At 33.3% G+C, this 57,671-nt stretch carries 58 protein-coding genes (2 of these 58 running past the window's edge); 36 read left to right on the top strand and 22 right to left on the bottom strand.

What is annotated here, in order from left to right:
• From H600_RS0112555 to H600_RS0112495, 11 genes are all read right to left on the bottom strand, one after another.
• On the bottom strand, positions 1-280 hold the start of the coding sequence (locus H600_RS0112555) for a GH92 family glycosyl hydrolase (RefSeq protein ID WP_026729106.1). The gene continues 2,048 nt to the left of window position 1, outside the view; only the first 280 of its 2,328 coding nucleotides appear in the window; it begins with the start codon at positions 278-280; the stop codon falls past the left edge of the window.
• A gap of 227 nt (positions 281-507) precedes the next feature.
• Positions 508-1,116 (bottom strand): GNAT family N-acetyltransferase, encoded by a 609-nt coding sequence (locus tag H600_RS0112550; RefSeq protein WP_026729105.1) that lies wholly within the window; start codon positions 1,114-1,116, stop codon positions 508-510.
• Positions 1,117-1,353: 237 nt separating this feature from the next.
• Positions 1,354-1,710, bottom strand: a complete 357-nt coding sequence (locus H600_RS0112545) for a hypothetical protein (RefSeq protein ID WP_026729104.1) — start codon at positions 1,708-1,710, stop codon at positions 1,354-1,356.
• A 95-nt stretch (positions 1,711-1,805) separates the two neighbouring features.
• On the bottom strand, positions 1,806-2,984 hold the full coding sequence (locus H600_RS0112540) for an AIR synthase related protein (protein ID WP_026729103.1): 1,179 nt from the start codon (positions 2,982-2,984) through the stop codon (positions 1,806-1,808).
• A gap of 190 nt (positions 2,985-3,174) precedes the next feature.
• On the bottom strand, positions 3,175-4,653 hold the full coding sequence (locus tag H600_RS0112535; protein ID WP_026729102.1) for a carboxypeptidase-like regulatory domain-containing protein: 1,479 nt from the start codon (positions 4,651-4,653) through the stop codon (positions 3,175-3,177).
• Positions 4,654-4,729: 76 nt separating this feature from the next.
• Positions 4,730-6,106 carry a CsgG/HfaB family protein gene (locus H600_RS0112530; protein WP_035108628.1) on the bottom strand — a complete coding sequence of 459 codons (1,377 nt, stop codon included), beginning with the start codon at positions 6,104-6,106 and terminating at the stop codon, positions 4,730-4,732.
• 57 nt (positions 6,107-6,163) lie between these two features.
• Entirely contained in the window at positions 6,164-6,631 is a 468-nt protein-coding gene (locus tag H600_RS0112525) for a curli assembly protein CsgF (RefSeq protein ID WP_026729100.1), read from the bottom strand.
• A 68-nt stretch (positions 6,632-6,699) separates the two neighbouring features.
• Positions 6,700-7,437 (bottom strand): CsgE family curli-type amyloid fiber assembly protein, encoded by a 738-nt coding sequence (locus tag H600_RS22905; protein WP_157509919.1) that lies wholly within the window; start codon positions 7,435-7,437, stop codon positions 6,700-6,702.
• A 4-nt stretch (positions 7,438-7,441) separates the two neighbouring features.
• Positions 7,442-7,930 carry a hypothetical protein gene (locus H600_RS0112510; RefSeq protein WP_026729099.1) on the bottom strand — a complete coding sequence of 163 codons (489 nt, stop codon included), beginning with the start codon at positions 7,928-7,930 and terminating at the stop codon, positions 7,442-7,444.
• A gap of 65 nt (positions 7,931-7,995) precedes the next feature.
• Positions 7,996-8,619: a hypothetical protein gene (locus H600_RS0112505; protein WP_026729098.1), complete on the bottom strand. Its 624-nt coding sequence runs from the start codon at positions 8,617-8,619 to the stop codon at positions 7,996-7,998.
• 392 nt (positions 8,620-9,011) lie between these two features.
• A complete protein-coding gene (locus H600_RS0112495; RefSeq protein ID WP_026729096.1) occupies positions 9,012-11,201 on the bottom strand; it encodes a glutamine synthetase III family protein in 2,190 nt (729 codons plus the stop codon).
• A gap of 427 nt (positions 11,202-11,628) precedes the next feature.
• Between H600_RS0112495 and H600_RS0112490 the strand changes: the two genes are divergently transcribed.
• The gene (locus H600_RS0112490) at positions 11,629-12,645 is read left to right on the top strand and encodes a glutamine synthetase beta-grasp domain-containing protein (RefSeq protein WP_026729095.1); all 1,017 of its coding nucleotides are present in this window, start codon (positions 11,629-11,631) and stop codon (positions 12,643-12,645) included.
• A 297-nt stretch (positions 12,646-12,942) separates the two neighbouring features.
• A complete protein-coding gene (locus H600_RS0112485) occupies positions 12,943-13,917 on the top strand; it encodes a TerC family protein (RefSeq protein WP_026729094.1) in 975 nt (324 codons plus the stop codon).
• A 71-nt stretch (positions 13,918-13,988) separates the two neighbouring features.
• Here H600_RS0112485 and H600_RS0112480 read toward each other — a convergent pair whose 3' ends face one another.
• The 3 genes from H600_RS0112480 to H600_RS0112465 all read right to left on the bottom strand — a co-directional run bounded on the left by H600_RS0112480 (position 13,989) and on the right by H600_RS0112465 (position 16,540).
• Positions 13,989-14,516, bottom strand: a complete 528-nt coding sequence (locus H600_RS0112480; protein WP_035108626.1) for a hypothetical protein — start codon at positions 14,514-14,516, stop codon at positions 13,989-13,991.
• An 86-nt stretch (positions 14,517-14,602) separates the two neighbouring features.
• A complete protein-coding gene (locus H600_RS0112470; RefSeq protein ID WP_026729092.1) occupies positions 14,603-15,472 on the bottom strand; it encodes an alpha/beta hydrolase in 870 nt (289 codons plus the stop codon).
• Positions 15,473-15,667: 195 nt separating this feature from the next.
• Positions 15,668-16,540 (bottom strand): AraC family transcriptional regulator, encoded by an 873-nt coding sequence (locus H600_RS0112465; RefSeq protein ID WP_026729091.1) that lies wholly within the window; start codon positions 16,538-16,540, stop codon positions 15,668-15,670.
• 451 nt (positions 16,541-16,991) lie between these two features.
• On the opposite strand from H600_RS0112465, the gene H600_RS0112460 reads away from it, so the two are divergent.
• The 4 genes from H600_RS0112460 (at position 16,992) to H600_RS0112445 (ending at position 19,802) form a co-directional block, all read left to right on the top strand.
• Entirely contained in the window at positions 16,992-17,393 is a 402-nt protein-coding gene (locus tag H600_RS0112460; protein ID WP_026729090.1) for a T9SS type A sorting domain-containing protein, read from the top strand.
• 492 nt (positions 17,394-17,885) lie between these two features.
• On the top strand, positions 17,886-18,287 hold the full coding sequence (locus H600_RS0112455; protein ID WP_026729089.1) for a DUF3244 domain-containing protein: 402 nt from the start codon (positions 17,886-17,888) through the stop codon (positions 18,285-18,287).
• Between the two features lie 352 nt (positions 18,288-18,639).
• Positions 18,640-19,044 carry a T9SS type A sorting domain-containing protein gene (locus H600_RS0112450; protein ID WP_026729088.1) on the top strand — a complete coding sequence of 135 codons (405 nt, stop codon included), beginning with the start codon at positions 18,640-18,642 and terminating at the stop codon, positions 19,042-19,044.
• Between the two features lie 371 nt (positions 19,045-19,415).
• Positions 19,416-19,802: a hypothetical protein gene (locus H600_RS0112445; RefSeq protein WP_026729087.1), complete on the top strand. Its 387-nt coding sequence runs from the start codon at positions 19,416-19,418 to the stop codon at positions 19,800-19,802.
• A gap of 57 nt (positions 19,803-19,859) precedes the next feature.
• Here H600_RS0112445 and H600_RS22545 read toward each other — a convergent pair whose 3' ends face one another.
• Positions 19,860-20,327, bottom strand: coding sequence for a type ISP restriction/modification enzyme C-terminal domain-containing protein (locus H600_RS22545; protein WP_051234421.1), 468 nt, complete (start codon positions 20,325-20,327; stop codon positions 19,860-19,862).
• Positions 20,328-20,602: 275 nt separating this feature from the next.
• Between H600_RS22545 and H600_RS0112430 the strand changes: the two genes are divergently transcribed.
• On the top strand, positions 20,603-20,989 hold the full coding sequence (locus tag H600_RS0112430; protein ID WP_026729086.1) for a tetratricopeptide repeat protein: 387 nt from the start codon (positions 20,603-20,605) through the stop codon (positions 20,987-20,989).
• 380 nt (positions 20,990-21,369) lie between these two features.
• On the opposite strand, the gene H600_RS0112425 is transcribed toward H600_RS0112430, so the two are convergent.
• Positions 21,370-24,810 (bottom strand): methylmalonyl-CoA mutase family protein, encoded by a 3,441-nt coding sequence (locus H600_RS0112425; protein ID WP_026729085.1) that lies wholly within the window; start codon positions 24,808-24,810, stop codon positions 21,370-21,372.
• A gap of 297 nt (positions 24,811-25,107) precedes the next feature.
• On the opposite strand from H600_RS0112425, the gene H600_RS0112420 reads away from it, so the two are divergent.
• From H600_RS0112420 to purU, 7 genes are all read left to right on the top strand, one after another.
• Entirely contained in the window at positions 25,108-26,667 is a 1,560-nt protein-coding gene (locus tag H600_RS0112420; protein ID WP_026729084.1) for a L,D-transpeptidase family protein, read from the top strand.
• 175 nt (positions 26,668-26,842) lie between these two features.
• On the top strand, positions 26,843-27,184 hold the full coding sequence (locus H600_RS0112415) for a hypothetical protein (protein WP_051234448.1): 342 nt from the start codon (positions 26,843-26,845) through the stop codon (positions 27,182-27,184).
• Between the two features lie 236 nt (positions 27,185-27,420).
• Positions 27,421-28,290: a hypothetical protein gene (locus H600_RS0112410; RefSeq protein ID WP_026729082.1), complete on the top strand. Its 870-nt coding sequence runs from the start codon at positions 27,421-27,423 to the stop codon at positions 28,288-28,290.
• A 146-nt stretch (positions 28,291-28,436) separates the two neighbouring features.
• Positions 28,437-28,856, top strand: coding sequence for a cytochrome c oxidase assembly factor Coa1 family protein (locus H600_RS0112405; protein ID WP_026729081.1), 420 nt, complete (start codon positions 28,437-28,439; stop codon positions 28,854-28,856).
• A gap of 3 nt (positions 28,857-28,859) precedes the next feature.
• Entirely contained in the window at positions 28,860-29,297 is a 438-nt protein-coding gene (locus H600_RS0112400; RefSeq protein WP_026729080.1) for a hypothetical protein, read from the top strand.
• A 148-nt stretch (positions 29,298-29,445) separates the two neighbouring features.
• Positions 29,446-30,162, top strand: coding sequence for a DUF4197 domain-containing protein (locus H600_RS0112395; protein ID WP_026729079.1), 717 nt, complete (start codon positions 29,446-29,448; stop codon positions 30,160-30,162).
• 109 nt (positions 30,163-30,271) lie between these two features.
• Positions 30,272-31,126, top strand: coding sequence for a formyltetrahydrofolate deformylase (gene purU / locus H600_RS0112390; RefSeq protein ID WP_026729078.1), 855 nt, complete (start codon positions 30,272-30,274; stop codon positions 31,124-31,126).
• Between the two features lie 310 nt (positions 31,127-31,436).
• Here purU and katG read toward each other — a convergent pair whose 3' ends face one another.
• The 3 genes from katG to pyrF all read right to left on the bottom strand — a co-directional run bounded on the left by katG (position 31,437) and on the right by pyrF (position 36,228).
• Positions 31,437-33,644: a catalase/peroxidase HPI gene (gene katG, locus H600_RS0112385; RefSeq protein ID WP_026729077.1), complete on the bottom strand. Its 2,208-nt coding sequence runs from the start codon at positions 33,642-33,644 to the stop codon at positions 31,437-31,439.
• An 895-nt stretch (positions 33,645-34,539) separates the two neighbouring features.
• Positions 34,540-35,340: an ABC transporter substrate-binding protein gene (locus H600_RS0112375; protein WP_026729076.1), complete on the bottom strand. Its 801-nt coding sequence runs from the start codon at positions 35,338-35,340 to the stop codon at positions 34,540-34,542.
• 69 nt (positions 35,341-35,409) lie between these two features.
• Positions 35,410-36,228 (bottom strand): orotidine-5'-phosphate decarboxylase, encoded by an 819-nt coding sequence (gene pyrF, locus H600_RS0112370; protein ID WP_026729075.1) that lies wholly within the window; start codon positions 36,226-36,228, stop codon positions 35,410-35,412.
• 250 nt (positions 36,229-36,478) lie between these two features.
• Between pyrF and H600_RS0112365 the strand changes: the two genes are divergently transcribed.
• From H600_RS0112365 to H600_RS0112320, 11 genes are all read left to right on the top strand, one after another.
• Entirely contained in the window at positions 36,479-36,949 is a 471-nt protein-coding gene (locus H600_RS0112365; RefSeq protein ID WP_026729074.1) for a Dps family protein, read from the top strand.
• A gap of 108 nt (positions 36,950-37,057) precedes the next feature.
• On the top strand, positions 37,058-37,243 hold the full coding sequence (locus H600_RS0112360) for a CsbD family protein (protein ID WP_026729073.1): 186 nt from the start codon (positions 37,058-37,060) through the stop codon (positions 37,241-37,243).
• Between the two features lie 162 nt (positions 37,244-37,405).
• Entirely contained in the window at positions 37,406-37,957 is a 552-nt protein-coding gene (locus H600_RS0112355; RefSeq protein WP_026729072.1) for a helix-turn-helix domain-containing protein, read from the top strand.
• Positions 37,958-37,978: 21 nt separating this feature from the next.
• On the top strand, positions 37,979-38,428 hold the full coding sequence (locus H600_RS0112350) for a response regulator (protein WP_026729071.1): 450 nt from the start codon (positions 37,979-37,981) through the stop codon (positions 38,426-38,428).
• A gap of 15 nt (positions 38,429-38,443) precedes the next feature.
• Positions 38,444-40,228, top strand: a complete 1,785-nt coding sequence (locus tag H600_RS0112345) for a sensor histidine kinase (RefSeq protein ID WP_026729070.1) — start codon at positions 38,444-38,446, stop codon at positions 40,226-40,228.
• A gap of 253 nt (positions 40,229-40,481) precedes the next feature.
• Positions 40,482-41,012 (top strand): DUF4142 domain-containing protein, encoded by a 531-nt coding sequence (locus H600_RS0112340; protein WP_245176561.1) that lies wholly within the window; start codon positions 40,482-40,484, stop codon positions 41,010-41,012.
• A gap of 36 nt (positions 41,013-41,048) precedes the next feature.
• Positions 41,049-41,693 carry a porin family protein gene (locus tag H600_RS0112335; RefSeq protein WP_026729068.1) on the top strand — a complete coding sequence of 215 codons (645 nt, stop codon included), beginning with the start codon at positions 41,049-41,051 and terminating at the stop codon, positions 41,691-41,693.
• 37 nt (positions 41,694-41,730) lie between these two features.
• Positions 41,731-41,883: a lmo0937 family membrane protein gene (locus tag H600_RS22900; RefSeq protein ID WP_109192514.1), complete on the top strand. Its 153-nt coding sequence runs from the start codon at positions 41,731-41,733 to the stop codon at positions 41,881-41,883.
• A gap of 47 nt (positions 41,884-41,930) precedes the next feature.
• The gene (locus tag H600_RS0112330) at positions 41,931-42,215 is read left to right on the top strand and encodes a YtxH domain-containing protein (RefSeq protein WP_026729067.1); all 285 of its coding nucleotides are present in this window, start codon (positions 41,931-41,933) and stop codon (positions 42,213-42,215) included.
• Between the two features lie 38 nt (positions 42,216-42,253).
• The gene (locus H600_RS0112325; RefSeq protein ID WP_026729066.1) at positions 42,254-42,613 is read left to right on the top strand and encodes a hypothetical protein; all 360 of its coding nucleotides are present in this window, start codon (positions 42,254-42,256) and stop codon (positions 42,611-42,613) included.
• Positions 42,614-42,645: 32 nt separating this feature from the next.
• Positions 42,646-43,023: a hypothetical protein gene (locus tag H600_RS0112320; protein WP_026729065.1), complete on the top strand. Its 378-nt coding sequence runs from the start codon at positions 42,646-42,648 to the stop codon at positions 43,021-43,023.
• A gap of 412 nt (positions 43,024-43,435) precedes the next feature.
• Here the strand turns inward: H600_RS0112320 and H600_RS0112315 are convergent, their stop codons facing one another.
• Positions 43,436-44,767 (bottom strand): DUF5723 family protein, encoded by a 1,332-nt coding sequence (locus H600_RS0112315; RefSeq protein WP_026729064.1) that lies wholly within the window; start codon positions 44,765-44,767, stop codon positions 43,436-43,438.
• Between the two features lie 645 nt (positions 44,768-45,412).
• Positions 45,413-46,489: a peptide chain release factor 1 gene (gene prfA / locus H600_RS0112310; protein WP_026729063.1), complete on the bottom strand. Its 1,077-nt coding sequence runs from the start codon at positions 46,487-46,489 to the stop codon at positions 45,413-45,415.
• A 284-nt stretch (positions 46,490-46,773) separates the two neighbouring features.
• Here prfA and H600_RS0112305 point away from each other — a divergent pair, with 284 nt between their 5' ends.
• The 10 genes from H600_RS0112305 to H600_RS0112255 all read left to right on the top strand — a co-directional run bounded on the left by H600_RS0112305 (position 46,774) and on the right by H600_RS0112255 (position 55,560).
• Positions 46,774-47,373: a hypothetical protein gene (locus H600_RS0112305; protein WP_157509918.1), complete on the top strand. Its 600-nt coding sequence runs from the start codon at positions 46,774-46,776 to the stop codon at positions 47,371-47,373.
• A 199-nt stretch (positions 47,374-47,572) separates the two neighbouring features.
• Positions 47,573-48,637, top strand: coding sequence for a restriction endonuclease (locus H600_RS0112300; protein ID WP_026729061.1), 1,065 nt, complete (start codon positions 47,573-47,575; stop codon positions 48,635-48,637).
• A gap of 540 nt (positions 48,638-49,177) precedes the next feature.
• Positions 49,178-49,864, top strand: a complete 687-nt coding sequence (locus tag H600_RS22050; protein ID WP_051234420.1) for a hypothetical protein — start codon at positions 49,178-49,180, stop codon at positions 49,862-49,864.
• A 469-nt stretch (positions 49,865-50,333) separates the two neighbouring features.
• Complete coding sequence (locus tag H600_RS22895; protein WP_157509917.1) at positions 50,334-50,486, top strand: hypothetical protein; 153 nt, start codon at positions 50,334-50,336, stop codon at positions 50,484-50,486.
• A 154-nt stretch (positions 50,487-50,640) separates the two neighbouring features.
• On the top strand, positions 50,641-51,135 hold the full coding sequence (locus H600_RS0112280; protein WP_026729060.1) for an SRPBCC family protein: 495 nt from the start codon (positions 50,641-50,643) through the stop codon (positions 51,133-51,135).
• Between the two features lie 5 nt (positions 51,136-51,140).
• On the top strand, positions 51,141-51,614 hold the full coding sequence (locus tag H600_RS0112275; RefSeq protein WP_026729059.1) for a hypothetical protein: 474 nt from the start codon (positions 51,141-51,143) through the stop codon (positions 51,612-51,614).
• A gap of 148 nt (positions 51,615-51,762) precedes the next feature.
• Positions 51,763-54,072 carry a type IA DNA topoisomerase gene (locus tag H600_RS0112270; RefSeq protein WP_026729058.1) on the top strand — a complete coding sequence of 770 codons (2,310 nt, stop codon included), beginning with the start codon at positions 51,763-51,765 and terminating at the stop codon, positions 54,070-54,072.
• A 310-nt stretch (positions 54,073-54,382) separates the two neighbouring features.
• On the top strand, positions 54,383-54,859 hold the full coding sequence (locus tag H600_RS0112265) for a DUF6265 family protein (protein WP_026729057.1): 477 nt from the start codon (positions 54,383-54,385) through the stop codon (positions 54,857-54,859).
• A gap of 58 nt (positions 54,860-54,917) precedes the next feature.
• Positions 54,918-55,226 carry a DUF3592 domain-containing protein gene (locus H600_RS0112260; RefSeq protein ID WP_157509916.1) on the top strand — a complete coding sequence of 103 codons (309 nt, stop codon included), beginning with the start codon at positions 54,918-54,920 and terminating at the stop codon, positions 55,224-55,226.
• Positions 55,192-55,560, top strand: coding sequence for a hypothetical protein (locus H600_RS0112255; RefSeq protein WP_026729055.1), 369 nt, complete (start codon positions 55,192-55,194; stop codon positions 55,558-55,560). Before H600_RS0112260 ends, H600_RS0112255 begins: the two co-directional genes overlap by 35 nt.
• A gap of 202 nt (positions 55,561-55,762) precedes the next feature.
• On the opposite strand, the gene H600_RS0112250 is transcribed toward H600_RS0112255, so the two are convergent.
• Positions 55,763-56,923 carry an MFS transporter gene (locus H600_RS0112250; RefSeq protein ID WP_026729054.1) on the bottom strand — a complete coding sequence of 387 codons (1,161 nt, stop codon included), beginning with the start codon at positions 56,921-56,923 and terminating at the stop codon, positions 55,763-55,765.
• A 215-nt stretch (positions 56,924-57,138) separates the two neighbouring features.
• Between H600_RS0112250 and H600_RS0112245 the strand changes: the two genes are divergently transcribed.
• Positions 57,139-57,671 carry the 5' portion of a TonB-dependent receptor gene (locus H600_RS0112245; RefSeq protein ID WP_026729053.1) on the top strand. Its footprint extends 1,792 nt past the window's final position, so only the first 533 of its 2,325 coding nucleotides appear in the window; its start codon is at positions 57,139-57,141; its stop codon lies beyond the right edge, outside the window.

The raw sequence follows: 57,671 nt of genomic DNA, 5'->3' as shown, positions 1-57,671 counted from the left end.
TGTCTTCATATTGATAGCCTGCACAATATTTATACACTTCGCCATTATATTTTCCGTTTAAGCTATAAGCAATTGTATCAGTTTCAGGACTCAACTGAACACTTCCAAAAGGTACTGTTGCGCCGGGATACGTATGTCCCATTTTGGCAGTGCCAATCATTGGATCAACATATTGAATTAGGTTTCGTTTTTCAGTGGTCTTTTTTTGTGCAATTGCATTGAACGCAAACATCAAAAATGAAAATCCGAAAAGAAGGCTTTTGCAGTTTATTCTATTCATTGGGTATTTTTTTTAATCATTATATTTTTTCACACAAAACCAGCAATCATCTAAAACGATTTACCTAATTTTTGGTTCAGAAAAATACAACAAAAAATAATAAATTCCATAGGAATGATTTATATTGTCGTAAAGAATTTTGAAGCCTAAAAAGACTTTCTAAAACTGGCTGATAGACTCTTTTTAACTAAATAAAGTTCAATCTTTTATATATGAAACTTATTTAGCTAAAGTTTATTCTTTAGATTCTCTTTCACCTCAGCAAACCATTCGTTTTTAAGAATGCTTAATATGATAGAGTCACGGCGCATATCACTGTCACGAGTTGGCATATTACTTCTTAAAATGCCTTCAACTTTACAGCCAATGCTTTTCATTGCTGCAATACTGCGCTCATTGTTATTATCAGCACGAAGCTCGACACGTTCCATACCTAAAGTTTCGAAGGCAAATTGGAACAAAAGAAATTTACAATGTTTGTTTAGTCCGGTGCCTCTAAAAGCAGAGCCGTACCAAGTGTAACCTAATTGCAGTGTTTGAAATTCAAGATTGATGTCATAAAAACGTGTAGAACCTGCGTATTTTTGAGATTTTTTATCGAAAACAATAAAGGGAAATTCTTTTTTTGATTCTCTTGCTTTGATTGCCAATTGAATGTAGTTGATCAAATTTTCTTTTCCTTCAGCACCAACTAGGGAATATTTCCATGTTTCTGGTTCGTTGATTGAAATTTCCAACAGATTTTCAACATCTGATTCTTGAAGCGGACGCAATAAAACGAAATCATCTTCTAAAATAATAGTATTTGTGAAATTGAAATTTGATGTTTTATCCATAATTCGTTTTGGTTATTAAATGATTTTTCGCATATAAAGTCCCTACGGGACATATAATAAACTGTCAATGTTTTTTATCTACCAACATATAATCTCTACGAGATATTTATTCTTATCTGTATACTCCGATAGGAATAAAATACTGGCAACTAAAAAATTGTCTTAATAAAAAAAGTCCCATTAGGGACTTTACTTTTCTGCTATTATTTTCTAAAGTCTATAATTCTTTTCAAAAAATTACTCACTCATTTCATCGTAACGCTCTGGAACTTGAGGATCATAAAGCGGGCATTTGAACTCTTCCATAACTTCAACCAATTTATTCATGGTTTTTCCTTCGGTACCATAACAGTCGATTTTTATACTTTGAGGAGTTGCAATTACTTGAAAAGCACCTCTGCCTTTTGGATTTTTCCAACTGTTTTCATCCACTCTCTCCCATTCAGAAAAAACCGAATTTATTCTATTTACGATTACATCTATTTGAAGAACAGCCAGACCTTCTACTTCTTCTTTTTCAACAAGAGCTTCATAAACTTCTTGATTGTTAAGATAAATTTCGTCTAAATATTTCCAAAAAAGTAATTCGTACATAATGAAGTATTTTTTTTACCCTATAAGTAATATAAGTTCAATTTAGTTTTTTATTAAATGACCTTATATTACCCATAGGGTTGATTTTTTTTTTTTTAATATTCGAATGTTCCGTATTCACTTGTAATAGTAAGTTTTTTAGAATCTGAAGCTTCTACTCTACCTACGATTTGTGCATCGACATTAAATGATTTTGAGATTTCAATAATATCTTGTGCGATATTTTCTGGAACATAAAGCTCCATTCTGTGCCCACAATTGAAAACTTGATACATTTCTTTCCAGTCTGTTTTTGATTGCTCTTGAATTAATTTGAACAATGGCGGAACTGGAAATAAATTATCTTTTATAATATGTAAATCTTTTACAAAATGCAAAATTTTAGTTTGTGCACCACCGCTACAGTGTACCATTCCGTGAATATCTTCTGGAGTGTATTTATCTAAAATTTTCTTGATGATTGGTGCGTAAGTTCTTGTTGGCGAAAGCACTAATTGACCCGCGTTGATTGGACTGTTCTCTACTTCATCAGTTAAATTAACTTGTCCGGAGTAAATTAATTCGTCTGGAACTGCTGCGTCGTAGCTTTCTGGGTATTTTTTAGCCAAATATTTTCCGAAAACATCGTGACGAGCAGAAGTAAGTCCGTTACTTCCCATTCCGCCGTTATATCCTTTTTCATAAGTTGCCTGACCAAAAGAAGCCAAACCAACAATTACGTCACCAGCTTTAATATTTGCATTATCCACAACATCACTGCGTTTCATTCTTGCAGTTACTGTCGAGTCAACAATAATGGTACGTACAACATCTCCAACATCGGCAGTTTCTCCACCTGTTGAATGAATGGTTACGCCAAAAGATTTTAATTCGTTGATTAATTCTTCCGTTCCATTGATGATTGCTGAAATCACCTCAGCAGGAATTAAATTTTTATTTCTTCCGATTGTTGATGAAAGCAAGATATTATCTGTAGCTCCAACACATAATAAATCATCAATATTCATGATTAATGCATCTTGAGCGATTCCTTTCCAAACAGAAAGATCTCCGGTTTCTTTCCAATACATATATGCCAATGACGATTTTGTACCTGCGCCGTCAGCGTGCATAATCAAGCAATGTTCTGCATCTTGGGTTAGATAATCAGGAACAATTTTGCAGAATGCCTGCGGAAATAAACCTTTATCAATATTTTTTATGGCGTTGTGTACGTCTTCTTTTGATGCCGAAACACCTCTTTGTGCGTACCTTTTGCTAGAATCTGAACTCATGAAACTTAGTTTGTGTTGATGTCGTGCAAAGATAATTAGATTTTTTAATTCTTGGGTTTATACCAATTTAAAATTAGATTTTATTCGAACTTAATCTTCTGCATTACGATTATTCATTTCATAAAAAAAATCGACAGCGAGAACACTGCCGATTTTTAGACATCAGAATTATTCGAAGATTATGATATTTTTATTTCCAATCAGGCATATATGCATTTTGGAATAAAGTTGTTCTTGTACTGTCGTCTGTGGTGCTGACGGTCTGAATATTTTTAGGCGAAAGTCCATCATTTGAGGTATTTACAAAAATGACTTTTGCTTCATTTGGTGAAAATTTCACATCAAGATCATTAAATCCATTTTCTTTATTTGTTGCCAATTCTGCTGATGTATTTGTAGCAACGGTGTAAATAAATATTCTAGAATCTAGTCGTCTATAATCTGCATTTTCAAATCCAGAGACATCTCTGGTGTACACCACTCTTTTATTATCAATCGAAATATCAATTCCGCTTGCGCCTCCAGTTACTCCAGACAGCACTGTATACAAAACAGTTCCGCTCATATCGATTGCATAAATTTCGACGCTATAACCTGAAACATCATTTACTTTTAAGATAATCTGGCTTCCGTCACGGCTCCATTCGCATTCTGAAATAAATTTGCCATTTGGCGTTTTAAACAATTGTATCAAACCAGATCCATCAGCATTTATTCGATAAAGTTTATCAAAATTCGGATAAATTAATTGACTTCCGTTTGTGCTCCAAGAATAACTCACATTATCCATATTGAAACCGGCTATAGGCACAAAATTGGTAATCTTTCTCACATCTGTACCGTCAGGATTCATACTAAAAATTTGATTCAAAGAGCCATCAGTACTTATATATGCTATTCTATTTATGCTTAAATTTTTTCTTGGGCGGAAACTGTTTACTTCGGCAGATGACAACTGAAGTTCATTTCCTGCTTCATCAGCAGTAAAAATCACATTGTTGTTTTTTATCTTTTTCACATACATATACCTTGGATTCGGGAAAGCCAATGTTCTAAAGGAATTTGTCGCACTATTGATCGGCTTGTTGATTCCGTCATCAACTGTTACTTGCCAGTAATATTTGGTACTAAAACTTAAATCTTTAATATTTAAAGTTGTTGTTTTAAGATCAGAATACGTTTTTACTTCATCTGTAGTTCCATTTTTAACGGTAACTGTATACGTCAGAGGATCTCCTTCTGGATCTTTGGCAGTCCAAGTCAAATCAAGACTTAAAGCTTGACCAATAGCATTATCTGCAGGTGCCGTAAGTACAGGAATTTCTGGCGGTTTATTAGTTGCTGTAGATACTTCCAACTCAAAAATCACTTCAATTTCAATATCTTTTTCAATTGTAGCGGGCACAAATCTAGCGATAAAACCATCTTTTTGAGCCTGGAAAGCATATTTTCCTGAGGGTACTTTGTCAATTTTAAAGTAGCCATCTTTATCGGTATAAACTGTGCTCGTTGTTGGGTTTGAAGATACACGAGCATTTTCGATTCCTGTGTAAGTACGCACATCAACAACCCTTCCCTTTATAGAACCTGTTCCTGTTTGATCCAGTTGCTCTTCGCTACAAGAAATTAAAAGAAAAAAGCACGCTAAAATTTTTAATCCTATTTTCATTTGAGACTGAGTTTTATTAAACTTATTATTGAAACTTAATTCTTTAATTATCGATTATTAAAGATTAAAAAGCTGCCTATTTTTTCTTGTAATTATTACTTTTTGGGAAGTAATACGTCATTCCAAAACCTATCCTATAAAAATAATCGTCCCGCACTCCAGCGACCAGATGATCGACATTATCACTGAATGCCACATTGAATTCTCCATATGCTTTAAGTCCGACGCGTGGCGAAACGAGATATTCAACTCCGGCTCCAAACTGTACTTTGCTATGAAAGTTTTCGCGATGATGATCGAATTCAAATCCAGTTCCGGCAAAAACAAAAGGAGTAAAAACGTCCCGGGGCAATATGTTGCATTCCAAGTTCAAATCTAAAGACAGATAACCGTAATCCATATAATTCCGATTTGCCACTTGAAAAGCATTTGATGAAGCACTTAAATTGAACGTAGGCGAGAAAAAAAACTTCATTGCTCCTCTTATCATCCCCATTGGTTTTGGGTCTGGATAATCACCTTGCATAATTGCAGTACCTATACTTGCTTCTATTCCAAATCTTCCTCTTCTGTTTTCACTTAAATTTCTATTGTATAATTGTGCCAAATCAGCTTCATTTTTCTCTTTGTCATATTCAGCTACAAAATCATCGATTTGTTTTTGAGGCGCATTTACTTCCCAAAGCTTGTCTTTGATTCCGTCAACAATAAGCCCTTCAACAGCTTTTTCAATTGCTTCTGTGACCGCCATCTGAATTGGTTCATTTCGGGTAAAACCAGTTTCAACCTCCAAAAGTCTGTTTAAATTGACATATCTGAATAAACTGGCGTCAATACTTTGTGACAAAATAGTTTTAGAAACATAAACCGTATTTAAGATTTTTCCGTTTGAAGTCGAAACTAATCTCAAATACACTGTCACCCTGTCTTGTCTGTATTGAGTTGAACCACCAGCACCAAAATATCGAGCTCCAAAACCACCCGTAATAATATTAGTGTCGTAGGAAATAATTCCACCTTCGAGCAAAACTCCCGCAAATAGAAGCGGTGTTAAAACAGCTTCATTAGGTTCTGTTTTCGAAGCATATTCCTGGCGTGTTGAGCGAATAATGTTTCGTTCATTTAAAAGATTCCCCAGATTTTCGCGCTCAATTGGTATAAACCATTTTGAGTCCTGCAAGGCTTTTATTAAAATAGATGTAGCTCCTTGTGTAACAGCAGTACTAAAAGTGCTTCCCAGTTCAGTTGGCTTGTACTGTCCTGTCTGGTCTTTAAATTTATATACACCTACAACTACCTGCTCTTTTGGCTTTGGCATTTCAACTAATTTGGCTGTAGCAGGAGTATTTTCTCCATATACCGCTTTCTGCACTCCAACTGGCTGATTAAAATATGCTCCACATCCTGAGAATAGGCAAATTAATAAAAATAGAAAAAGGGGACTTTTATTCATAATCTCAATTATTTACAATAATACATGAACCTTACTTTTTACTCGGGCACTTAAAATTTATTGCCCCGGAAGAATTACTTGTGTCTGCTCACCCGTATCTGTATCCAAAACATCTACTACCAATCCTAAATTAGAATGGTAAATGTCAACCGACAATGATCCAAAAACATATGTGCCTGGCGAAAGAGAACCGTTTCCTGTTCCGGTACCAGTTCCTGTTCCTGTTCCCGTTCCTGTTCCTGTCCCAGTACTGCTTCCAAACTGATTTTCAAATAATGAATTTGAAAGCCTGTTTAGTAATTGATTATTCAAATTACTTTTAAAACGTTCCAAATCTGTCTGCTGTTTGTACTGCGAATTTGTGTCTTCCTTATAATCATTCTGAGCCTGAGCAGAACTAAGGAGCCACGGATAATTGAAAGTATCGCCTCCAAAATTTGGGTTTGCCGCTTTATATTGAAGGTTTTGTGCAATTGATATTGTACTAAAACCGAACAAGCAAACGAGTAATGCTATAGTTTTCATATAGATACTTTTTAGTTTGAACATTAAATAGTAAACGCTTTATCGAAAAATGTACTCAATTCTGAATTTTAATATTGAGTAATCATTTTGTTTTGCTTTTCCAGATCTTTAAAATATTTGAATAGCTTTTGAGCCGCTGTATCAGCCATGTATTTTAAAAAATCTTCATCAGGACGTGAAATAAACTCCTCTATAATATCACTATCTACTAATATTGTAATCTTGGTTGTGCGCCCAAAAGTCAGTTCTTCCTGAACCTTTACGATTTTAGTAGTATGAACTTTCAGTTTCGAATATTGTGCATAAAACATATCATAGTAATCATTCCCCAATTTTGTTTTAGTATCATTGGCTACAATCCCTACCATTTCGATACCGTCAACAGGGAAAGATTTTCCTGCGTCTGATTCTGTTTCTTCATTAAAAACAATTCGATCCTTGCCAATTATGGCATTTTTTTCATCATAAATGAGCAACATTACAATCACTTCGTCCTGTTTGGTATAGTTGATTTGTGTTTTCGACAATTCAACTCTTTGAATAGGTTCGAGTGTCACTCTTCCATCTTGCGCATTAGTTGATTTATTTGAATTCAATTTGTTTTTTTTGAATACACTTAGTTTATATGAAATATTCTTGAACTCTGATTTTAAATTTTCTGCAGTTCCGGTTATAAATAATAAATTCTCAATTTCTTTAACTTCAATTTTCGCTTTTACCTCTTTATTATACTCGGCTTGAGAAAATCCGTTTTCAGAAAAAAAAATACAAAAAGATGCCACAATTATGTGTAGATACTTTTTCATGATTCTAGCGATTGAATACGTAAATTGTACCTGAATTTCCAGACTGATTAATGATCATATCCCTGGATATTGAATTTGATCCTGTACTGAAAACCGTTAAATTATTGCCTTCCTGATTGACTTTCATCGATTCGACTCCTCGAGAGTATGATGACGATGAAACATCACTTATATAATTATTATTACCTGACTGTATATAGGATTGATTTATTTCGTCTGCTTTTTTGTAGACATTCATGTAGTTGTTATTACCAGTTTGCTCTGCAGTTACATAAGCATTGTTGCTGATAATAGTTAAATTGGCCTGATTGAAGTTGCCAATTTGTGCAATTTTGACTATATTATGACTTATAATATATTGATTGGTATTCTGGTTTTGATTGCGATTGTTTGATTCATTCATAGCTATAACATAATCACTTATATTCCCATCAATTGATTGTGAGAATATAATTCCTGTAAAAAGAAAAAATAAGATTACAATAGCTTTCATAATTTTTGAAATAATAAAAAAAGGAAGAACTGATTATATCAAGTCCTTCCTTTTTCTGGTTTGTTTTAGTTAGATTGGATTACTAAGCTTCCGTTAAGTGCTCCAATTTGAGTAACAGTGCTGTCATGGCCCCATCCAAATTGTGCTGTAGCTGCAAAGTTAGCGATACCATATTGTTGAATACTAGAATCGTTGAACAATCCTGCTTGAACTGTCGAAGCATTATTGAATATTCCGTATTGTTCAGTAGAAGCATCGTTTCCAAATCCTACCTGAATTGTTGATTGATTATTCAACCAGCCCACTTGAGTTGAAGAAGCTGTATTGAAATCACCTAGTTGGAAAATATCAGAAGAGTTATCTGCTCCAAACTGAGTTACATAAGCTTGATTTCCAACCCAAAATCCTTGGAAAATATTTGAATCATTGTCATCTCCGATTTGAGTTACAACAGCAAGATTTCCTGCCCCTAATTGAAGAACTGTAGATTCATTATCCTCTCCATATTGCCCAACAATAGCAACGTTTGCAATACCAACTTGGTCAACATCAGACATGTTGTCTTCACCAACTTGAACTACTAATGCACCATTTAATAAACCAGCTTGATCTACATCACTGTTATTGTTTTGCGCAAATGCAACACCTACAAACAGCATCGCGGAGATGCTTAAAATTACTTTTTTCATAATAAATATATTTAATTGGTTATTAATACAAATTATTATGCAGGTTGTAATTTGGGGGAAAAAAATTTGGGCAATTTTAATGAAATCTCAAGCGAAAATTTGGGGTTATTTCTCGATTTCTTTTCCAAAATTAGAAAACTTATCGAAAATCAAAACAGGTATAAATACGTATTTTACAAGAACTTAACCTCTTTTCGATGAACTGTGAAACTATCTCGATGAACTGCCGTTTTTATTTTTTTAGTTAGTAAGAAAAAACTTAGCTGTTACATTTTCTTTACATATATACCTAAACAAAAGTTAATAAAATGCTAGAAAAGCAGTTATTTTAACATATTCACAAAAAAGCCTGTCTTTTTTAAGACAGGCTTTATCTAAATGTTTTGAGAATGTTATTTAGTAAACAATAGTTCTCTGTATTTGGTCAAAGTCCAGCTTTCATCGTCTACCAATAATTCTAGCTTATCACAGTGATTTCGAATATCTTCAAAATAAGGTTTCACTTTATTGCAATACGCTTCAGCCATTTTTTGGGCATCCGTCAATTGATTGGCCTTTTTTCTTTCGTTAGTCATTGCCAACACTTTAGAATTGATTCCTTCAATATGTCCTGAAATTTCTTTTATTAAAGTAATTTGCTCTTTGGCAATCGTTTCAAATTCTTTTCCGAAGATTTCTTTTAATCCTTTTACATTTTCAATCAATGTATTTTGGTAACGAATCGCAGTCGGAATTACATGATTTCTTGCAATATCGCCTAAAACTCTTCCTTCAATTTGGATTTTCTTAGTGTATTCTTCTAATTCAATTTCGTAGCGCGCTTCCGCTTCAACGTGGTTAAAGATTCCTAACTCTTCAAATAAAGTCAAAGCTTGTTTTGAAACTTTTGCTTTAATCGCTTCTGGAGTCGTTTTAAAATTACTCAAACCTCTTTTTGCCGCTTCTTTTTCCCAAGCTTCACTATAACCATCGCCTTCAAAAAGAATCTTTTTAGACTGTTTGATATATTCTCTTAAGACATTAAAGATGGCATCATCTTTTTTCATGTCTTTTGATTCGATCAGGTTTTCAACTTCATTTTTAAAATCAATTAATTGTTTTGCAACAATCGCATTCAAAGTTGTCATTGCATTTGAACAGTTTGAATTTGAACCAACAGCTCTAAACTCAAATTTGTTTCCTGTAAAAGCAAAAGGCGAAGTTCTGTTTCTGTCAGTATTATCTAATAATACGTCTGGAATTTTACCAACAACATTTAATTTCAAATCTGTTTTTTCTTCTGGCGAAAGTTTTCCGGTTGTAACACTTTCTAATTCAGATAAAACTTTTGTCAGCTGCGCTCCAATAAAAACCGACATAATTGCTGGCGGTGCTTCGTTTGCTCCTAACCTGTGGTCATTGCTTGCTGTTGCGATTGATGCTCTTAATAAAGTTTCGTTATCATTTACCGCTTTTATGGTATTAATAAAGAAAGTCAAAAACTGTAAATTGCTCATTGGCGTTTTGCTCGGACTCAACAAATTAACTCCAGTATCTGTTGCTAATGACCAGTTATTGTGCTTTCCAGAACCATTTACTCCCTTAAATGGTTTTTCGTGAAACAATACTTTAAAGTCATGACGCTCTGCCACTCTCTGCATTACATCCATTAATAATGAGTTGTGGTCAACCGCTAAATTAGTTTCTTCAAAAATTGGAGCCAATTCAAATTGATTTGGCGCAACTTCATTATGACGTGTTTTTACCGGAATACCCAATAACATACATTCCTGCTCTAAATCTCTCATATAAGTAAGCGCGCGAGTTGGAATAGATCCAAAATAATGATCGTCTAATTGTTGTCCTTTTGCTGATGTATGCCCTAACAAAGTTCTACCGGTCATCATCAAATCAGGACGAGAATTTGCCAAAGCTTTGTCAATTAAAAAATACTCTTGCTCCCATCCTAAAGTAGCAGTTACTTTTTTTACGTTTTTGTCAAAATATTTGCAAACTTCTGTCGCCGCTTCGTCAATTGCAGATAATGCTCTTAATAAAGGTATTTTATTATCCAAAGCTTCACCCGTATAGGCAATAAATACAGTTGGGATACATAAAGTTGTACCATATATAAAGGCTGGCGAAGTTGGATCCCAAGCAGTATAACCTCTTGCTTCAAAAGTGTTTCTGATGCCACCATTTGGGAAACTTGATGCGTCTGGTTCTTGTTGTACCAATTGAGCGCCGCCAAATTTCTCTACAGGATCACTCCCATCATATGATGTTTCAAAAAAGGCATCGTGTTTTTCTGCAGTTGTTCCCGTAAGTGGCTGAAACCAGTGTGTATAATGTGTAACACCTTTTGCCAAGGCCCATTCTTTCATTCCCATGGCGATATAATCAGCCAATTTTCTTTCTATTTTAGTTCCATGCTGAATAGCATCTCTTACTCCCTTAAAAGCATCCGAAGTCAAATATTGCTTCATCGCTTTTTCATTAAACACATTCGAACCGAAAAGATTTGATTTTCGGTCAATTTCTTCAAAGTGCACCGGCTTTCTGTTGGAAGCTTCATGTAAAGCTTGGAAACGTAATGTTGACATGGTATGTAAAGTTTTAATTCGTACTAATTTTCATTAAAAAATGAGGAACAAATATAAACAATAAAAGTGCCTGTTGAGAATATAAATTTCAGTTTTTTGAACTACAAATTCTCAACACATCATGCTTTTTTCAGAGAATAAGCAAAAGCATTTGAAGAAATATAACAAAAAACAGCAGTATTCTCGATTAAATAAACATTTTTTCATAATTCCTTAACTTAAAAATTCAAAAATAGCCCTTAATTATTACGAATTTGCTTTTTATACGTATATAAAATTGCTTTTTTTAAAATATACCCCTGCCAAAATTGCGCTTCTCCAAAAAATTATACTCTGCAAAACAAAATAGCCCCCTAATTTTTAGGAGTAAAAAAATAAATCTATATTTGACCCAGCGAAAAAACAAAAAAAATAAATTTATATTATTATGGCTAAAATTAAGTTAGAGTACATTTGGTTAGACGGATACGAACCAACTCAAAATCTTAGAAGTAAAACTAAAGTTGAAGAGCACGAAAATTTCAAAGGAACATTAGAAGAACTTGGAAATTGGTCATTCGATGGTTCGTCAACAAAACAAGCTGAAGGCGGATCTTCTGATTGTTTATTGGTTCCAGTTGCAATCTATCCAGATCCAACTCGTATCAATGGATGGTTAGTAATGTCTGAAGTTATGTACGCTGACGGAACTCCACACCCTTCTAACGGAAGAGCCACAATTGATGATGAAGATGATGATTTCTGGTTTGGTTTCGAACAAGAGTATTTCATCATGGACACAAAAACACAACTTCCACTTGGATTCCCAGTTGGAGGATACCCTGCGCCACAAGGGATGTACTACTGTTCAGTAGGTGGAAAAAATACACACGGTAGAAAATTAGTTGAAGAACACGCTGATTTATGTATCGCTGCAGGAATCAACTTTGAAGGAATCAACCAAGAGGTTGCTTGCGGACAATGGGAATTCCAATTATTCGCTAAAGGTGCTAAAAAAGCAGGAGACGAAATCTGGGTTGCTCGTTACTTATTAGACCGTTTAACTGAGAAATATGGTTACTATATCGAATATCACCCTAAACCTCTAGGAGATACAGACTGGAATGGTTCTGGAATGCACGCTAACTTCTCTAACAATGTTCTTAGAACTTGTGGTTCTCAAGAAACTTATGAGAAAATCTGTGAGGCTTTCCGTCCAGTTACTAAAGAGCACATTGCGGTTTACGGAGCTTACAACGAGCAACGTTTAACTGGTAAACACGAAACTGCTTCTATCAACGATTTCTCTTATGGAGTTTCAGACAGAGGATGTTCTATCAGAATTCCTTTAATGACTGTTCAAAAAGGTTGGAAAGGTTGGTTAGAAGACAGAAGACCAGCTTCAAACGGAGACCCTTACAAAATTGCTGCAAGAATTATCAAAACTGTTAAATCAGCGCTATAATTCAGAGCTTACAATATATTATAAAAGTGCCATCGTAATTGTTGGCACTTTTTTTTATCTAAAATCTCACGCACCCAGTCCTTGTTAAAGTTTAAAACTTTGACAAAGTTTCCCAGCAATAGCACAATTCATCCCTTTTCAACCTGAAATTTTACTATTGCAAAACCTTAAAAACGCATAACTTTATAACTCTTAACACTTTACAAATAACAAATATTCCTTAATTTTAAAACTAAATTTAATTTTTAAGTTAAAGTTCAAAACTTATCTTTGTATATCATTTAAAAAAAATAATTTATGATAGTCTGGTCCCTCTTTTTACTTGCTGTAGTTTTTATCCTTGCTTTAGACCTTGGAGTCTTCAACAAAACACCACATATTATTAGCACTAAAGAAGCCAGCAAATGGACTTTGATTTGGGTGACCTTATCTTTTTTGTTTTCAGGTGTAATTTATTGGCTATACACAACCAATTATATCGCAAACCCTGACAAACTTGAGCCTTCTGTAGCCGCTATGAAGTTCATTACGGGTTATTTAATCGAACTCTCTTTAAGTGTTGACAACATTTTCGTCATTGCGATTATTTTTGCTTCATTCAAAATTCCGCAAAAATACCAGCACCGAGTATTGTTTTGGGGAATATTAGGAGCAATAGTTTTCCGAGGATTGATGATTTTCTTCGGAGTTATGTTGATTAATAAATTTACTTGGACAACGTATTTATTTGGTGCGTTCTTGATTTTTACTGCCTTAAAAATGTTGTTTTCAGGAGAAGATGAAGATTTTCACCCAAAAGACTCCTTTATATATAAACTATTAGGAAAAGTTATTCCGATAACTTCCCACATGGATCATGAGAAATTTTTCATTTTAACTGAAAAAGGAAAAAAAGCCGCTACTCCATTATTCGTTGCTTTGATCGTAATTGAAGTGATGGACGTTTTGTTTGCCGTTGATAGCGTTCCGGCGATTTTAGCGATTACATCAGATCCGTTTTTAGTATTCAGTTCTAATATTTTTGCTATTCTTGGATTGCGTTCTATGTATTTCTTCTTGGCAAATATGTTGGCAAAATTCAGTTATTTGGAATACAGCTTAGTTGCGATTTTAGCTTTCGTAGGATTAAAAATGTTGCTGCACGATTGGTTTCATGTTCCAGAATGGGCTTCTTTAGGATTTATCGCATTATCACTTTTAGTTGGAATTTTGGTTTCTCTTAAATTCGGAAAAGAAAAAATACTTACTGATTCAGATTCTGAACAACAATAATGTTTGAAAACAAAATGTCATAAAAAAAGGAAATCGTAAGATTTCCTTTTTTTATGACACAATGCTATTTTTTATTTTGTTGTGATCTTTTTCACATTACTGTCATCTATACCATACTTAGCAATCACAGCATAATAATCTGAATAATCAGGTTTATTTACCGATTTATTTGAAAATGATCCCGGTATAATAACAATTCTAAAAGTTTGATTATCTAAAAAATCAGCAGCTGTTGTCTCTAAATCATAATTTCCTCTTACATAAATTTTAAAATCTTCTCTACTGAAATCATAATCATAATCCACCTCACGATTATTAGACAAATAGATTGTTCTTGGAATTAATTGCCATATAGGAGTATTAGCATCTATTGTACCAACTAACCTATAGACTAAAACTGTGGAAGCATCACCAATTAAGGGATTAAATGTTCCTGAAATATTAAACCCATCAGTATTATTATATCCGAAATCCTTGTTGAGTATTTCAAAAACTTCGTTCGCGCTTTCTCCTGGAAGTCCCGGAGGCCCTTCTGGCCCTTCACAGCTTGTAAAAGCAATTAACCCAACAATGGCGAATAACGTAAGTATCTTTTTCATAATATTTTGTTTTTTAAAGTTTATAAAAGCATTCCAAAAACCAAACCAAAAATTTTGTTAAACTGGTTTTTGAATAAAATTTCTAATTATTTTTTTGCAACAGTTTGATTTTTAAGGAATATTTTATTGAAAAATAATGCATGATATGGCAGTGAATTCTCCCAATAATCCCAAGTATGCGCGCCAGGACGTTCTGTATAATCGTGGTCTACTTTGTTGTAAACCAATCTTCGGTGTAATTCTCTGTTTGGCTCAATCAAAAAATCATCAACGCCACAATCTATTATCAACGGCAATTTGTTTGCTTTTATTTTATCGAGCATATTCATTACCGCATATTGCTCGTACATTTCGGTACTGCCACTTTTATCACCAAAAACGGGTTGCATCAACTTTACCACCTGTGCCGCCGAATCTCGATTAAGCATTGTGCTCATATCAACAGCTCCACTCATACTTCCGGCTGCGCAAAATAAATCGGGGTGTTTTGCAGAAAGATACAAAGCGCCATGACCTCCCATTGAAAGTCCCGTGATTACTCTCCCGCTTTTATTACTGATGGTTCGGTAGGTTTTATCAACCTTTTGAACAACTTCTTGCGTTATAAAAGTTTCAAACTGGCTTTCTTTGTTTACCGGACTATCTAAATAAAAGCTGAAAACTTCGCCTTCAGGCATTACAATAATCATATTGTATTGATCTGATAAATTTTGAACTAATTTTTTGTTTGGTGTGTTTTTCAACCAGTCACTAAAATGTCCGTAAGCGCCATGCAAAAGATACATTACCGGAAAAGCGGCTTTGCTTTTGGCATAACTATTAGGTAAAACAACCGCTGCTTTGTAGGTTTTGCTCATAGCGGTACTGGCAACTTGTAATGTATCTACTTTTGCCGCATACGTCAAGGTTGACATGCAGATCAAAAAAGCAGCTAACAGCATCTTAATTCTTTTCATTTTTATTTTATTTTCTGATTAGGGAATGTAAATATACCTTTTTCAAAATAAAATATATGAAAAATCCGACTAGCATTTGCTAATCGGATTTAAGAAATATTGTATATGTATTTTATTTGCCACAGATTAAATGATTTTTTAAGATTAATCATTTTAATCTATGAATCCCGATAGCTATCGGGAGTGCAAAAAACACTAACTAATAATAATTTTATGCTCTAAACGGTATTGTGAAGCGCTTTTTCCTGTGTATTGTTTGAACGATTTACTGAAATGGCTGAAATTATTAAAACCACTTTCATAACAAACTTCATTAATACTAATTTGCTTTTCGGCCAAAAGCTTTGAAGCGTGTACCAAACGATATTCGTTTACAAACTCTGTAAATGTTTTGTTCGAAATTTTCTTGAAATATCTACAAAACGACGGCGTTGTCATGCTAACCAAATTTGAAATTTCATCAATAGCGATTGATTCCTGAAAATGATCTTTCACATAATTAAAAATCAAATTCATTCGATCATTGTCTTGATTCTGCAATTCCAACGAAAAGCCGTCAGCATTTAAAACCGTATATTCATCTGATGATTCTAACTCATCCAAAATACTCAAAAGTGTCAACAAGCGCTCAAACGGAAGCTGGTGCTCCATCATTTCGATTTTTTTGCCTATCTGTTTTTTGGTTTCGCCATTAAAAGCGATTCCAGTTTTTGACTGATTGATAATATTTTGCACCCTTTTCATTTCGGGAGCAACAAAAAAATCATTTGCTAAAAATTCCGGTTTGATATGAATAACAGTTTCTTTTTTATTTCCTGTTTGTTCATTCGTAAAACCGCAATGTGGCAAATTAGCACCAATTAATATCAAATCTCCGTTCGTGTAATAAGAAACATGGCTTCCTATTTGTCTTTTTCCCGCACCTCCGTTTATATAAACCAACTCAATTTCAGGATGATAATGCCACAAATGGGCTTTACTGTTGGTCTTTTCGGCATGCTTGGTATAGGAAAAAGAACTTCCGTATGAGTTTGATATCACTTCAAGAGCTGGGGCGACTGTTTTCATGATATATTGTCTTTAAAAAATAATAGCAAATTTAACAAAAACACCTAAAATAATTTAAATTTTAACCTATAACGGTTTCGTAACTGAGGATTTTTCATAAAAAACCACAAATCACCCCTATTGATTTCACAGCAAAATGCCATTTTTTTTAGGGTCTGATTTTTTTATTCGTATTTTTTTTTGAATATCGTATTTAAAACCGCTTTTTTATATAAAAATATAATTTATGTAAGAAAAACAGAACTTTTTAACATATCATCACTTTATCAAAATGTTAGAAAATAGTAACCTAATTAACAAAAACACCTATAATTATTCAAATTTTAACCTATATCGGTTTCGTAAATGAGAATATAGCATATAAATAGGAAAATAGAGTTGTGTTCAAAAAGCTACTGTTGCAGTAATTTTACATCAGAAAAATGAACTAAAAATTTAAACATAGAGAAATATGAAAACGATTTTAAAATTAAGTTTAGTAGTAGCAGTATTGTTATCAAGTTTTAGTACTTATGCAATCAATGGTGAAGGAGAATTTGGTCTTCACGTATTAAAAGGAAATGGAAGAACTGTAACCTTCGCATTAAACCAAACAAAAAAAGCGACAATATCTATTTACGATAAAGAAGGTACAATATTGTATTCTGAAAATGCATCTGGAAAAGATGGTATCTTAAGAACTTTCAATTTAGAAGAATTTCCAGAAGGATCTTACCTTTTAGAAGTTCAAGACGGAACTAAAAAAATTCAACACATCATTACTGTTACTGAAGATGCTTCAATAATATCAACAAAAGCAATTTCAACAGTATACAAAACTGATGCAAAAAATACTAGCGTAGCAGTACGCTAAAAAAGTTATACTCGAACACAGTATAAAAATGAGGTTAGATAGTTAGTAAAGTTTAAAAACCGTCAGGTTTTAGAAACAGCTCTTTGTGGTTATTGAGCTGTTTTTTTTTTGCTTTTTATTTTTTTATAGATACTACGGTTCTGAGATGCTAAGATGCTAAGATGCTAAGATGCTAAGATTCTAAGTTTTCGTTTAAAGCTTTGCACTCGATCGCTATCGGGATTGCGTTTTTTTCTTTGCACCCTTTGCGGTTAAATACGTTTGCTTTGTAAACAAATCATCAATTCAATGCAAAGTCAAAATCACGAAAACTTTAAAAAATAATTACCCAATTAACAAAATCATTAAATTAAATTCAAAATTTAACCTATAACGGTTTCGTAAATGAGAATATAACACATAAATCAGCAAATAGAGTTGTGCAATAACCAATATAACGTAAGTAATTTAGCATCAGAGAATTAGAACTATTAATCTAAAAAAACTAATGCTATGAAAAATTTAAAATTAAGTTTAGTAGGTGCAGTGCTTTTCACAGGATTTAGCACTTTTGCAATTGGCGGGAATGAAGATTTTAATCTTCATGTATTAAAAACAAATGGTAAACTAATCACGTTTGCACTTAATCAAGTAAAAAAAGCCAACGTTACCATTTATGACAAAGATGGAACTATACTTTATTCAGAAAGCGCTTCTGGTAAAGAAGGTATTTTGAGAACTTTTAATTTAGAAGAATTCCCAAAAGGAACTTATTATTTAGAAGTGGAAGACAATGTAAAAAAAGTGAAACATGAAATCACAATTACAGATGATGCTTCGGTTTTATCAAGAAAAGCGGTTTCGTCAGTTTACAAATCAGGATTTAATAAAAACTCTAGCGTGGCAGTACGCTAAACTTACACCTATATAGGTATAAAAAATTGGTAATAAGATCATGCTAAAATTTAGCTATTTGAAAAACAGCTCTTTGTGGTAAAGGAGCTGTTTTTTTTTATTGCAACGTTTTTAATTAACTGATTTTATTTCAGTTAATTCTTAAGAAATTGTTATTTTAAGATTAACTAAAACATTGAAAAATAATCTGTGTTTTTGTAAAAATGATAAATATAATTCAAATTTTAACCTATAACGGTTTCGTAAATGAGAATATAGCATAGAAATTGGCAAATAGAGTTGTGCTCAATTACCCCATGTTGAAGTAATTTTACATCAGAGAATTAGAACTATTAATTTAATAACTAAGATTATGAAAAAGATTTTAAAATTAAGTTTAGTATGTGCAGTACTTTTCGCAACAAGCAATGCTTTTGCAATTGACGGGAATGACAATTTGAATGTTCACGTTTTGAAAGGAAATGGAAAAGTGATCACTTTTGCTCTAAATCAGGTAAAAAAAGCTAATGTGGCTATTTACGACAAAAACGGTGAATTGATTTATTCTGAAAGTGCTTCAGGTAAAGAAGGAATTCTTAGAACTTTTAGCTTAGAACAGTTTCCAGAAGGAAAATACTATTTAGAAGTTGAAGACAGTACAAAAAAGGTAAAACACGAAATTATTGTTACTGATGAAACATCTGTTTTATCATCAAAAGCAGTTTCTACAATTTATAAAGCAGGATCTGCTAAAAATACTAGCGTAGCAGTACGCTAAAAAAGTTATACTTCTCATAAAAGTATAAGGTTAGATAGTTAGTAAAAACGTGATTGTTTTACAACAGCTCTTTGTGGTTATTGAGCTGTTTTTTTTTGCTCTAAACTGAACTATTTTTTTGATCTCGCTTTTTTTGGAAAACATTTCCTAATAAATTTAAAAGTCTGATTTTTACACTTTTAAAAAAATCCACAATAAAACATCCAAGACGTTGAATATTTCGTATATACTGTAAGAAAATTATAGAAACATCTTTAATTCAGCAACTTAACCGTTTGAAAACGGCTTTTTTTTACAGAAAATTAAATTTCTTTTATAATTTTACCGAGCCACTAGTTAATATTAATTTAAAAAAACAATTTAAAAAAAACATGACAAAATTTTCCAAAATGGGCTTGATTGCAGCCTTGCTCCTATCAGCAATTTTTACCTACGCAAGTAAAGGAAAAGGTGATTATATTTTGAATATAGTTACTGGAAACGGAAAAGTGGTAAGCTTTACTCTTGACACCGTTGAAAATTCTTCTTTTTCAATTTATGACGAAAACCATAATTTAGTTTACTCAGGAGAATCTGCTGTAAATAAATTAGAAGTTTCAAAAACAATAAGTTTAGAAGGTCATCCAGCCGGAACTTATGTTTTAGAAGTAACTGAGAATGGTAAAATTGCAAAACACGAAATTAAAGTTGCAACCAAAAAAGTGAAGGCCGTAAAGTTAGATGAAACTGTTAACCAAAGTCCTTCTTTCCGTCGCTAACCCTTTTTGTCCCCAACAAAAATAAAGCAGCTCGTTCCAGGAGCTGCTTTTTTTATTTTATATTTTTTTTTCTTTCCGGAAATCATTTCCTATTTGAACTATTTTCCAAAATAAATCGGCATCACGCGGGATCGGAATTTTTTGCATTTCATTTTTAACGCTTTCGTCATAAATCGATGAATACAAAATTGCAAAACTAAAATCGAGCAAATCCACGATTCTAAAACTTTGTCTGAATTCTGGACGCAAATCAGCATTATTTGAAAAACAAACATTTCCAGTTTCTTCTTCATTCAAAAACAATAAACCAATATGTTTTGAAATTAAATTTATGATTTCTGGAATTATTGTAATTTCATCTTTAGCAGTTTTTTGAAAAAGACTTTCAAGCGTAAAATAGTCTTTACTCCTATTTACTGCATTTTTTGAAATGAGATTTTCTAATTCGGTTAAATCTAAAGTTTCCATTTCGCTTTGTTTTCGATGCCAATTATTTATTTGATCCAAATATTTCCGAATTATCATAAACCTATCATTTTAGTAATCATAAAGTTAGACGATATATTTTCAAAAATAAAATTGTCTTCATTATAATTTTTAAATTCTAAAAACGTTATAAAAAATAATCGTAAATCATTTCGCACATTCATCTTAAAAAATCGACTAAATGAGAAAAAAAACAGACCATTTACACGTTATATCATTGATTTAGATATATTTGCAAGACGAATTGAGAGTACACGATTAAAATTACTGAGAAAAAAAATGACTAACAAAACCAATCTTTTAAACTAATACTTATGCAAAAAAAACTTCTTGTTTTAGTATTATTGATTGTTTTTTCATTTCGTGCAGCCGCTCAAAATGAAACCGTGTATATAACTGACAAAGTAAGTGACAAATATGCTTATGTTGATGTTATTAAAACCTACGAAAAAATCGCCGCAAAAGGCTATAAGTCGGTAGACTTATTTCAAAAATTAGGAGACTCCTCTTACCAACACAACAAACTCGAAAAAGCGGCCACATGGTACGATCAATTATTTGCTATGACATCTGATTTGGAACCTGAATATTATTACCGCTACGCAGAATCACTGCGATTCATTTGCCAAGACGAGAAAGCGAATGCTATAATTGAAAAGCTGAAGCGGAAATCGAAAGGAACAGTAAAAAAGAAAGTTTAGATTAAGCTTCTGAATATAAATATAAACCTCTCCGAAATGAGAGGTTTTTCTATTTTAATATTTGGAGTTTTGGCACAATCTTGTCGTTTTGATCGCGAGGCTTCGGGAGAGAAATGACAAACTTTATGATGTTTTATTGTTTTATAGGTGATTTTCATTCTTTCTATTTCAAAATGGCATAAACATAGCCCGTGGTTTCAACCACGGGAACGTAATTTTGTCTTGCTCGTATTGTGTCCCCGTGGTTGAAACCACGGGTTATATTTGATAATTGGATTTTTTGTTGCTGGCGCGAGCGAGGGAAAATGATAAAATTTACAAACCAAAAAAACCTCTCATTCACATGAGAGGTTTTTCCATAAATCTACAAGTAAAAAAACTTACATATTCCTTCTATACTGCCCACCAACCTCAAACAACGCTGAAGTAATCTGACCCAAAGAACAAACCTTTGTAGCTTCCATTAAATGATCGAATAAGTTTTCGTTTTTAATAGCGGCTTGCTGTAATGTATTTAAATGCTCATTTACTTTTGCTTCGTGGAAATTATGCAAGTTATCCAGCATCGTAATTTGATATTGCTTTTCTTCTTCCGTTGCACGAATAACCTCAGCCGGAATTACCGTTGGCGAGCCTTTTGAACTCAAAAAGGTATTTACACCCACAATTGGGAAATCGCCATTGTGTTTTAAAGTTTCGTAATACAAACTTTCTTCCTGAATTTTAGATCTTTGGTACATGGTTTCCATTGCACCTAGAACTCCTCCTCTTTCTGTAATTCTGTCGAATTCTTGAAGAACTGCAGCTTCAACTAAATCGGTTAATTCTTCGATGATGAACGAACCTTGAATTGGATTTTCGTTTTTCGCCAAACCTAATTCTTTATTGATGATCAGCTGAATTGCCATTGCACGACGTACAGATTCTTCTGTTGGTGTTGTAATCGCTTCGTCGTAAGCGTTGGTATGCAATGAATTACAGTTGTCATAAATCGCGTACAAAGCTTGCAAAGTCGTTCTAATATCGTTAAAATCAATTTCTTGCGCGTGTAACGAACGTCCGGAAGTCTGAATATGATATTTCAGCATTTGCGCTCTTTCATTGGCTCCATATTTGTTTTTCATGGCTTTTGCCCAAATTTTACGCGCCACACGACCAATAACTGAATATTCAGGATCAACTCCATTAGAGAAGAAGAACGATAAATTCGGTCCAAAATCGTTGATGTTCATACCACGGCTCAAATAATATTCTACGTAAGTGAAACCATTTGAAAGCGTAAACGCTAATTGCGTAATTGGGTTTGCTCCTGCCTCGGCAATATGATATCCTGAAATCGAAACCGAATAGAAATTACGAACGTTTTTAGTAATGAAATATTCCTGAACGTCACCCATTAAACGAAGTGCAAATTCAGTTGAGAAAATACAAGTATTTTGCGCCTGATCTTCTTTTAAAATATCGGCCTGAACTGTTCCGCGAACTTGAGCTAACGTTTTTACTTTTATTTCGTTATAAACTTCCAAAGGCAAAACCTCATCTCCGGTTACACCTAAAAGCATTAATCCTAAACCGTTGTTTCCGTCTGGCAAATCGCCTTGGTATCTTGGTCTTTCGATTCCTTTTTCTTTGTATAATTTGTTGATTTTCGCTTCAACTTCTTTTTCTAAATCATTGGCTTTGATGTAAATCTCACATTGCTGATCTATTGCCGCATTCATAAAGAAACCTAACAGCATTGGCGCAGGCCCATTAATCGTCATACTTACCGAAGTCAAAGCATGAACCAAATCGAAACCAGAATATAGTTTTTTAGCATCATCCAAACAGCAGATTGAAACTCCCGCATTTCCAATTTTCCCGTAAATATCCGGACGCAAATCCGGATCGTTTCCGTATAAAGTAACGCTATCAAAAGCCGTAGAAAGACGTTTTGCTGGCATTCCTGCACTCACATAATGAAAACGCTTGTTAGTTCTTTCTGGTCCGCCTTCGCCCGCAAACATTCTTGACGGATCTTCGCCTTCACGCTTAAACGGATACAATCCTGAAGCAAAAGGAAATTCTCCAGGAACATTCTCCTGTAAATTCCAACGCAGGATATCGCCCCAACCTTCATATTTAGGCAAAGCAATTTTCGGAATCTGTAAATGCGATAAACTTTCAGAATGCGTAGCAATCTTAATTTCTTTATCACGAACTTTAAAGGAGTAAACCGGATTTTTGTATTTCGCTACTTTTTCATCCCAATTCAGAATAATTTCCCAATTGTAAGGATCTAAATCCATTTTTACTTTATCGAATTGATTCAATAAAAGATTCAAAAAGATTCTGTTTTCGTCGTGTTCTGCAATACCGCTTGGTAAAACTGTAGAATCGTCGATTCCAGCTTTATTTATTTGAGGAACTTTTCCAGAAACTGATTCAATAGTTTTGAAAATTCCGTATAATTTCTGTGCTACTTTTTGTTGCGAAAGCGCTGTTTCATCATAACTTCTGTTATTCTCTGCAATTTCAGATAAATAACGTGTCCTTCCTGGTGGAATTACGAAGATTTTCTCGCTCATTTCTTTCGTAATGGTAAAAGTCGATTTCAAATCTGAAGCCGTTTTTTCAACCACTTTATCCATAATCGCTTTATAAAGCGTGTTCATTCCTGGATCGTTAAACTGTGAAGCAATCGTTCCAAAAACTGGCATTTCATCAGGATTTTTATCCCAAAGATTATGGTTTCTTTGATATTGTTTTTTTACATCGCGCAAAGCATCAAGCGCGCCGCGTTTATCGAATTTGTTCAACGCTACTAAATCGGCAAAATCAAGCATGTCGATTTTCTCCAATTGTGTTGCTGCTCCAAATTCTGGAGTCATTACATATAAGGATACATCAGAATGATCCATAATCTCAGTATCAGACTGTCCAATTCCTGAAGTTTCCAGAATAATCAAATCGTATTTTGCCGCTTTCAGAACCTGAATTGCTTCGGCTACATATTTAGACAAAGCCAAATTCGACTGACGTGTTGCCAGCGAACGCATATATACGCGAGGATTATTGATAGCATTCATTCGGATTCTGTCTCCTAAAAGTGCTCCTCCGGTTTTTCTCTTCGAAGGATCGACAGAAATCAATCCGATTGTTTTTTCTGGAAAATCAATTAAAAATCGGCGAACCAATTCATCTACTAAAGAAGATTTTCCTGCTCCTCCTGTTCCTGTAATTCCTAAAACTGGAATTTTAGAATCGGAATTACTTTCGTGAATTTTATCAAAAACTGGTTTTGCAATTTCCGGGAAATTTTCAGCTGCTGAAATTAAACGCGCAATTGCTATTGGAACTTTATTTTCGATATGATCAATTTCTCCGTTTAATTTATCTCCAATAGGAAAATCGGCACGTTGCACCAAATCATTAATCATTCCTTGAAGTCCTAAAGAACGACCGTCATCTGGAGAATAAATTCGAGTAATTCCATATTCATGCAATTCGGAAATTTCGCTTGGCAGAATTACACCGCCTCCGCCTCCAAAAATTTTAATATGTCCTGCTCCTTTTTCGCGAAGCAAATCATACATATATTTAAAGTATTCGTTATGTCCACCTTGGTAGGATGTCATTGCAATCGCATTGGCATCTTCTTGAATTGCGGTATTTACAACTTCTTCTACACTTCGATCGTGACCTAAATGTATCACCTCAACTCCGGTTGACTGTATGATTCTGCGCATGATATTGATTGCGGCATCATGTCCGTCAAATAGCGAAGCGGCTGTGACAATTCTTACTTTATTTTTAGGAATATATGGTATTTGTGGTTCCATTTTATGAATATGATAATTTTAAGCGACCAATGTACAAATTATTTTAATATTTGATTAAGAGAATAGCTTTATGTTAACAAAAAAAAGAAAAATGTTTTTTTTGACAATAGGGTAACAATTTTCAAGATGAATTGATATAAGTTAAAGAAAGCTTAAAGACATGGCAATTTCGCAACATTTAAATAAAATCTGAAAACGTGTTTCAAGCTCTCTCATAGTAATTTAGCAGTGTAGAAAAGCCCCAAATTTTTACCAAAAACTTAGCAAATAAAAAGTAAAACGTAAAAATTTAAAAAAATGAAAACACTATATTCATTCACCGTAATTTTAGGTTTGAGTTTTTTTGTATCTTCTTATAATAGAATCGAAAACACTAATTTTTTAAATACAAAAACTCCAAACACCCACGCAGTCTCGAAGAATTTAAATAATGATGACAGCGAAGTTTCAAATGACTTTTTTAAGAGATATTCCGATTTGAAAAAATACAAATCTGATGTCATGTCATTGTACAAAAATAGAACTCCCGGAACTATCTGGTATGATGAAAATGAAATTAGCGAATTTGGCTCAGCATTATATGAAAAAGCTAAAAACACAAACGATTTGGTAATTCCATATCAAAATGAAATCGATCAATTATTTAGTTCTTCATCAGACAAAAGTACTCTTTCTCAAACAGATGCCGACCTGCTTTTAAGTTCTTTGTATGTTGTTTACACTAAAAAAAATAATGCCGACAAGAAAAAAATTGCGTACGATGCGATGCTGAAAGATTTCTTAAATTACAGCACAATTGAAGAAACAGCTACTGCTGATGTTAATGCAAAAGTAGAATTTGATCAATACTACAAATTGCAAGATGTTCTAAAAAAATATAAAAGATTAGAAAAATCAAGCAAATGGAAACCTATTGTTCCAGCAGAAACTCCCTATAAAGATTTGCGCCCAGATGCTGTTTCAAACACTATTGCCCAAGTAAGAACACGTTTATATTTGTTAGGTGATTTGAAACAAGATTCTAAAAGCGATGTTTATGATCGTGAATTGATGGATGCGGTAATGAAATACAAAGTCCGAAACGGATTCAAACCAAATTATATTTTGGCTGCAGAACATATTAAGGAAATGAATATTCCGCTTGAAAATAAGGTTGCAACTTTAAAACTTAATATGGAAAGATGTCGTGAAATTGCAAGTCAAATTGCCGCTAGCGATGAATATGTTTTGGTTAACGTTCCGTCATATGAATTGGTGTATGTTAAAAACGGAAAAGTTCAAATGACTTCCCCTGTATTTGTTGGAGCGCCTTTAACCAAAACAACCATTTTTAACGGCGAAATTGACCGTATCGTTTTTAGCCCGTATTGGACAGTACCTCAAAGTATTGTAAACAATGAACTGAAATCTAAAATCGCCGCTGATCCAAATTATCTTGCTGAAAAAAATATGGAAATAGTAAACGGCCAAGTAAGACAAAAACCAGGACCAGAAAACTCTTTAGGTTTGGTGAAATTTATGTTCCCAAATCCAGATGATATTTATATGCACGATACACCATCAAAAACATTGTTTGATTTTGAACAAAGAACCTTCAGCCATGGTTGTATCAATGTAAAAATGGCAAAAGAATTAGCGATTGCAATGCTAAAAGATTATCCAGAGTGGACACAAGCAAAAATTGATAAAGCAATGGATGGTAAAGCAGAAAACAGTTTTAAACTGTCTAAAAAAGTACCCATTTTTATTACCTATTTCACATCTTTAGTGAATGAAAATGGAGAAATTGGTTTCTTTCCAGATGTTTATGAAAGAGACTCTGAATTGGGCAATCAATTATCCCTTACTTCCAATTAAATAATTATTTTTTTAAATATTAATCGAGAATTCAATTAAATGGGTTCTCGATTTCTTTATTAAAAAAAACCTAACTTATTAATTTTAAAACTTTTAAGTCCATTTTTATTTTGATTCCTATTGCAACTTTGCAATATAATTCTACCACTAATATTAATTGCAAAAACAAAAGACCATGAAAACAGAAAATATTGAAGGTTTATCTTTATTTGAAATAAACTTATTGATACAGCAAGGCGGACGATTTGTAATGTTCCCAAATTTGATGACAAGAATTAAAAGTTATACCATTTATTTTATTCGACCTGAAGAAAAAACATTTAATTATGCCTTAAAACATTTGAAAAAAAATTTGACGCTTGCCTGGCGTACGCTTCCATTGAGACCTCTTTACATTTCAAAATCATTATTCTATTTAGCCATTGGCGGTAAAAATTGCACCCAAAATATATTGGCTGATTTAAGACAAATTAATCCAGTTAACAACCCAAATTTATATTGTTTACAATACGTTTAAACGCCTTTTTTGTCCCAAACGAAAATAATTAACGACCTTTTTAAGGTAATTTATAGTATGAGTTAAAAAGAGATTGAATTGATTTTTATGCAAAATCACAATCAATTTTTAACTCATTTGCATTATAAAAATCTTTATCTTAAAATGATAGTTTTATACCCTTTCAGGGATGATATTGTGAATACTTAAAGAGAGATTTGCCCAAAGTTTTGAAATACTCTAATTAAAATCTCACAATGAAAAAACAAATTTTCCTTTTTGCTATAATAGCAACTGTTTTTACTGCTTGCAATAACAAAGGAAATGATATAACTGTCAACGCTGATGGAATTGTAAAACCAAAAGCTCCAATAGCAGAAGGATTTAAGCGAGTGTTATTTATAGGAAACAACCACACAGAATATTTTGTCAGTGCGCCAACTTTGTTTCAGGAATTATGCAATGCAAGCAATCAAGCTGTATTTGTGCAACAATTAACAACAATGGGGGTTCCCCTTGATAAAGTTTATGACACCAATAAAACTGAAGCAAATCAAAATTTTTCCAATAGAGATAAAGACGGAAATTATTATGATTATGTAATACTCCAAGAAGCCACTCCAATTGCATTGTTTGATATTGAAAAATACAGATCCAATTTAAAATTTCTAGTCGAAAAAATACAGGTAAATAGCCCCGAAGTAGCTGTTTATATATACGAAGGAATGCCTCCTGTTGCCTACACCAATTCAAAATTTAATAAATATCATGAGGAAATGCGCAAAAATGCGCTTTTAGCAATGGTATTTATCAAAAATGCTGGTTTGTTGCGTTTTGGTGATGCAATAAAAGACGCATATGAAGGCAAAAACGGTTATAACTATTTGCTGAACGACAAAGACAATCTTCGCTATGAACAAAGTAAGAGTTTTCCTGTTTTAAATGATGGCGCATTTTTACAAGCCACTTTATTGTACGCGACAATCTTCGACAAGAAACCAATCATGCCCAAAAAGCTAATTTTAAGTACAGGAACTGGAGACAATGATTGTATGAGAAGACAAGAGGTTGCAAAAGCAATCAGCAATCCAAAAGCTCTAGAAGATATTGCTTTTGATAATCGATAAAATTTGCAATAAGCAAAATTCAACACCAATCATCTTGTCGAACACAAGGTGATTTTTTTTTGTATTTTATTGTATTAAAACAAAATAGCTGTTTCATAAAATTAAATTTTATCCTATCTTTCAAGTGAATTTCAAATCACTCTTTTATGCAAGACGATTACAATCAACCGAGAAAAAATTGGTGGAGCAAAAACTGGAAATGGTTTGTGCCAACAGGCTGTTTAACCCTCGTTGTACTTTTTGTTTTATTTCTAGTCGGGATTTTTTATGAAGCCACTTCAATTATTAAAGATTCAGATGCTTACAAAGAATCTATGACATTGGTACAGCATAATGAAATTGTAATCCAGAAACTTGGTGAACCTATAGAGACTGATGGAATGTTTTCTGGAACTGTCAACGCTCGAAATGAAGTCAGAACTTGCGATGTGCAAGTACCTATAAAAGGTCCAAAAGGCAAAGGAACTTTGTTTATTGTGGGAGAAAGAAGAGGAAAATGGAAATACAGTGAATTGTCTGTTTATATTAAAAATACAGATGAGAAAATAGATTTGCTTAAACAATAATTTATGCTGAAATATTTTGCTTTAATTTTTTTAATCTGTCTAGTTTCCTGTAACAAAATTGAAACACATCAAACTCTAAATCAAGATGATTTAAATTTTATAAAAGGTCTGAAACTCCTTGATGAAAAGGAAACTGTCTATAAATTTTATAGTGAAGACACTAAAAAAACTGCTGGTAATTTTTTCACTAATAAAAGAGTTGCGACTTATTGGATTGACAAACGAAACTCAAAGAACAATAAGCTTGATTTTGCCTTTTATAAAGACATTATAAAAATTGACACTGGAAAAATAGCTGGAGCAACTTACTGCCCATATGCCTTAATAACTAAAAGAGATCATACAAAATTTGAAGTTTCTGTTGATGGCAGTAGACAGGAAAAAAAATCTTTTTTTGAAGGTTTACTTTATCAATGGAAAAGGAATGCAAAAACTAAGTAGAATTTAATTTGGTTGGTTATTTTTCTTCTGTTTTTGAACAATTAAAATTTGTGTTAGTAATCAAACAAAATCTTTTTGCTCCTCAAATAAAATTGTGGCGTTGTTTTTGAATAAGTAGTATTTTTGAAACTTAAACAACCCCCAATAAATGAAAAAGATTTTATTATTCGCCTTAACCTTTTCTCTGACGTCATGTGCTGAAATGCAACAGACTTTAAATCAGCTTCCGCAAATTGCATCACAAATACCTACTAGCGGTGTCGATATTTCGGCTGGATTAAAAGAAGCTTTAAATAAAGGAATTACGCAACAAGTGAGCAAATTAACTGCCGTTGACGGTTTTTATAAAAATGAAGCGGTAAAAATTTTATTGCCTGAAGAATTACAAAAAGTAGATGCCACTTTAAGAAAAGTTGGTTTGAGCTCTCTTGCTGATGAAGGAATCAAAATGCTGAATCGTGCTGCCGAAGATGCAGTTAAAGAAGCAACTCCAATTTTTGTATCGGCAGTTAAAAATATGTCGTTTACAGATGCTAAAAATATTTTGTTAGGAAACGATAGCGCTGCGACAACGTATTTACAAGGAAGCACAACAACAGCTTTGTACGGGAAATTTAATCCGGTGATCAAGAATTCTTTCGCAAAAGTGGGTGCCGATGCAGTTTGGACTAAAATCATCACAAAATATAACACTATACCGCTGGTGAAAAAGGTAAACCCAGATTTGACTGATTATACAACCAATCAAGCTTTATCTGGCGTTTTTAAAATGATTGCTGTAGAAGAAAAAGAAATCCGAAATAATATCAGTGCAAGAACAACGCCTTTGCTACAAAAGGTTTTTGCAATGCAGGACGGAAAATAGCTTTTTTTTTGAAAGTACAAAGTAACAAAGTGACAAAGGTTCAAAGGGACCTTTGCAACTTTGAACCTTTGTAACTTTGTCACTAACCAAAATAAACCAAAAAACCAAAATGCAAAAAATTACCATTCTTATTCATTGTAAAGACCAAAAAGGAATTATCGCTGCAGTGACTACTTTTATCGCTAAAGTAGAAGGAAATATCACTTACATTGACCAACATGTTGATGTGGAACAAAATGTATTTTTTATGCGATTGGAATGTGAATTTGCCAATCAAAAAACTACCATTGAAAGCTTTAAGGCCGATTTTGATCAAGCTATTGCTACCGATTTTAATATGTCATGGGATTTGTACAATCAGGAACAGAAACCTAAAATGGCTTTATTTGTATCGAAATACGATCATTGCCTTTTTGACATTTTAGGGCGTTATAGCGCTGATGAATTGAATGTGGAAATCCCAGTTATTATTAGCAATCACAATGATTTAAGATGTGTTGCCGAACGTTTTAATATTCCGTATCACTGTGTTCCTTTTACAAAAGACAATAAAGAAGAAGGCGAAGCCAAACAAATTGAACTTTTAAAAAGATATGAAATCAATTTTATCGTTCTAGCGCGTTATATGCAAATTATTACACCAAAATTAATCAGTCTTTACGAAAACAAAATCATCAATATTCATCATTCGTTTTTGCCAGCTTTCCCAGGTGCAAAACCATATCATTCGGCTTTCAAGCGTGGTGTAAAAATCATTGGCGCAACTAGCCACTATGTTACAGAAGAATTAGACGAAGGCCCAATTATTGAACAAGATATCGCGAGAGTTTCACATATTCACTCGGTTGAAGATTTCATTATGAAAGGACGTGATTTGGAAAGAATAGTTTTGGCAAGAGCGATCAAACTTCATGCTGAAAGAAAAACAATGGTTTATAGCAATAAAACGGTGGTTTTTTCATAAAAGATGCTTAGACACTTAGATGCTAAACTTCTAAGTTTTTTTACTTTGAACTTATACAACAACCCCGACAGGTTTTATAAACCTGTCGGGGTTTCATTTCAAAATTCTGGATTTGTTAGTTAACGTTAAACCAGACTAAAGTCCAGTCCAGTTTAGATAAAATATTCAATAATCCCGAATTCAAAACCAAATTTTATAATTTTAAAAAATAAAAAACCCGACATCTATCGGGTTTTCATTTGGAAGCAGGTCTTGTTTTAGACCCTTTCCTAAAGAGCTTAGCTCCTTAGTATCTTAGCATCTTGGATTCTTATTTAACTAAATCAAATCGGTCAGCGTTCATTACTTTTGTCCATACGGTAACGAAATCTTTTACAAATCGTTCTTTTGCATCGTTGCAAGCGTAAACTTCTGCAATGGCGCGCAATTCTGAATTTGAACCAAAAATAAGATCGGCACGAGTTGCCGTCCATTTCAATTCACCTGTTTTGCGGTTATGCCCTTCAAAAGTTTCAGCTGTTTCGTCGATTGCTTTCCATACAGTACCTAAATCTAGCAGATTGATAAAGAAATCATTGTTTAATGTTTCTGTGTTTTTTGTCAATACACCATGTTTAGACCCATCATAATTTGTGTTCAACACTCTCAAACCGCCCAATAAAACAGTCATTTCAGGAGCTGTCAGCCCTAATAATTGTGCTTTATCTACTAGAAGCTCTTCTGTAATCGAATTGCATTTAGCGCTTTTATAATTTCTGAATCCGTCTGCTTTTGGCTCTAATGCGTTGAAAGAATGAACATCAGTTTGTTCTAAGGTTGCATCACCTCTACCTGGTGTAAAAGGAGCATCAATATTTATTCCTGCATTTGCAGCCGCTTTTTCAATTCCTACAGAACCTCCCAAAACGATCAAATCTGCAATAGAAACTACTTTGCCAGTAGCAGTAAATTCATTTTGTATTTTCTCGTACGTTGCCAATACATTTTTTAATTGAGTAGGTGAATTGGCTTCCCAGCTAATTTGAGGCTCAAAGCGAATACGAGCACCATTAGCACCTCCACGTTTATCAGAACCTCTGAAAGTAGAAGCCGAAGCCCATGCAGTCGATACTAATTGCGAAATTGAAAGGCCGCTAGACAGAATTTTTTCTTTTAAAAGAGCAATATCGGTATGATTTAATTCGTTTTTGGCTGCAGGAATCGGGTCTTGCCAAATCAAGATTTCGCTAGGAACTTCTGGCCCTAAATAACGGCTGATTGGCCCCATATCTCTATGCGTCAGTTTGTACCAAGCTCTTGCAAAAGCATCAGCAAATTTGTCAAAATTCTGCATATAATCTCTTGAGATTTTCTCATAAGCAGGATCCATTTTCATGGCCATATCTGCCGTGGTCATCATTGGCGCATGCCTTTTCGTTGGATCGTGTGCGTCTTCTACAATTGTTGCAGCACTTTCGTCCGTTGGTGTCCATTGATGTGCACCTGCAGGGCTTTTAGTCAATTTCCAATCATATTTAAATAAGGTTTCGAAATAACCATTATCCCAAGTGGTAGGATTTGGTTTCCATGCACCTTCGATACCACTTGTAATAGCATCTCCACCTACTCCTGTTCCGTATGTGCTTTTCCAGCCCAATCCCATCTGCTCAATACTTGCACCTTCTGGTTCTGCTCCCACTAATGATGCATCTCCTGCGCCATGCGCTTTTCCGAAAGTATGACCACCTGCTGTTAAAGCAACCGTTTCCTCATCATTCATCGCCATACGAGCAAAAGTTTCTCTAATATCTCGACCAGAACCTAGTGGGTCAGGATTTCCATCTGGACCTTCTGGATTCACATATATTAACCCCATTTGCACGGCAGCAAGAGGATTCTCTAAGTCTCTATCGCCAGAATATCTACTATTTGGTTTGTCACTAGTAGCTAACCATTCTTTTTCATTACCCCAGTTTACATCTTGTTCTGGTTCCCAAACATCTTCTCTACCACCTGCAAATCCAAAAGTTTTGAAACCCATCGATTCTAAAGCACAATTTCCTGTCAAAATCATTAAATCGGCCCATGAAATTTTATTTCCATATTTTTGTTTAATAGGCCAAAGCAAAAAACGAGCTTTATCTAAATTACCATTATCTGGCCAGCTGTTAAGTGGCGCAAAACGTTGATTGCCTGAACTGGCACCACCACGCCCGTCAGAAATACGGTACGTTCCTGCACTATGCCATGCCATACGAATGAACAAAGGACCATAATGGCCATAATCTGCAGGCCACCAATCTTGAGAATCTGTCATTAATGCATAAAGATCTTTTTTGACTTCATTTAAATCCAAAGTCTTGAACGCAGCAGCATAATCAAAACCTTTTTCCATTGGATCTGACAAACTAGAATGCTGACGCAAAATGTTTAGATTTAACCGATTTGGCCACCAATCTTTATTAGAGGTTACTGCTCCTGATGTTTCTTTCATTTGTCCGTTATGATAAGGACATTTACTTTCAATTGATTCGCTCATCTTGCTGTTTTTTTTAAGTTATTTTTATTGAAATGCCAATTTTTTCAAAAAGAGCATATTGCTGATATTTAACGCTTTATCAAATATACAAACTTATCTTTAGCATATTAATAAACAAAATTGATTGTTATTATATTTTAATAGCCAAAAATTATTTAACGCTGCAGAAAGCTCAAAAATAGGTTTTTATAAATCTTAACTTATGGTCAACAAAGTAATAACAAAACCTTAACAGCAAAAGATTGATATATGTCGGACATTTGTAATGTAATAAACTGGTTATTTATTATTTTGGTTTTGGTTAGTTAAATGATGCCGGCGTCTTCGAGATGCCGGCATTCTTTTTTTATACTATTTTGTTTGTTTTGTTTCAAGTTTCAGGTTTCAAGTTATCTTAACTTTGGGCATATTTTTACCATAAAGACATAAAGTATTATCTCAAAAAACTTTGTAATTTTAGACATTAACTTATATTCAACAAAGTAATAACAAGACCTTAACATCATAAAACGGAAATATGTCAGACCTTTGTAATGTAATAAACTGGTTATTTATTATTTTGGTTTTGGTTAGTTAAATAATGCCGGCATCTTCAAGATGTCGGCATTCTTTTTTTGGAATCAATTTTGTTTGCTTCGCCAGTTCGGCTTTCAGCCTCGAGTCAGGTTTTAAGTTTTTCCTTGTTTCAAGTTGCTTGACTTTGGACATAATTTAAATGCAACGACGCAAAGTTTTTTTTAATCATTGAAACTTATAAAAACACAAAGTTCGCAAAGCTTTATGTAAAAAACTTTGCGAACTTCGCGTTCCCTATTGTTATCGGGATTGCGTTCTTTGCGGTTAGATATACCTTCTGTAAATAAAACTTGAAACCTGAAATAAAGAAAAGCTGAAATTAATTTTTCAACCTTTCATGAAGTAATTTAAAATATGGGAAAGCTTTTAATAATCGGCTGCCGTGCCAAGAGAACATTTCGCCATCGACAAAAATGGTTTTGGCGTGATGCGTAAATCTTCCTATTTCAAAAGCATCTTCTTCTTTAAATGGATAAGGTTCTGAAGAAAGCAAAACAAGATCTGGATCGCCTTCTAATCGCATTTTCTTTAATTCGATTTCAGGATAACGCCCTTTGTCTTTGTAAATATTTTTAAAATGATTCAGTTTTAATAACTCGTTTATATAGGTATCATTTCCTGCAACCATGTAGGGATTCTTCCAAATAAAATATGCTGCTTTTTTTTCTTCTATATCTAGAATGTATTTTTTGAAATCACTTAGGGCGAAAGTCAATTTATCATTCCACTTTTGCGCTTCGGTTCTGCAATTGAATAATTGTCCGAAGTCTGAAATCATTTGGAAATTATCTTCAATAGAAACAATATTCGTTACCCAAACTGGGCAAATGGCACTCAATTGTTCTACAATTTCTTGTGTGTTTTCTTCTTTATTGCAAATGACAATATCAGGTTGCAATAATTTGATTTTTTCGAAATGGATTTTCTTTGTTCCGCCAACAATCTTTTTGGTAGACTTAAAATGAAACGGATGCACACAAAACTTCGTAATTCCGATAATTTTTTCTTCTAAACCTAAATCATAAAGCAATTCTGTTTGAGAAGGCACGAGAGAAATGATTCGTTTTGGAGCTGTTTCAAAAGAATGAACGGTTCCCAGTTGATCAATGAGTTGTTTCATAGTATTCAGTCGCAGTCGCAGTTTACAGTCTCAGTTTAGACTGGGAATATAAACCGTGACTGTAAACTTTTATTTATTAGCAATAATATCAGCCATTTCCTGTTGCACTTTCAAAGCTTCTTCTCTAGCCTTTTCAGCAAAATCCGTTCCTTTCGAAGCGTATATAATTGCTCTTGCAGAATTTACCAAAAGCCCAACTTTATCATTCATTCCATATTTGCATACTTCAGATAAGCTTCCGCCCTGCGCGCCAATTCCTGGAACTAACAAGAAACTGTCTGGAACAATTTTTCTGATTTCGGCAAAATATTCGGCTTTAGTTGCACCCACAACATACATTAAGTTTTCGCTGTTTTTCCATGTTTTAGAAGTTTCTAAAACTTGTTTGTAAAGCTCTTTACCGTTTGTAGTCAAGGTTTGAAAATCAAACGCACCATCATTTGAAGTCAGTGCCAGCATAATAGTATGTTTGTTTTCGAAAGCAAGAAAAGGCTCAACAGAATCTTTTCCCATATAAGGCGCAACTGTCACGCTGTCAAAATTCAAATCTTCAAAAAACGCTTTTGCATACATACTTGATGTATTCCCGATGTCTCCACGTTTTGCATCGGCAATGGTGAAAATGTCTGGATGATTTTCATTGATGTAATTAATTGTTTTTTGCAAAGACATCCAACCTTTAATTCCGTACGCTTCAAAAAATGCTGTGTTGGGTTTGTATCCAACAGTCAAATCGTGCGTTGCATCGATTATGGCTTTATTGAATTCGAAAATAGGATCTTCGGTTTCTAATAAATGCTGTGGCATTTTATCCAAATCAGGATCTAAGCCAACGCATAGAAATGATTTTTTTTGAAGAATTTGTTCGTGAAGCTGTTGTGTTGTCATAGTGTGTTTTAATAGTGGCGCAAAATTACAAAATAATATTTTGGTTTCATGTTTCATGTTTCACGTTTTGTTGCGTTGTCAGGCTGAGCGGAGTCGAAGCCTCATTCCTATTTGGATTTTCATTATCTAATTGCCAAATTTTCTAATTATCTAATTAACATTGAATTCCTGTAACAACTCTTAAAAATTATGTAAGAAAAAAGAAATACTTCTTCCATAATTTTGAAAATCAACCTTAAATCAGACCGTTATGAGCCCAAATATTGGAATTTCGACATCAAACTTAAAAAAGAGTACAAGTATATTAGCTACGATTTTATCAAATGAAATGACGCTTTATGTAAAAACTCGAAAATTTCATTGGAATATTTCAGGAAACAGTTTTATGGAATTGCATAAATTGTTTGAAGAGCAATATCGAGTTTTAGAAGCAAAAATTGACGAAGTTGCAGAACGCATCAGTCAACTTGGAGAAAAAACAATTGGAACGATGAAAGAATTCATCGAAAATTCGACTTTGAAAGAATCTCCAAAAGAATACGCTTCGCAAAAACATATGCTTGAAGAACTTCTTGATAATCATGAACAATTAGTTAAAGAATTAAGAGATTATATTCCTGTCTTTGATGAAACAAATGATGCCGGCTCTGCAGATTTTGTAACGGGATTGCTTCAAGAACATGAAAAAATGGCTTGGGTATTGCGTCGTTACAAAGCCTAAAAAAGACAAAAAGTGCAAATTATGCAGCGATATTCAAAATTCATGTAACAATTTCGTTGCGTTAAAATCGGAACTTTACAATATAATTAACGACAAAAAACGAAAATCATGAATACGACCGAAATAAAAGGAAACTGGAATGAGCTAAAAGGAAAATTGAAACAAAAATATGCTGAACTAACAGATGATGATTTGATTTATGCTGAAGGAAAAGAAGACGAGATGTACGGAAAACTACAGCAGAAATTGGGTAAAACCAAAGAAGAATTTCATCAGATGCTTTCAGATTTGTAAAAACCTTGAACTCGATTCTAGGAAATACCGTCTAGTAATAAAAAGTATTAGACGGTATTTTTTTGAAAATTTTATTTATTTTAAACCGTTTCGGCATTTCTATTAAACATTAAACACCATCGCCAAAAATAAATTAAGTATCTTTAACCAAATTTTTATAAAATGAAACTATTTATAAAGTTCGACATTAATACCATTTGTTCTCTTTATCTCAAACATACCCTTGACAAGCAGAATATTAACTTTACTAGTCTAGGTTTTGGTGAGATTGAAATTGCAGACAATCTTGATGCTGATGCACTCGAAACTTTAAAAAATAATTTGAGCCCATGCGGTTTTGAAATTGTAGAAAATCAAAAAAGTGTTTTAGTACAAAAAATTAAAGATGCTATAATTGAGCTGGTTTTTATGGAAGACAGCAATAATTATAAGAGTTCTGTTTTTTTAGCCGAAAAACTAAATCACAGTTACGGTTATTTATCCAATGTTTTTTCAGAAGTAACCTATTCTTCCATCGAAAATTTCATCATTTTACAAAAAATCGAAAGAGCTAAACAGTTGATTATCATCAACGAAATGAGCCTTACCGAAATTGCTTTTTTACTAAACTACTCGAGTGTCGCACATTTGAGCACGCAGTTTAAAAACACAACCGGAATTACGCCATCGGCTTTTCAGAGAATAATCAAGAAACGCAGAGAAAATCTAAAATAAAAACTCAAATACCATACTAAAATGCAAAAAAACGCATTATATATCTTATTGGCTGATGATGACGAAGATGATCGTCTTTTTTTCAAGGATGCTTTCGAGGAAATAAAAATTCAGAACAATGTAGATTTTGTTCATGACGGAATGCAATTGATGGATCACTTAAACAATCCTGACAACAAACTTCCGGATATTTTGTTTCTGGATTTAAATATGCCAAAGAAAACTGGAAAGGAATGTTTGATTGAAATCAAAAAAACAGAACGCCTTAAAAACATTATCATTGCCATTTATTCTACTTCATCATCTGAAGAAGATATTGAAGATACGTTTATACAGGGTGCTAATATTTATATTAAAAAACCGAGCGATTTTAATACGCTCAAAAAAATAATTAATGAAGTCGTGACCGTAAACTGGCACTATCATACCTCCGGGTTAAATCGTGATAATTTCCTGCTCCGACTAAAATAAGAATAAGCCTGCCTAATGAAATGGATACCAAATTTTAATTCTTCAAACTCTTTGAGAGTTATTTTTGTAATCGCAGTTTTCATTCTGTTATTCCTTTCTTCAATTGCTTACAAACATAACCAAGACTTGAATGAATCAAGCAAATTGGTTATGCATACCTACGAAATAAACATTCAATTGGAGCGATTAATGTCGGCTATAAAAGATGCTGAAACAGGCCAGCGCGGTTACATCATAACACGCAATGGCCGTTTCTTGGCGCCTTATCTTTATTCACGCGACAAAGTAAATGCCTCTTTTGTAACGCTAAAAAAACTGACCGCTGATAATCCGATTCAGCAACAAAATCTCGAAAATTTATTCAAACTCATCATTCAGCGATTTGTCTCTTTTGAAAATTGCCTTAAATACAGCGAGCCGAAAACTTACGACAAAAGAAAACTTGACAATTATATGTTTAGTGGCCGAATTCAAATGGAAAACATTCGTTTTCAAGTTGATAAAATGAATGATATTGAAAAAAAATATCTCGAAAAACGACTTAAAATTTACGACCAAGAAATTTCATTAAGTCCAATTTTCTCTATTTCGCTTTTCTTAACGGCACTTACTTTTATTTTGATGGCATACAGACAAATCAGCCGTGATTTTGAAAGGTTGAAAATATTCAACAAAAAACTTCTAATTTCCAGCGGTTTGATGGCCGAGTCTGAAACTATAGGTAAATTCAGCACTTGGCAGTGGGATCTGGATTCTAACAAAATCGATTATTCAGACAATCAGTTTCGATTATTGGGTGTTGAACCCAATTCTTTTATTCCTGAAAAAGAAAGCTTTTTAGAGTTTGTGCATCCAGATGACAAAGATGTCGTTCAGGCATCAATGCAAGGCATTATTGAAAGAAAAAATCTTCCTTTTGTTTATTACAAAATCGTTCGTCCAGATCATGAAATCAGACATTTTAAATCAACCGGAAAATTATTGACCGATCAACAAGGAAGCAAAATTTTGCTCGGAATCAATTTTGACATCACAGATGAGCATCTTTTAAATATAGAACTTCAGGAAAGAAATAAAGAATTAGAAAAAAGCAATAAAGAGCTGGCTTCATTCAATCATGTTGCAAGCCATGATTTGCAAGAACCATTGCGAAAAATCCAGACTTTTATCTCTAGAGTTTCTGATGCTGACAAAGCTGTAATGTCCGACAGCGCGAGAGAATATCTTTCTAAAATTGAAAGTTCAGCAAAGAGAATGCGTGTACTGATTGATGATTTGCTTTTGTTTTCAAGAACCAATACAACTAAAAAAGAGTTTATAAAATCGAATTTAAATGAATTGCTCGAAAACGCAGAATCTGAACTGACTGAGATTATTCAGGAGAAAAAAGCAGTGATAACAACTTCAAAACTGCCAAAACTAGAAGTTATTCCGTATCAAATTGAACAGCTTTTTATAAACTTGATCGGAAATTCATTAAAATACAGCCAACTAGGCAGAATTCCTGAAATTGTGATTGAAAGCGAGAAAGTACTTTCTGCCGATTATCCTGATATATTAGAACAAACTATAAAAAAATTCCACAAAATCACTTTTAAGGATAACGGAATGGGATTTGATCCGCAGTTCAAGGAAACTATTTTTATTCTTTTTCAGCGTCTGCATTCAAAAACAGATTATCCGGGAACTGGAATTGGTTTAGCTATCTGCAAAAAAATTGTCGAAAACCACAAAGGTTTTATTTTGGCCGACAGCGATCCAGGAAAAGGTTCCATTTTCACTGTTTTTCTTCCAGACTAAAAAACATACGAATTCTTACAAAGAGCGTTTACAGCAAATAAAATAATTAGGCTGTAAACGCTCTTCTTTTTTAGGACTAAAATCTCCTTAGAACCTTTATATAAACAGATTATGGGAATTATATAACGTTTCTTTTTTATGCTGTAAGGCAAAACAGGCTATTCGTTAGCAACTTTGTAATGTAATACTTTATGAAGTAATAATGAAAGCAATGCCCTTAATAAAAGCTGGTATTTTTAAAGTCTTTTTCTTAATGATTAGTTTATTTTTTTCAGCATGCGGAAAGAAGGAACATCAAAAAGCAAATTTCTTTAATAATGATGCTTTAGGCCTAAACAACAAACAGAAAAATGATAAAGATCAGGTAGAAACTTCGTTTTTTATTGCGGCCGCCAATGTAAGCAACACTCTTATTTCAAAAAGTCAATTTGCACAAAAAAGTTCAGAAAGTCCGATACAGGATTTAAGCAAAAAAATTGAAGATCATCAAAATCAATTACTGCAAAAGATAGCAGCAATGGCAAACAGAAAACTTGTCATCATTACTGATATAAATGTAGCGCATAAAAGAGATTTATACGAATTGATTGATACTGATGAAACCACTTTTAATAAAACCTATCTGAATTCAATTTCGGAGTCGTTGACCGAACAGATTAAACTGTTTGAGAAAATTTCGACTGAAACGGATGATGAGACGATTTTAAAACTGGTGCTTCAATATTTGCCAGAACAGTATCAACTTTTGCGAGAAACACAAAGATTAAAAACAGAGTTTATTTAAACGCCTTAAAATCTATTATTAACTAAATTATTTATTATGAAAATGCAAATCAAATTTTTATGCGCCTTAGCCTTATTTTTCTCAGCTTCGTTTGGAATGCTTCAAGCTCAAAACGATGAAAATGTAACCACAGAGTTTGGTGTTAAAGGAGGATTCAACATGTCAAATTTATATAACAATAATGCTGACGACGAAAATATTTTGTACGGTTTCAATGCCGGTGTTTATGCAACATTGCCAATTTCAGATTTTATAGCAATTCAGCCTGAGATCTTATTTACTACAAAAGGTGCCGAATTAGAATACGACAATGCTTTTGTAAGCGGAACAGGAAAATTCAAACTGAATTATATCGAAGTTCCATTATTAGTTCGTGTTAACGTTACCAAAAATTTCAATATTCATGCCGGAGGATATGCATCATACCTAGTAGGCTCTAAAGTTTCTGGTGATGGCGATTTCAACTTCGACGAAGAAATTGATACTGATGATTTAAACCGATTTGATGCTGGTTTATCAGCTGGTATTGGAGTAGACTTTAGTCCGATAAGCATTGGCCTACGATACAATTACGGACTAACAACTATTGGAAAAGAAAGAACAGTTGCCGGAACTACATTTACAGTTCCCGACGCAAAAAACAGCAATCTGTCTTTATACCTATCGTATAAACTAAACTAGAAAAAACATTTTTAATTAACCTCTAAATATAAAAACCATGTCAAATTTATTATATACAATCGCAGTTATACTGGTTATTCTTTGGGCTCTTGGTTTCTTTGTTTACAGCTTCGGAAGCATCATTCACATCTTGTTAGTGATTGCCATTATTGCTGTATTGCTTAGACTTATCAAAGGCAGGGAAATTTAAAAATAACATATTAAACAATTATATATTAATCATTAAAATCAAATATTATGAAAGCAAGTAACACCATTTTAGGAATTGTTGGAGCTGCAGCAGCAGGAGCATTATTAGGAGTATTGTTTGCACCAGATAAAGGGTCAGAAACAAGAAAAAAAATCAAAGATAAATCGAAAGATTACGGAGATAATTTAAAATCAAAGTTTGACGGAATTGTAGATACAATCAAATCAAACGGAAAAGAAATTGTAGATGAAGGAAAATCTAAATTTAACCAAGTTAAAGAAGATTTCAATTCAATTAAAGACGAGGCAAAAACTGTAAAATCAAACTATTAATCAAAAGTTAGATTTTTAAACCCTAAATACCTTATATCATGGAACCAAATGCAACAACAAATGAGAACTTAAATCTTTATGAAAAAGCGGAAAACTATGCTAAAACGAGTTTGGAATTACTTAAACTCAAAACAGTATGTTCAGTCGCCGATGTGGTATCAACCTTAACATCAAAGATAGCAGTCGGCGTTGTTGTTGCATTTTTTACCCTGTTTCTTAATATCGGGATTAGTTTATGGGTAGGAAAAGAACTTGGAGAGTATTACTATGGCTTTTTTATCATGGCGCTTTTTTATTTGATTGTCGCTATTGTGATACACAAAACCCATCACAAATTGATCAAAACACCAATTGGAAACACTATTATTTCAAGTATCTTAAAGGAGAAACAAAACTGATTTAAAACTATTAATAATTAAAAGAGACTGCTATGGAGCCTATTTACACTATTGATCAATTAAATCAGAGAATAAAGTTGTTAGAAGATCGTCAAGACGCTGAATGGTGTTCCATCAAAGATGAAATTGACGAGATAAAAGAGAATTTAAAGCCTCTTAACTTGATTCGCAACACGGTTGAGGAAATCAACGAAACGGTTGGTTTTAAAAGCCACATTGCTCAATCAGCCATCAGTATCGGAATTGGATATTTGGCCAAACGATTTATCGTCGGAAAAAGCGATTCGTTTTTTAAAGGGATTTTGGGCTCAATCGTTCAGCTGGTGATAACCAATCTGGTTTCGAAACCACAACACGAATCAACAGGTGAAACTTCAGAAGAAGCATCATCACAATACGAACCATCATAAGAGTAATTGTCAAAACTTAATTTTTTATATTATGGAAAAGTTTAGCGATATAATAATAAAAAACGGTGTGTACATGTACTCTAACCTATATAAATGTTTTGAATACACAAGAGTATTTCTCGGTATCTAACTTTGTTTATACGTTTTTTCTAATCGAATATTTTTCTTTTAAATCAAACGATTAAACGGTTAATACACACTATATTTTAAGATGCTAAGATTCTAAGCTACTAAGATGCTAAGTCCTTAGAAGTTGGAATACTAAGCATAGAAAAAGGCCGAACATAAAGTTCGGCCTTTTTTTGTTCTTAATTTCTAAATTTCAGAAATACAATCCACAGCAAAACTTAGAAGCTCAGCAACTCAGAATCTTAGCAACTCAGAATCTTAGCAACTTAGAGTCTTAGTAGCTTTAATTATAATTCTGATAAATCGGCAATTTCAAGCCTACGTACAAATTGCATGCTTTAGAAGTGTTTGAAAACAAATTTGAAATCAAAGATCCAGAACCCACAAACAAAGGACCAGCTCTAAAACCAGTTCCTATTTGCGTGCCGCTAAATTCCATATACGTTACTGGAAGATAAAAACTGAATTGTCTGGTTTCAAATCTTGGCGTGAAAGTAACCGAATTTGCAATTGCCGTTCCGTTTACTTTTTTTGCATCAACTAAACTCCAATCAGTGCTTAAATTTAGGTAGAATTTATTGTCTATATTCCAATCAAAATTTGTGTGGACTGCTGTTGGCAAATTAGCTTTTACCCCGGTTTTTGACGAAACTTTTGTGTAATGTGTATCAAAGAATTCAAAAATATTTTCCGCACTATCAATATCATCCTGCGAAACTCTTCCTGCTAAATTATATGTATTTTCAACAAGGTCTTTGTAGTTGATTTTTCCAATATCTGTTACAGATGCTGCCGCTTTGAATTTGTAACGATTCCCAATACAAGTATGACAATTCGTGCGGTATTCATAGGTAAAACCCAGATCTAATCCCACTCCTGCCGATGAACCATCAAACTTCGGATCATTGCCGTTCTCATAATCATAACTTGCGGCAGTTCTTAAAGTTCCAGTTGATAAGTATTGGCTCTGCTCTGGATTGGCATTATTTTTAGTGAAAGCCACACTCAAATCATTTCCGTTGATATAGCCGTTCACACCAGCCATTAAATACTTAACAGTAAGTCCTCCTTTCACAAAATGATCATCCTCGTCTAATAAAACGGTTGCGTAACTTGCTCCAATTTCCGCCCAAGTATTACTCACACCGTTTGGATTTCCGCCCTGAATCAAAAAACTGTTTGACGCATCAAGATCTTTGCTGACCTCATCAATCAATTGGCCGTTTACATCAACAAGGCTTGTCACGCTTCGCACACGCGAATAAAGTGCAATACTATGCACAGGCGTAATATTCAGCGTAAACGACGGCCCCATAATATCGACATTCAAATTGCCACGATTGTTAGATTTTATGTTTTTGCTGGCATCAGCTTGGATATCGTAATTTCCGTCTAAAACTTCAGCGAAATTAAGTCCGTACAAATCATTTTGTCCCGTTGCACTTGCCGAGAAAATCGTAACATCCGACTTGTATTTCGAATCCACAATCACCGACGGATTAAATAAAACACCTTGAATTCCGGCATAATTATCATCTCTAAATCCAAAATACGATTGCGATCGCGCATAAAAAAAGCTTCCAAAGAAGCAAAATAAAAGTAAAGTTCTCTTCATAGATTTTTTTTAAACTGGTTGGTTGGTTTGTTTATACTTTCTTTCAAAAAAGCAGACAAATATTAACAAAAAAAGGACAAAAAAAAACTTCCCAAATCAGATCGATTTGGGAAGTTTTTTTCTCAGATGCTAAGACACTAAGATGCTATCCCGAGGCTTCGGGACTAAGTTTTAGCAATAATGCTATTAATCTTACTTTGCAAAAATACATTATAGTACTAATCTTAATTTAAAGCAACTAGTCCATAAAATCCATTCCAGACTTATTAACAATTTAATCTCATAAATTTAACAACTTATCGAACAAAAAAATCAAAAAATCAAAAAATCTAGGAAGGTTCTTGCATTTTTCCTCAAAGAAACAAAGTGACAAAGTGACAAAGATTCTAAGTTTTTCTTATCGCGAACACAAAGTTTTTAAACATAGTCCCGTGGTTGAAACCACGGGAGATCAATCGTAAATTTATTACGTGCCGATGAATCGTTATTATATCCTGTCCCCGTGGTTGAAACCACGGGCTATATTTTAATTTTTTCGCCATAATTCAAAAAAAAAAGCCGAACGTAAGTTCGGCTTTTAAATATTTATAGATTCCAAAAGAGAAACCTTAGAATCTTAGCATCTCAGAACCTAAGAAGTTTACGTTAGTAAACTTCTGACGCTTCCTTCAATTTCTCCATATTGTTTACCAATTGAAGCTCTGCAACGATTTTCTGAATATCGCCGTTCATAATGTTTCCTAAATCGTAAAGCGTCAAACCAACTCTATGATCCGTTACACGACCTTGAGCATAATTGTAAGTACGGATTTTTGCCGAACGGTCACCAGAACTTACCTGAGAACTACGTTTTTTAGCATCTTCCTCTTGCTTTTTAGCCAATTCCATTTCGTACAAACGAGAACGCAATACCATTAAAGCCTTATCTTTATTTTTGTGCTGTGATTTCTCATCCTGACATTGCGCTACCAATCCAGTTGGAATGTGTGTTAAACGTACAGCCGATTTCGTTGTATTTACCGACTGTCCTCCAGGTCCTGACGAACAGAAGAAATCCACACGAACATCGTTCATATCAACCTGAACATCAAACTCCTCCGCTTCTGGCAAAACCATAACCGTCGCTGCCGATGTATGTACACGTCCTTGTGTTTCAGTCTGCGGAACACGTTGCACACGGTGAACACCCGCTTCAAACTTCAAAGTTCCGTACACATCTTCTCCAGTAACTTCAAAAATAACCTCTTTGAAACCACCCGAAGTACCTTCGTTCATATCCACAACAGAAGTTCTCCATCCCATGCTTTCGCAATATTTAGTGTACATTCTGAACAAGTCACCTGCAAAAATACTCGCTTCATCTCCACCCGTTCCCGCGCGAATCTCCACCATAACATTTTTAGCATCTTCAGGATCTTTAGGAATCAACATAAATTTGATTTCGTCTTCCAATTCCGGCAAACGCTCTTTTGCTTCATCCAGTTGCATTTTAGCCATTTCCACCATATCGGCATCGCTTCCGTCAGCAATAATTTCGTTTGCTTCGTCAATATTTGCTAAAACAAGAATGTATTCTTCTCTCTTTTCAACCAAAGCTTTAATGCTTTTATATTCTTGGTTGAGTAGCTTATAACGCTTTTGATCAGAAATAACATCCGGCTGAATAATCAAATCCGAAATCTCATCAAAACGCTGCTTTACATATTGAAGTCTATCTAACATTTTCTAATTCCTTTTATTTGGACGGCAAAATTACGAAATTTTTGTGGATTATTCTAGTGGTTATTTTTTGGGGAATTTAAGTTGAATATTTAGTGGAATTAGGATCGTTTTTAGGAGCTGTTTCCCGCTATTCGCTATATCTTTTTAGGCAGAAAGTTTACAGTTTAACAAGATCTTTTTCGTTTGCCTAAAAAGGATGCCGCTGCTATCGGGGCTAGGTGTTTTGGTTTCCATAATATTGTTTACGGTTTTCCGTAAAGTATTTGAACTCTAAAAAGTTATTTTTGAAACAATTAATAACTTCAATAATTATTAAAATGGAAACTAAAAAACTACTTATCACATTTTTGTCACTTTTATTAATTACAAAAATTTATTCTCAAAAACCAAATTCTGAAACTAGACAGTTTATCGATAATGCAGAGATAACCCAAATAAATAAAGACTGGAATGTGAAAGCTGAATTTAAATCTGGAATTGGAGAAATAGTTTCTTTCTTTCCTGTTGAAGCAATGGATTTAAAATCTAGCCAAAAAGTCAAATCGTTACAAATGGATATGACTGTTTCTTCTCAATTCCTTGGGAAAAGTAATAATTATTTTAAGTCTTCGTGGATTGATTTAAACGAAGTGGACGAATTCATATTATTTATTGAGACATATGTTATTCCTAATCTTAAAGAAAAGACTGAAAGAAATCAATCTACTACTTATATTTTTAATTCTCGAGAAATAACCTTTAGTTTTTATATTGAAAAAAGTTCAAGAAGAATATCTATTTATTTAAAAGATAATGGTGTTACAGATTATGAACATTATTTCTGGACAGAAACACAGGTAGGGAAAATTCCAGAATTGCTTACTATGTTGAAGGAGATTAAATAATTCTTGTGATTTTTTATAATCAGGTATTTTTACTAGGTGGTAAAATTAGATTAAATACGATGTTTGCTTTTAAACTTAAATTATTAAAACATATCGATTTTATAATTAGAATACATTCCCAATCTACAGTCTAAGATTCTAGTACCAACATTAAACATCCTAAACATCTAAATTTTGTAAATTTATAACTTAAAAATTCATGGACAAAATATTACCATTTGATGACTCTCCAATTTATATAGAATTTGAAAAACTTGTTCAAGCCATTTTTCATAATAATGGATTTAAAACAGAAATTCCATCAAAAAAAAATGCTTACGATTTTTCAGCTAAAATCGACGATAAGTTTGCGTATGTTGAAGTTAAATTTTACAAAAGCAAACTTCCTAAATTAGATCTTTTAAGAAAAGCTTATCTTAGATTACTTTCACAAAAAGATGATGAAAAAATTATCCTTATTTTAGTTGTTTCTAGTTACATAACACCAAGTTTGAAACAAGAGATATACAAAGAAACTGGTGTGACGATCTGGGATGCAAAAACCCTTTTTTCTTTAGCATTTGATTATTCTACGCTTTACTATGATCTTGAAAATATTTTAACAAGAGCATTTAACGAACCTTTAGATGATTTAATGATAGTCGATAATGATTATAAATCAACAATAATTACATCGCTTAATAGTGTATCAACAATAAAGGCAAAAGAACCAGAAAATGAAGGTGAAAAACTTTGTAAAGATTTACATGCTTTAAAACCGGGTAAAGATGATGCAATAAAATTTGAAAATAAATGTATTGATATTCTAAAATATCTATTTAACAACAAAACGGATTTAACTTTATGGGAAACCCAACCTACAACAGATGATGGTTTACATAGATTTGATTTACTATGCAGAATTATTTCTTCTCATCAAAATACATTTTGGACTGAACTTGCTCATGATTTTCACACAAGATATGTACTGTTTGAATTTAAAAATTATACAGAAGAAATTAAGCAAGGTCAAATTTATACAACAGAGAAATATTTATTCTTAACTGCTTTGCGCTCTGTTAGTTTTATTATAGCAAGAAATGGAGCAGATAACAATGCTATAAAAGCCGCAAAAGGAGCATTAAAGGAGGCTGGTAAATTAATTGTTATTTTAACATCAGAGGACATTTGCAATATGTTAAAACTTAAAGATAATGGTGATGAACCAGCTATAATCTTAAGAGCAAAAATTGACGAAATGTTAGTTAAACTTACAAGATCGTAGCCCCCTACTGGCGCGAGCGTCATGATTGTGCATGCAACCCGATCGCACAGATATATCTCTACAGTTCATTACCCGATCGCGCAGATATATCTCCACAGTTCGTTAGCGCAGATTTGCAATCTGTGCCCGCAACAGTAAGACATAATACAAATTATAAAAACAAAAGCTACATGAAATCATGTAGCTTTTGTTTATTATTTAAAAATGTCACAAACAATTTCTTAAAGATTTAGAACAGTAATTCTTCTGATATTTTTTTATAAATTTCTTTTAAACCCCACGCTCCGCGAAGAGTGCTAATGAAACGCTACGCAAATGTCTCTGACTTTGCGTAATTTTTTCTACGTTCTTAAAAACTAAAAAACTGTCAAAAGTCTCCCGACTTTTTCCGAATCGATCTAAAATTATTATATTTATAAGCAATAATGATTTTAAAGTCAGAGACTTTGAGGCGTTTATGTTTTAAACAAATTATAACAAAGTGGTGCAAAGTTAGAGACATTTGCGCAGCGGAGACAATTTAAATTTAACTCTTTAACCGTGAAAGAATTATCAAAAAGAGAAATTGAAAATGCTATGCGAAATAATGTATGGCATTTCGCCAATGAAATTCTTTACAAAATGTGCAGAGAAAATTTTGAACACAAAACTGATGAACACATTTTAGCCAAAGTTTTATTTATTGGTAGAATTTATGCTGCAGCAATTGAAAGGCGCAAAACAAAAAATAATGATATTAATGACAACTTTTACATCGATACTGTTGCTTCAACATTTCTAAAGTCAGATTTAGATAGCCATTTAAACAAGCTTAAAAATTTTGAAGCATTAAATAATGAAAACCTAAAACTTGTCTTAGAAACTCATCATTATTTGACAAAAGTTATACATGCAATTACCGAACAGAACAAACGCTCTCTGGTTTCTAAGTATTTACATTTTCATTTACCAGAATTGTTTTTTATTTATGATACAAGAGCAGTCGAAGCATTAAGATCGTTTAAAACGAAAGTTTCAAAGGATTTAAAGCATCTTACAGAATTAGAAAATGTTGATACTGAATACGCAAAATTTTTCTGCAAGTGTTATGAATTGAAAAAAGAGATTCAGGAAAAATTCAATGTGGAATTTTCAAATAGACATCTTGATAACTTACTAATTGAAAACGCAAATTCTAAAAATTCAATAAAAAAGTTAAGCGGAACTTTTTCGCTTATCAAAAATTAAAAAATTACAAATAAAATTTCTACACGATTAAAACCCGCCCCCGCTCTACGAAGTGTTCCGTCCTAAGCGCTACGCAAACGTCTCTGACTTTGCGTATTTTTTTTACCTTCTTAAAAACTATAAACCTGTCAAAAGTCTCCCGACTTTTCCCAAATCGATCTAAAATTATTATTTTTATAAGCAGAATGATTTTTAAAGTCAGAGACATTTGCACAGCGGGTATATACGAACCTTTACAAGAAAAAATTACCCCATACTAAATCAAATTCAATTACAATTCATGCGAAATTCAACAAAAATTCTACTTGCTATTCTCCTTTTTATTACTGGAATCGGAACAAATATTGCTACCTCAAAAATGAACAATACATTAATTTCATTTATAAGCTTTGTGACTTATGTTTTAAGTTTCAGTTATATCATTTATATAGCAACAAAAAAAAACAAACAATAATCTTAATCCGATAGCGTGGATTTGCACACGAGCGATAGCGAACTGGTTGTTGTAGAATATATGGTCAAAAATGATGAAGGACACGGTTTTAGAAATCAAGACAATAGTATTGATTTTTATGGTGCAATGAAAAAATTTCTAAACAAACATTTGAAACAAAAAAAATAAACAATATCAAACTTTGATTTACTACAAAGCCACAGGAAAATACTTTCTGTGGCTTTTTTCTAAAATAAAAGCTTAGCGGAATATCCTATATTTGTTTTAATCATTTTTTTATTTAGTATATCTTCTTTCTAACTCGAAAACAATATTAGCTCTTATGGAAAATTTCGACTGGACATCCTTTACAAAAAAAATTGCCATTAAAGCGAAGCTTTCAGACATTTATAATGCATGGACAAAAGCATCTGAATTAGAAAAATGGTTTCTAGAAAAAGTTTCCTTTTTTGATGCAAATCAGGAATTAATAAGCAAAGATCAAAACGTTTCTGAAGGTTATGCCTATGAATGGCTTTGGTATTTGTATGATGACAAAATGAAAGGAAAAATCATTTCTGCCAATGGAAAAGACCACTTGCAATTCACTTTTGAAGGCGAGTGTCTGGTCGATGTAATATTGAGCAAAACAAACGACTACACTATAGTTGAATTGCGTCATCATAACATCCCAACCGATGATTATTCAAAACAGTACATCAGATTGGGCTGTTCAAACGGCTGGCATTTTTATCTGACTAATCTTAAATCGGTTTGTGAGGGCGGATTGGATTTAAGAAATAAAGATGGTAATTTGAATCCGATGATTAATAATTAACGAAAATGATATCCCAACTAAACATTGAAGAATTTCGAAAAAGGCTAAAACTAAACACTAAATTAGGTAATCCAAAAATTAGTGGAAGTCCTCTTCATGCATTTAACCTTATTGGCGAAAAAAATAAATTATTTTATGGCTATTCAAATCAAAATGATTTTAAGATTACCAAAAATGCAATACTGCATCCTATTCCATTTATCTTAGAAGGAAAAATTAAATCTAATAATCTAAATCAAACCGAAGTATCCTATAAAATAACCTCAATTAAGTTTGGATATTATTGGATTCGTTACTTTCCTATTATCGCATTTATTTTATTCAACACTATATTCATTATTGAAAAATCCCCTTTGTTAGTCTATTTATCATTCAATACGTTTAATATAATTCTTGGTTCATTTTCCAATATAATGATGTCTTATAAAAAGAGAAAATTTGAAAAGAATTTCAAAACAATATTTGAAATAGATAATTAATTTAGAACAAAACAAATTTTTCAGTTCATTCTGATAATTAATGACCATTATGAGAGCAAAGTAAATGGCTTTGCAACTCTGTCACTTTGCCTCTTTGCCCCTTCAAAGAAAAATCCCTAATTTCGCCTATTAATCAAGAAAGGAAAAAATGAAGGTCTGTATTGCCGAGAAACCAAGTGTAGCACGTGAAATCGCATCTGTATTAGGTGCCAATACCAAGCACGATGGCTATTACGAAGGCAACGGTTATGCGGTGACTTACACTTTCGGGCATTTATGCACCTTAAAAGAACCCAACGATTACAAACCGCATTGGAAAAGCTGGGATTTGAATAACTTGCCAATGCTTCCTGAAAAGTTCGAAACCAAAGTCGTTCAGAATTCGGGAATCCAAAAACAGTTTAAAATCATTAAAAGTCTTTTTGACAAAGCCGAAGTGGTGATAAACTGCGGGGATGCTGGACAAGAAGGAGAATTGATTCAGCGCTGGGTAATGAATGAGGCGCATTACAAAGGCGAAATTCAGCGTTTATGGATTTCATCTTTGACTACAGAAGCGATAAAAGAAGGTTTTGAAAACTTAAAACCCTCTTCTAATTATGATAATTTGTTCTACGCTGGATTTTCAAGAGCGATTGGCGATTGGCTTTTAGGAATGAATGCCACGCGTTTGTATACCGTAAAACATGGTGGCTACAAACAAGTTTTGTCTATCGGGCGTGTACAAACCCCAACGCTGGCAATGGTTGTGGAACGTTTTAGAGAAATTGAAAATTTCAAACCACAGCCGTATTGGGAATTGCAGACTTTGTACAGAGAAACCCTTTTTAGTTATGAAGAAGGCCGTTTCCTAAACAAAGAAGATGGAGAAATCCTAGCCGAAAAAGTAAAAGAAAGTGAGTTCGAAATTGTTTCTGTTGACAAAAAGAACGGAAACGAATATGCTCCGAAACTCTTTGATTTAACGGGTTTACAGGTGTATTGCAACCAAAAGTTTGGATTTTCGGCAGAAGAAACTTTGAAAATAGCACAAACTTTGTACGAGCAAAAAGTTATTACATATCCCAGAGTAGATACGACTTTTTTACCAGGGGATATATATCCGAAAGTGCCGGGAATTCTGCAAAAATTAACCAATTACTCCGAATTGACTCAACCTATTTTGGAGAAAAAAATCAAAAAATCACCAAAGGTTTTCAACGATAAAAAAGTAACCGATCACCACGCCATTATTCCAACGGGAATTCAAAACAATCTTCCATATAACCAACAACAGGTTTATGATATTATTACCAAACGTTTTATTGCTGTTTTTTATGATGATTGTTTGGTTGCCAACACAACCGTAATTGGAAAAGCGGCTGAGGTCATGTTTAAAGCAACCGGAAAAGAAATCTTGAAAAAAGGTTTCAGAGTGGTTTTTGAAGATCCAAATGCGAAAGAAAAAGAACCGGATTTATTGCCGAGTTTTGTTGTGGGCGAAAAAGGGCCACACGAACCTTCATTTCTTCAAAAAGAAACCAAACCGCCAAATCAGTTTACCGAAGCGACTTTACTGCGTGCTATGGAAACCGCTGGAAAACAAGTTGATGACGAAGATTTACGCGAATTGATGAAAGAAAACGGAATTGGGCGTCCATCAACGCGAGCAAATATTATCGAGACGCTTTTCAAACGTCAATATATTGTTCGAAACAAAAAACAGGTTTTACCGACTTTAACCGGAATTCAATTGATTGATACGATTCAGAATGAATTGGTAAAATCAGCTGAACTTACCGGAACTTGGGAAAAACAATTGAAAGATATCGAAAAAGGAACTTTCACCGCTGCGGCGTTTATTAGAAACATGAAACGCATGGTGGAAGCTTTGGTTTATGAAGTGCGAAGTGAAACCAAACATGCCAATATTTCGCATGCTGCAACGATTCAGAAGCCTGTTGTAAAAGCTGAAAAAGAGAAAAAGAAATCATCTGGAATTACGGCCGAAACTTGTCCGAAATGCCAAAAAGGAAATTTGATAAAAGGAAAATCGGCTTTTGGATGCAGTGAATACAAATCGGGTTGCGATTTTGTGTTGCCTTTTGTTTTTCATGACAAAAAAATCACTGAAGCTCAATATTTGAGATTGGTTCAGAAAGGTTCAACCGTCAACATAAAAGGTTTTAAAACCGATTCTGGAACGGTTGAAGGCCTAATTCGCTTTGAAGAAAACTACAAACTGAAATTAGAGCCTAAGAAAACCGAAACGAAATCAGCATCAAAAGAAACATCAGATTCTTTAACGTGTCCGAAATGCAAAAAAGGAACCATCCTAAAAGGCAAAACTGCTTATGGTTGCGCCGAATATAAATCGGGCTGTGATTTTAAAGTTACTTTTGATGATGTTCGAACTAAACTTGGAGATCAAAAACCAACAAAGGAATTGGTTTATTCTATTTTGTGCGAAAGCGTTTAAGTTTTTTTTAGCCACAGATTAAAAAGATTAAAATGATTTTTTATTTTTTCGCCACGAATTGCACTAATTTTTACTAATTTTTTTCTCTTGAAAATTAGCTTTTAAGTGATTTTTTTTAGCTTCTAATTATAAATTAAATCTGCCATATTTGCTAAATCTGCGAGAGAAAAGATCATTTTAATCCTTTTAATCTGTGGCCAAAATTCATATCACAAATTTTCAAAAATAAATTCGTGGAAATTCGTGTGATTAGTGGCAAACATTTTTTTCATACATTAGTACTAGAATTTAACACCAAAACCCATTTAAGATGTTTCAGAAAATTACTCTTTTAGCGCTTGTAATAACAGCTGTTTCTTGCCAGAAAAAAGAAACTGTAGAAAAAGATAAAATCAAAAAAGCCGATTGGTTGATTGGAAACTGGGAAAATAAATCAGAAGAAGGCGTTTTATCTGAAAACTGGCAAAAGTTAAACGACAGCACATTCAGTGCTTCATCTTATTTTATAAAAGGAAAAGATACTTTGCACCTTGAAACTATTATTTTGGCGCAATTAGGTGAAACCTTAACCTATAAAGCAACCGTAAAAGGGCAAAACGAAGACAAACCGGTTTCGTTTCCGTCAACTTCTGAAACAGATCAAAAATTGGTTTTCGAAAACCCAAAACACGATTATCCTCAAAAAATCACGTATACAAAAGGTGCAAATAATACTTTGACTGCTGAGATTTCCGGGAATTTGAATGGAAAACCGAGTTCAGAGAAGTTTGTTATGACTAAGAAATAATTGTTTTTGAATGTGGTTTATTATACTCGGTTTTTCTTTTTTGGGCCTTATTATTCTAGTGAATAGTATCCTATATTTATATTATTCTTTTATTCCAAAATCATTTATACCTGTTGAAAGTAAAATAGTTCGTTTTGAAGAAAGGATAAGATGGCGAGATGCTACAGGAAGTCCGAGCAATCCAGAAGTATCAGCAACGTATTATACGCCAATTATAGAATATACTTTCAATGATGAAAAACATACGTATCAAGGGCAGATTCCGATAAGGTTTGCCACTTATAATTTCAATCGCAAAATAGTATTATACATTAATCCCAAAAAACCATCTGATGTCAGACATAAAATTAAAAATTATTGGGAGTGAAATATGGAATGGCTATGACAAGCACAATGAAATTCGAGCTTTTATAATCAATCTTATTCAAAACGGAATTACTTCTTTTATTTTTAGATATAATCGAATAGAACAATCAATGAACACCACTTTCGATTTTAGGTTTTATTGCATAGAAAATCAGGTTGAAAAAGAGCTATTCTACGTTAATTGCAGATCAACCAGAAAAACTTTGCTTTCTTTTTTGTCAATCCTAAATTATATTAATGAAAACTATGAAATTGATTTAGTAAATGAATTTGCTAACGATGGTTATTTTTATGATAGCAAAAAGGAAGAAATCGTACGATATATTTACCCATGATTAAAAAACCTCAGACGGTTTGAAATCCCTCTCTACAAAATCATACATTCTTCCGGAATTTTAAAGTAAAAAAAAAGAACCAAAGGTTCTAAAAATATTGTAGAGCTGGACTTCAGTCCAGTTTGTGCAAAGATAATCCACAACGCATTCCCCGCAACAAAAAAACTTAGAACCTCAGCATCTTAGTGTCTTAGCATCTAAATCATTCATTCTCCCCAATCTTATTTACCATAAAGATCATCAGAATTCCGAGAAGTGCCATTACAAGAAACGCCCATTTCATGCTTAAATATTCAGAAATAAAACCAACCATTGGCGGCACTAATAAGAATCCTAAATACCCAATTGTAGAGATAGAAGTCAATGCAGAACCACTGCTTAATTTTGAAGATCTTCCGGCAATACTAAATACCAATGGGACAACACAAGAAACTCCAAACCCGATTAAAACATAACCAAAAATAGTCGGATAAGCATACGGCAAAACAAAACAGATTCCGAAACCAACAGTGATCAATATTCCACTATAAAGCAGAATTTTTTTGGTGCCAAATTTCATTACGCCATAATCTCCAAAAATACGTCCGAGCGTTACTGCAGTTGCAAAAAAAACAAACGCGGCACTGGTTAATTTTGGCGAAGCTTTTAGAATGTTTTCAAAATAAATACCACTCCAATCGTACATTGTATTTTCGCAAGCCATTGAAACGAAGCAAATCAAAGCAAATTTGATTAAGTTTTTTTCAGGCATCGAAAAGAATTTCTTTTTTACCGGAACTGGTTCATTATGAATACTCATTGGGTAAAAACAGGCCGTTAAAGCCATCATAAAAACACTAACTCCAAGTAAGTGATGCGAAGGCGCAACATGCTGTGTTACCATAACATAACCTAAACCCGCTCCTGAAAAAACAGCAATGCTCCAAACGGCATGAAAACGCGTAATAATCGATTTTGGATATAATTTCTGCACTTCGAGCGATTGCGCATTAATCGATAAATTAAAAATGTTTCGAGACGCTCCAAATATCAACAACACAATAACCAATTGCCAAACAAAGGCAACCAAACCCGGCAAAGCAAGCACAATATTAAACATGATTGCGCCTAAAAGCATAATATAGCGACTGCTGTATTTATTCAAAAGTTTTCCTGTAAACGGCATTGTAAGCATCAACCCTATTGGGAAAGCAAATAATACTGCTCCAAACTGAGCTTCAGACAAATGCAGTTGGGCTTGTATATGTGGGATTCTAGAAACCCACGACGAATATCCAATTCCAGACAGGAAAAAAAACACAGTATTTGCTATTCGATATCCTTTGGGAGTGTTTTGGTATTTTTTTAAGAAAGGTAAAATCATGAAGTCAATTTTCTGACTGCAAAATTAAGGCTTTTTAAACTTTATCTACTACAACTTTGAATAAGAATTCCCTTTAATAAATTACAAATCCAACATTTAACAATTTCATCGACAAATGATAAAAATAATAATTGTTAAAGTTATTTTAATTTCTACATTTGCACTGTTTTTATTTGTTCTAAATAAAATTAATTACAAACCAATTAAAATAATCGATGAATTACATTAAGCTGAAAACTTCTCGTTTTCTATTTTCAATCAGTTTTCTATTTTTATTTTTCAGTGCTTTTGCACAACAGAATAATGGAAAAATTAAAGGAATTATTACCACTTCAGACGGCGATGCTGCTGCGGGCGTAAATATCATTTTAAAAAATTCAAAGTATGGCACCACAACCAACGATGACGGTACATTTGAATTCAACCGAGTAAAAGCAGGAAATTATATACTGCAAATTTCGTTGACGGGATATGAAACTTCTGAAAAAGAACTTATAGTAACAGAAAACGAAACCAATACACTGAGCCTGCAACTAAAAGTTTCGAATAAAGAACTTCAAGAAGTTGTTATTAGTGGAAAAAAAAGCATCACTTCTAAAAAAACGGATTATGTTGCCCGAATGCCACTTAAAAACCTAGAAAACCCACAAGTTTATAGCGTTATTCACAAAGAACTTTTACAGGAACAAGTTGCGGTTGATATTAGAAGTGCAGTTCAAAATTCTCCTGGAGTGGTTTCAATCAGTTA

Source organism: Flavobacterium denitrificans DSM 15936, assembly GCF_000425445.1.
GTDB lineage: Bacteria > Bacteroidota > Bacteroidia > Flavobacteriales > Flavobacteriaceae > Flavobacterium > Flavobacterium denitrificans.
Note: the sequence above shows the minus strand (reverse complement) of the source record. Positions and strands in the feature narration are given on the sequence as shown.

Coding starts and splice junctions, on each gene's coding strand:
- H600_RS0112550 (WP_026729105.1), bottom strand. CDS start 1,116: ATGGATAAAACATCAAATTTCAATTTCACAAATACTATTATTTTAGAA.
- H600_RS0112545 (WP_026729104.1), bottom strand. CDS start 1,710: ATGTACGAATTACTTTTTTGGAAATATTTAGACGAAATTTATCTTAAC.
- H600_RS0112540 (WP_026729103.1), bottom strand. CDS start 2,984: ATGAGTTCAGATTCTAGCAAAAGGTACGCACAAAGAGGTGTTTCGGCA.
- H600_RS0112535 (WP_026729102.1), bottom strand. CDS start 4,653: ATGAAAATAGGATTAAAAATTTTAGCGTGCTTTTTTCTTTTAATTTCT.
- H600_RS0112530 (WP_035108628.1), bottom strand. CDS start 6,106: ATGAATAAAAGTCCCCTTTTTCTATTTTTATTAATTTGCCTATTCTCA.
- H600_RS0112525 (WP_026729100.1), bottom strand. CDS start 6,631: ATGAAAACTATAGCATTACTCGTTTGCTTGTTCGGTTTTAGTACAATA.
- H600_RS22905 (WP_157509919.1), bottom strand. CDS start 7,437: ATGAAAAAGTATCTACACATAATTGTGGCATCTTTTTGTATTTTTTTT.
- H600_RS0112510 (WP_026729099.1), bottom strand. CDS start 7,930: ATGAAAGCTATTGTAATCTTATTTTTTCTTTTTACAGGAATTATATTC.
- H600_RS0112505 (WP_026729098.1), bottom strand. CDS start 8,619: ATGAAAAAAGTAATTTTAAGCATCTCCGCGATGCTGTTTGTAGGTGTT.
- H600_RS0112495 (WP_026729096.1), bottom strand. CDS start 11,201: ATGTCAACATTACGTTTCCAAGCTTTACATGAAGCTTCCAACAGAAAG.
- H600_RS0112490 (WP_026729095.1), top strand. CDS start 11,629: ATGGCTAAAATTAAGTTAGAGTACATTTGGTTAGACGGATACGAACCA.
- H600_RS0112485 (WP_026729094.1), top strand. CDS start 12,943: ATGATAGTCTGGTCCCTCTTTTTACTTGCTGTAGTTTTTATCCTTGCT.
- H600_RS0112480 (WP_035108626.1), bottom strand. CDS start 14,516: ATGAAAAAGATACTTACGTTATTCGCCATTGTTGGGTTAATTGCTTTT.
- H600_RS0112470 (WP_026729092.1), bottom strand. CDS start 15,472: ATGAAAAGAATTAAGATGCTGTTAGCTGCTTTTTTGATCTGCATGTCA.
- H600_RS0112465 (WP_026729091.1), bottom strand. CDS start 16,540: ATGAAAACAGTCGCCCCAGCTCTTGAAGTGATATCAAACTCATACGGA.
- H600_RS0112460 (WP_026729090.1), top strand. CDS start 16,992: ATGAAAACGATTTTAAAATTAAGTTTAGTAGTAGCAGTATTGTTATCA.
- H600_RS0112455 (WP_026729089.1), top strand. CDS start 17,886: ATGAAAAATTTAAAATTAAGTTTAGTAGGTGCAGTGCTTTTCACAGGA.
- H600_RS0112450 (WP_026729088.1), top strand. CDS start 18,640: ATGAAAAAGATTTTAAAATTAAGTTTAGTATGTGCAGTACTTTTCGCA.
- H600_RS0112445 (WP_026729087.1), top strand. CDS start 19,416: ATGACAAAATTTTCCAAAATGGGCTTGATTGCAGCCTTGCTCCTATCA.
- H600_RS22545 (WP_051234421.1), bottom strand. CDS start 20,327: ATGATAATTCGGAAATATTTGGATCAAATAAATAATTGGCATCGAAAA.
- H600_RS0112430 (WP_026729086.1), top strand. CDS start 20,603: ATGCAAAAAAAACTTCTTGTTTTAGTATTATTGATTGTTTTTTCATTT.
- H600_RS0112425 (WP_026729085.1), bottom strand. CDS start 24,810: ATGGAACCACAAATACCATATATTCCTAAAAATAAAGTAAGAATTGTC.
- H600_RS0112420 (WP_026729084.1), top strand. CDS start 25,108: ATGAAAACACTATATTCATTCACCGTAATTTTAGGTTTGAGTTTTTTT.
- H600_RS0112415 (WP_051234448.1), top strand. CDS start 26,843: ATGAAAACAGAAAATATTGAAGGTTTATCTTTATTTGAAATAAACTTA.
- H600_RS0112410 (WP_026729082.1), top strand. CDS start 27,421: ATGAAAAAACAAATTTTCCTTTTTGCTATAATAGCAACTGTTTTTACT.
- H600_RS0112405 (WP_026729081.1), top strand. CDS start 28,437: ATGCAAGACGATTACAATCAACCGAGAAAAAATTGGTGGAGCAAAAAC.
- H600_RS0112400 (WP_026729080.1), top strand. CDS start 28,860: ATGCTGAAATATTTTGCTTTAATTTTTTTAATCTGTCTAGTTTCCTGT.
- H600_RS0112395 (WP_026729079.1), top strand. CDS start 29,446: ATGAAAAAGATTTTATTATTCGCCTTAACCTTTTCTCTGACGTCATGT.
- purU (WP_026729078.1), top strand. CDS start 30,272: ATGCAAAAAATTACCATTCTTATTCATTGTAAAGACCAAAAAGGAATT.
- katG (WP_026729077.1), bottom strand. CDS start 33,644: ATGAGCGAATCAATTGAAAGTAAATGTCCTTATCATAACGGACAAATG.
- H600_RS0112375 (WP_026729076.1), bottom strand. CDS start 35,340: ATGAAACAACTCATTGATCAACTGGGAACCGTTCATTCTTTTGAAACA.
- pyrF (WP_026729075.1), bottom strand. CDS start 36,228: ATGACAACACAACAGCTTCACGAACAAATTCTTCAAAAAAAATCATTT.
- H600_RS0112365 (WP_026729074.1), top strand. CDS start 36,479: ATGAGCCCAAATATTGGAATTTCGACATCAAACTTAAAAAAGAGTACA.
- H600_RS0112360 (WP_026729073.1), top strand. CDS start 37,058: ATGAATACGACCGAAATAAAAGGAAACTGGAATGAGCTAAAAGGAAAA.
- H600_RS0112355 (WP_026729072.1), top strand. CDS start 37,406: ATGAAACTATTTATAAAGTTCGACATTAATACCATTTGTTCTCTTTAT.
- H600_RS0112350 (WP_026729071.1), top strand. CDS start 37,979: ATGCAAAAAAACGCATTATATATCTTATTGGCTGATGATGACGAAGAT.
- H600_RS0112345 (WP_026729070.1), top strand. CDS start 38,444: ATGAAATGGATACCAAATTTTAATTCTTCAAACTCTTTGAGAGTTATT.
- H600_RS0112340 (WP_245176561.1), top strand. CDS start 40,482: ATGATTAGTTTATTTTTTTCAGCATGCGGAAAGAAGGAACATCAAAAA.
- H600_RS0112335 (WP_026729068.1), top strand. CDS start 41,049: ATGAAAATGCAAATCAAATTTTTATGCGCCTTAGCCTTATTTTTCTCA.
- H600_RS22900 (WP_109192514.1), top strand. CDS start 41,731: ATGTCAAATTTATTATATACAATCGCAGTTATACTGGTTATTCTTTGG.
- H600_RS0112330 (WP_026729067.1), top strand. CDS start 41,931: ATGAAAGCAAGTAACACCATTTTAGGAATTGTTGGAGCTGCAGCAGCA.
- H600_RS0112325 (WP_026729066.1), top strand. CDS start 42,254: ATGGAACCAAATGCAACAACAAATGAGAACTTAAATCTTTATGAAAAA.
- H600_RS0112320 (WP_026729065.1), top strand. CDS start 42,646: ATGGAGCCTATTTACACTATTGATCAATTAAATCAGAGAATAAAGTTG.
- H600_RS0112315 (WP_026729064.1), bottom strand. CDS start 44,767: ATGAAGAGAACTTTACTTTTATTTTGCTTCTTTGGAAGCTTTTTTTAT.
- prfA (WP_026729063.1), bottom strand. CDS start 46,489: ATGTTAGATAGACTTCAATATGTAAAGCAGCGTTTTGATGAGATTTCG.
- H600_RS0112300 (WP_026729061.1), top strand. CDS start 47,573: ATGGACAAAATATTACCATTTGATGACTCTCCAATTTATATAGAATTT.
- H600_RS0112280 (WP_026729060.1), top strand. CDS start 50,641: ATGGAAAATTTCGACTGGACATCCTTTACAAAAAAAATTGCCATTAAA.
- H600_RS0112275 (WP_026729059.1), top strand. CDS start 51,141: ATGATATCCCAACTAAACATTGAAGAATTTCGAAAAAGGCTAAAACTA.
- H600_RS0112270 (WP_026729058.1), top strand. CDS start 51,763: ATGAAGGTCTGTATTGCCGAGAAACCAAGTGTAGCACGTGAAATCGCA.
- H600_RS0112265 (WP_026729057.1), top strand. CDS start 54,383: ATGTTTCAGAAAATTACTCTTTTAGCGCTTGTAATAACAGCTGTTTCT.
- H600_RS0112255 (WP_026729055.1), top strand. CDS start 55,192: ATGTCAGACATAAAATTAAAAATTATTGGGAGTGAAATATGGAATGGC.
- H600_RS0112250 (WP_026729054.1), bottom strand. CDS start 56,923: ATGATTTTACCTTTCTTAAAAAAATACCAAAACACTCCCAAAGGATAT.